This is a genomic window from Rummeliibacillus sp. TYF005, from assembly GCF_003844195.1.
GTDB lineage: Bacteria > Bacillota > Bacilli > Bacillales_A > Planococcaceae > Rummeliibacillus.
This window is the reverse complement of record NZ_ML122541.1, coordinates 1-57,671: the sequence shown is the minus strand read 5'-3', so window position 1 is coordinate 57,671 and position 57,671 is coordinate 1. Positions and strand designations below refer to the sequence as shown.

The 57,671-nt window shown below is 35.7% G+C and carries 52 protein-coding genes and 2 other annotated features (1 of these 54 running past the window's edge); of the genes, 12 read left to right on the top strand and 40 right to left on the bottom strand.

Translation table 11 applies throughout. The annotated features are described in order from the left end of the window. The 16 genes from CW357_RS00260 to CW357_RS00185 all read right to left on the bottom strand — a co-directional run. Positions 1–339, bottom strand: partial view of a LutB/LldF family L-lactate oxidation iron-sulfur protein gene (locus tag CW357_RS00260; RefSeq protein WP_119415730.1) — the beginning only. It extends 1,098 nt beyond the left edge of the window; only the first 339 of its 1,437 coding nucleotides appear in the window; it begins with the start codon at positions 337–339; its stop codon lies beyond the left edge, outside the window. Positions 340–356: 17 nt separating this feature from the next. Further along, positions 357–1,073, bottom strand: a complete 717-nt coding sequence (locus CW357_RS00255) for a (Fe-S)-binding protein (protein ID WP_124217047.1) — start codon at positions 1,071–1,073, stop codon at positions 357–359. Positions 1,074–1,463: 390 nt separating this feature from the next. Then, a complete protein-coding gene (locus CW357_RS00250; RefSeq protein WP_119415728.1) occupies positions 1,464–1,991 on the bottom strand; it encodes a chromate transporter in 528 nt (175 codons plus the stop codon). Continuing rightward, positions 1,988–2,539, bottom strand: coding sequence for a chromate transporter (locus CW357_RS00245; protein ID WP_119415727.1), 552 nt, complete (start codon positions 2,537–2,539; stop codon positions 1,988–1,990). Before CW357_RS00245 ends, CW357_RS00250 begins: the two co-directional genes overlap by 4 nt. Positions 2,540–2,549: 10 nt before the next feature. Beyond that, positions 2,550–4,187, bottom strand: a complete 1,638-nt coding sequence (gene ggt, locus CW357_RS00240; RefSeq protein WP_124217046.1) for a gamma-glutamyltransferase — start codon at positions 4,185–4,187, stop codon at positions 2,550–2,552. Positions 4,188–4,209: 22 nt separating this feature from the next. Beyond that, positions 4,210–5,391, bottom strand: a complete 1,182-nt coding sequence (locus CW357_RS00235; RefSeq protein WP_124217045.1) for an amidase — start codon at positions 5,389–5,391, stop codon at positions 4,210–4,212. Between the two features lie 238 nt (positions 5,392–5,629). Further along, positions 5,630–6,217: a 3-isopropylmalate dehydratase small subunit gene (gene leuD, locus CW357_RS00230; RefSeq protein WP_124217044.1), complete on the bottom strand. Its 588-nt coding sequence runs from the start codon at positions 6,215–6,217 to the stop codon at positions 5,630–5,632. Positions 6,218–6,231: 14 nt separating this feature from the next. Beyond that, positions 6,232–7,641, bottom strand: coding sequence for a 3-isopropylmalate dehydratase large subunit (gene leuC / locus CW357_RS00225; RefSeq protein WP_124217043.1), 1,410 nt, complete (start codon positions 7,639–7,641; stop codon positions 6,232–6,234). A 17-nt stretch (positions 7,642–7,658) separates the two neighbouring features. Further along, on the bottom strand, positions 7,659–8,759 hold the full coding sequence (leuB, locus tag CW357_RS00220; protein ID WP_119415722.1) for a 3-isopropylmalate dehydrogenase: 1,101 nt from the start codon (positions 8,757–8,759) through the stop codon (positions 7,659–7,661). Positions 8,760–8,901: 142 nt separating this feature from the next. Next, positions 8,902–9,924 carry a ketol-acid reductoisomerase gene (gene ilvC / locus CW357_RS00215; protein ID WP_119415721.1) on the bottom strand — a complete coding sequence of 341 codons (1,023 nt, stop codon included), beginning with the start codon at positions 9,922–9,924 and terminating at the stop codon, positions 8,902–8,904. Positions 9,925–9,960: 36 nt separating this feature from the next. After that, positions 9,961–10,476 (bottom strand): acetolactate synthase small subunit, encoded by a 516-nt coding sequence (ilvN, locus tag CW357_RS00210; protein ID WP_124217042.1) that lies wholly within the window; start codon positions 10,474–10,476, stop codon positions 9,961–9,963. Further along, positions 10,473–12,230, bottom strand: a complete 1,758-nt coding sequence (ilvB, locus tag CW357_RS00205) for a biosynthetic-type acetolactate synthase large subunit (protein WP_124217041.1) — start codon at positions 12,228–12,230, stop codon at positions 10,473–10,475. Before ilvB ends, ilvN begins: the two co-directional genes overlap by 4 nt. Before the next feature lie 76 nt (positions 12,231–12,306). Continuing rightward, positions 12,307–12,553 (bottom strand) — a binding site (T-box leader). A gap of 21 nt (positions 12,554–12,574) precedes the next feature. Beyond that, positions 12,575–14,242, bottom strand: a complete 1,668-nt coding sequence (gene ilvD, locus CW357_RS00200; RefSeq protein ID WP_124217040.1) for a dihydroxy-acid dehydratase — start codon at positions 14,240–14,242, stop codon at positions 12,575–12,577. Between the two features lie 12 nt (positions 14,243–14,254). Beyond that, entirely contained in the window at positions 14,255–15,151 is an 897-nt protein-coding gene (gene ilvE / locus CW357_RS00195; RefSeq protein ID WP_124217039.1) for a branched-chain-amino-acid transaminase, read from the bottom strand. A 297-nt stretch (positions 15,152–15,448) separates the two neighbouring features. After that, positions 15,449–16,765: a D-arabinono-1,4-lactone oxidase gene (locus tag CW357_RS00190; protein ID WP_124217038.1), complete on the bottom strand. Its 1,317-nt coding sequence runs from the start codon at positions 16,763–16,765 to the stop codon at positions 15,449–15,451. Then, positions 16,753–17,928, bottom strand: coding sequence for an alanine racemase (locus CW357_RS00185; RefSeq protein ID WP_241155026.1), 1,176 nt, complete (start codon positions 17,926–17,928; stop codon positions 16,753–16,755). Before CW357_RS00185 ends, CW357_RS00190 begins: the two co-directional genes overlap by 13 nt. Before the next feature lie 367 nt (positions 17,929–18,295). On the opposite strand from CW357_RS00185, the gene CW357_RS00180 reads away from it, so the two are divergent. Next, the gene (locus CW357_RS00180; RefSeq protein WP_124217037.1) at positions 18,296–18,844 is read left to right on the top strand and encodes a cysteine hydrolase family protein; all 549 of its coding nucleotides are present in this window, start codon (positions 18,296–18,298) and stop codon (positions 18,842–18,844) included. 381 nt (positions 18,845–19,225) lie between these two features. Here CW357_RS00180 and CW357_RS00175 read toward each other — a convergent pair whose 3' ends face one another. After that, positions 19,226–20,668: an MFS transporter gene (locus tag CW357_RS00175; protein WP_119415715.1), complete on the bottom strand. Its 1,443-nt coding sequence runs from the start codon at positions 20,666–20,668 to the stop codon at positions 19,226–19,228. 247 nt (positions 20,669–20,915) lie between these two features. On the opposite strand from CW357_RS00175, the gene mscL reads away from it, so the two are divergent. Together mscL and CW357_RS00165 are read left to right on the top strand one after the other, a co-directional pair. Next, positions 20,916–21,287 (top strand): large conductance mechanosensitive channel protein MscL, encoded by a 372-nt coding sequence (gene mscL, locus CW357_RS00170; RefSeq protein ID WP_119415714.1) that lies wholly within the window; start codon positions 20,916–20,918, stop codon positions 21,285–21,287. Positions 21,288–22,091: 804 nt separating this feature from the next. Further along, positions 22,092–22,607 carry an AAA family ATPase gene (locus tag CW357_RS00165; RefSeq protein WP_255416308.1) on the top strand — a complete coding sequence of 172 codons (516 nt, stop codon included), beginning with the start codon at positions 22,092–22,094 and terminating at the stop codon, positions 22,605–22,607. Between the two features lie 156 nt (positions 22,608–22,763). Here CW357_RS00165 and CW357_RS00160 read toward each other — a convergent pair whose 3' ends face one another. The 4 genes from CW357_RS00160 to CW357_RS00145 all read right to left on the bottom strand — a co-directional run bounded on the left by CW357_RS00160 (position 22,764) and on the right by CW357_RS00145 (position 24,156). Beyond that, complete coding sequence (locus CW357_RS00160) at positions 22,764–23,363, bottom strand: SCO family protein (RefSeq protein WP_119415713.1); 600 nt, start codon at positions 23,361–23,363, stop codon at positions 22,764–22,766. Positions 23,364–23,468: 105 nt separating this feature from the next. Beyond that, positions 23,469–23,591, bottom strand: coding sequence for a YvrJ family protein (locus CW357_RS00155; protein ID WP_119415712.1), 123 nt, complete (start codon positions 23,589–23,591; stop codon positions 23,469–23,471). A gap of 92 nt (positions 23,592–23,683) precedes the next feature. Next, positions 23,684–23,899, bottom strand: a complete 216-nt coding sequence (locus tag CW357_RS00150) for a DUF2922 domain-containing protein (protein ID WP_124217036.1) — start codon at positions 23,897–23,899, stop codon at positions 23,684–23,686. A gap of 38 nt (positions 23,900–23,937) precedes the next feature. Next, positions 23,938–24,156: a DUF1659 domain-containing protein gene (locus CW357_RS00145; protein ID WP_119415710.1), complete on the bottom strand. Its 219-nt coding sequence runs from the start codon at positions 24,154–24,156 to the stop codon at positions 23,938–23,940. 105 nt (positions 24,157–24,261) lie between these two features. Between CW357_RS00145 and CW357_RS00140 the strand changes: the two genes are divergently transcribed. Beyond that, entirely contained in the window at positions 24,262–24,690 is a 429-nt protein-coding gene (locus tag CW357_RS00140) for a DUF2621 domain-containing protein (RefSeq protein ID WP_119415709.1), read from the top strand. 47 nt (positions 24,691–24,737) lie between these two features. Here CW357_RS00140 and CW357_RS00135 read toward each other — a convergent pair whose 3' ends face one another. The 8 genes from CW357_RS00135 to CW357_RS00100 form a co-directional block, all read right to left on the bottom strand. Beyond that, positions 24,738–25,229 (bottom strand): CcdC family protein, encoded by a 492-nt coding sequence (locus tag CW357_RS00135; protein WP_119415708.1) that lies wholly within the window; start codon positions 25,227–25,229, stop codon positions 24,738–24,740. A gap of 26 nt (positions 25,230–25,255) precedes the next feature. After that, positions 25,256–25,615, bottom strand: a complete 360-nt coding sequence (locus CW357_RS00130; protein WP_369973782.1) for a response regulator — start codon at positions 25,613–25,615, stop codon at positions 25,256–25,258. Between the two features lie 26 nt (positions 25,616–25,641). Then, positions 25,642–26,352: a cytochrome c biogenesis CcdA family protein gene (locus tag CW357_RS00125; RefSeq protein WP_119415706.1), complete on the bottom strand. Its 711-nt coding sequence runs from the start codon at positions 26,350–26,352 to the stop codon at positions 25,642–25,644. Positions 26,353–26,529: 177 nt separating this feature from the next. Further along, positions 26,530–27,195 carry a nuclease-related domain-containing protein gene (locus tag CW357_RS00120; protein WP_119415705.1) on the bottom strand — a complete coding sequence of 222 codons (666 nt, stop codon included), beginning with the start codon at positions 27,193–27,195 and terminating at the stop codon, positions 26,530–26,532. Positions 27,196–27,405: 210 nt separating this feature from the next. After that, positions 27,406–28,788 (bottom strand): argininosuccinate lyase, encoded by a 1,383-nt coding sequence (gene argH, locus CW357_RS00115; RefSeq protein ID WP_119415704.1) that lies wholly within the window; start codon positions 28,786–28,788, stop codon positions 27,406–27,408. Continuing rightward, entirely contained in the window at positions 28,785–29,996 is a 1,212-nt protein-coding gene (locus CW357_RS00110) for an argininosuccinate synthase (RefSeq protein WP_124217035.1), read from the bottom strand. Before CW357_RS00110 ends, argH begins: the two co-directional genes overlap by 4 nt. A gap of 475 nt (positions 29,997–30,471) precedes the next feature. Beyond that, entirely contained in the window at positions 30,472–31,224 is a 753-nt protein-coding gene (locus CW357_RS00105) for an SDR family NAD(P)-dependent oxidoreductase (RefSeq protein WP_124217034.1), read from the bottom strand. Next, on the bottom strand, positions 31,211–32,155 hold the full coding sequence (locus CW357_RS00100) for an MBL fold metallo-hydrolase (protein WP_206426798.1): 945 nt from the start codon (positions 32,153–32,155) through the stop codon (positions 31,211–31,213). The genes CW357_RS00105 and CW357_RS00100 overlap by 14 nt, the downstream gene beginning before the upstream one ends. A 115-nt stretch (positions 32,156–32,270) precedes the next feature. Then, positions 32,271–32,481, top strand: a binding site (T-box leader). A gap of 102 nt (positions 32,482–32,583) precedes the next feature. On the opposite strand from CW357_RS00100, the gene proC reads away from it, so the two are divergent. Then, positions 32,584–33,399 carry a pyrroline-5-carboxylate reductase gene (gene proC / locus CW357_RS00095; RefSeq protein WP_124217032.1) on the top strand — a complete coding sequence of 272 codons (816 nt, stop codon included), beginning with the start codon at positions 32,584–32,586 and terminating at the stop codon, positions 33,397–33,399. Between the two features lie 89 nt (positions 33,400–33,488). Here proC and CW357_RS00090 read toward each other — a convergent pair whose 3' ends face one another. From CW357_RS00090 to CW357_RS00070, 5 genes are all read right to left on the bottom strand, one after another. Next, positions 33,489–33,812, bottom strand: a complete 324-nt coding sequence (locus tag CW357_RS00090) for an LPXTG cell wall anchor domain-containing protein (RefSeq protein ID WP_119415700.1) — start codon at positions 33,810–33,812, stop codon at positions 33,489–33,491. Positions 33,813–34,110: 298 nt separating this feature from the next. Continuing rightward, on the bottom strand, positions 34,111–37,188 hold the full coding sequence (locus CW357_RS00085) for an AAA family ATPase (protein ID WP_119415699.1): 3,078 nt from the start codon (positions 37,186–37,188) through the stop codon (positions 34,111–34,113). Further along, positions 37,185–38,351 (bottom strand): exonuclease SbcCD subunit D, encoded by a 1,167-nt coding sequence (locus CW357_RS00080; RefSeq protein ID WP_124217031.1) that lies wholly within the window; start codon positions 38,349–38,351, stop codon positions 37,185–37,187. Before CW357_RS00080 ends, CW357_RS00085 begins: the two co-directional genes overlap by 4 nt. 161 nt (positions 38,352–38,512) lie before the next feature. Further along, on the bottom strand, positions 38,513–39,862 hold the full coding sequence (locus tag CW357_RS00075; protein ID WP_124217030.1) for a sodium-dependent transporter: 1,350 nt from the start codon (positions 39,860–39,862) through the stop codon (positions 38,513–38,515). Positions 39,863–40,552: 690 nt separating this feature from the next. Then, positions 40,553–41,326 (bottom strand): alpha/beta hydrolase, encoded by a 774-nt coding sequence (locus CW357_RS00070; protein WP_124217029.1) that lies wholly within the window; start codon positions 41,324–41,326, stop codon positions 40,553–40,555. Positions 41,327–41,995: 669 nt separating this feature from the next. Between CW357_RS00070 and CW357_RS00065 the strand changes: the two genes are divergently transcribed. Beyond that, positions 41,996–42,790: an enoyl-CoA hydratase/isomerase family protein gene (locus tag CW357_RS00065; protein ID WP_119414955.1), complete on the top strand. Its 795-nt coding sequence runs from the start codon at positions 41,996–41,998 to the stop codon at positions 42,788–42,790. A 102-nt stretch (positions 42,791–42,892) separates the two neighbouring features. On the opposite strand, the gene CW357_RS00060 is transcribed toward CW357_RS00065, so the two are convergent. After that, positions 42,893–43,699: a P-loop NTPase family protein gene (locus CW357_RS00060; protein ID WP_119414956.1), complete on the bottom strand. Its 807-nt coding sequence runs from the start codon at positions 43,697–43,699 to the stop codon at positions 42,893–42,895. A gap of 281 nt (positions 43,700–43,980) precedes the next feature. Between CW357_RS00060 and CW357_RS00055 the strand changes: the two genes are divergently transcribed. Continuing rightward, positions 43,981–44,517 carry a hypothetical protein gene (locus tag CW357_RS00055; protein ID WP_124217028.1) on the top strand — a complete coding sequence of 179 codons (537 nt, stop codon included), beginning with the start codon at positions 43,981–43,983 and terminating at the stop codon, positions 44,515–44,517. A gap of 133 nt (positions 44,518–44,650) precedes the next feature. Here the strand turns inward: CW357_RS00055 and CW357_RS18820 are convergent, their stop codons facing one another. From CW357_RS18820 to CW357_RS00030, 5 genes are read right to left on the bottom strand one after another with little or no spacing between them, the layout of a single operon-like run. Beyond that, entirely contained in the window at positions 44,651–44,881 is a 231-nt protein-coding gene (locus CW357_RS18820) for a protein NO VEIN domain-containing protein (RefSeq protein ID WP_371683594.1), read from the bottom strand. Between the two features lie 16 nt (positions 44,882–44,897). Then, complete coding sequence (locus tag CW357_RS00045; RefSeq protein WP_124217027.1) at positions 44,898–45,620, bottom strand: hypothetical protein; 723 nt, start codon at positions 45,618–45,620, stop codon at positions 44,898–44,900. A gap of 35 nt (positions 45,621–45,655) precedes the next feature. Continuing rightward, a complete protein-coding gene (locus tag CW357_RS00040; RefSeq protein ID WP_124217026.1) occupies positions 45,656–48,616 on the bottom strand; it encodes a type III restriction-modification system endonuclease in 2,961 nt (986 codons plus the stop codon). A 14-nt stretch (positions 48,617–48,630) separates the two neighbouring features. Further along, on the bottom strand, positions 48,631–50,556 hold the full coding sequence (locus tag CW357_RS00035) for a site-specific DNA-methyltransferase (protein WP_124217025.1): 1,926 nt from the start codon (positions 50,554–50,556) through the stop codon (positions 48,631–48,633). Then, the gene (locus tag CW357_RS00030) at positions 50,549–50,788 is read right to left on the bottom strand and encodes a helix-turn-helix domain-containing protein (RefSeq protein ID WP_012103576.1); all 240 of its coding nucleotides are present in this window, start codon (positions 50,786–50,788) and stop codon (positions 50,549–50,551) included. The genes CW357_RS00035 and CW357_RS00030 overlap by 8 nt, the downstream gene beginning before the upstream one ends. A gap of 632 nt (positions 50,789–51,420) precedes the next feature. Here CW357_RS00030 and CW357_RS00025 point away from each other — a divergent pair. From CW357_RS00025 to CW357_RS00005, 5 genes are all read left to right on the top strand, one after another. Then, a complete protein-coding gene (locus tag CW357_RS00025) occupies positions 51,421–53,724 on the top strand; it encodes a phage/plasmid primase, P4 family (protein WP_124217024.1) in 2,304 nt (767 codons plus the stop codon). A gap of 264 nt (positions 53,725–53,988) precedes the next feature. Next, positions 53,989–54,888, top strand: coding sequence for a phage major capsid protein (locus CW357_RS00020; RefSeq protein WP_124217023.1), 900 nt, complete (start codon positions 53,989–53,991; stop codon positions 54,886–54,888). Between the two features lie 77 nt (positions 54,889–54,965). Next, a complete protein-coding gene (locus CW357_RS00015) occupies positions 54,966–55,169 on the top strand; it encodes a transposon-encoded TnpW family protein (RefSeq protein ID WP_024833073.1) in 204 nt (67 codons plus the stop codon). A gap of 57 nt (positions 55,170–55,226) precedes the next feature. Next, positions 55,227–56,879 carry a recombinase family protein gene (locus tag CW357_RS00010; RefSeq protein ID WP_124217022.1) on the top strand — a complete coding sequence of 551 codons (1,653 nt, stop codon included), beginning with the start codon at positions 55,227–55,229 and terminating at the stop codon, positions 56,877–56,879. A 94-nt stretch (positions 56,880–56,973) separates the two neighbouring features. Then, the gene (locus tag CW357_RS00005; protein ID WP_164489510.1) at positions 56,974–57,564 is read left to right on the top strand and encodes a hypothetical protein; all 591 of its coding nucleotides are present in this window, start codon (positions 56,974–56,976) and stop codon (positions 57,562–57,564) included. Positions 57,565–57,671 lie beyond the last annotated feature (107 nt).

Here is a 57,671-nt window from a genome sequence, read left to right as displayed (position 1 = left end):
CTTCGATTTAACAATTTTCTTAGCATTCTTTTCCTTCACCACTTGTTGAATATAATCTGTCGCATCTTTTGGTGTTTTTGCAAAAAATACATGACCACCAGCTTTTTCAACATTGTCAGCTAATTCGTTTAGATAATAATCTAGATTATTGAGAACATGTTGGCGAATTTCTTCTCCATGGTTTCGCCATTCTTCCCAATCGCCTAATTCTTCTGCTGCATTTAGACGACCTGTTCTTAAACGATTTTGAGCGGATACAACTGCACCTCTCATAAATGTATTTTTTAAGTTTTCTTCAACGTTATCTTTAAATTTTTGATCGTTATATTTGATAGACATGTAGTTTCCTCCCCTCTTTAATGATGATTAAGTACTTCTGCAATATGCATTACTTTTACATTTTCCTCGCGACGTTGCATACGACCTCCGATATTCATCAAACAACCACCGTCTGCACCGATTAAATAATCTGCACCAGTTTGTAAAGTACAATCTACCTTTTCATCAACCATTTGTTCGGATATATTGCCCATTTTCACTGAGAATGTTCCGCCAAACCCACAACAATTAAAACTATTTGGCAAATCTACCATTTCTAGTCCATCAACGTGACTTAATAGTTTTCTTGGCGATTCAGAAACACCTAAAAGTCTAGTCATATGACAGGATGGATGGTAAGTAGCTTTTCCTTCTAACTTTGCACCTACATCCTCTATTTTTAATACATTGACGATAAAATCGGTCAATTCATATGTTTTTGCTGCGACTTTTTTTGCTTTTTCAAAATATATAGGATCATCTTTGAATACTTTTGGATACTCTTTGAACATGAATGCGCATGACCCAGATGGTGCTACAATCACTTCTGCATCTTCAAAAGCTTCAATCATTTTTTTCATTGGTTCTTTTGCGTTCTTTACATAGCCTGAGTTATAGGCAGGTTGCCCGCAACAAACCTGACCTTTAGGGAATACAACTTCACAGCCTAATCTCTCTAATAGTTCTACTGTTGCTTTCCCCACATCCGTTTGAAACATATCTACTATACATGTTGCAAATAATGAAACTTTCATTAATAATCCCCCTTCATTGGACATACAGTCATCAGATGACCTTATCCATGTATAATATAGTACACTTATAATTTAATATTTTCAAACTATTTCGGTAATAGAATCAATTCTATCAATTAGGTAGATTTAAGTGAATTATATACTTAATTTAGTAATTAAATCTCTTTTGAAATATTGTCATTTTAAGCTATTTGGTGAGTGTAAGACACATTACTCTATTTTGTGTTTATTTTTAGAATGATTTAGTTTTGAAGGACTGTGCTTGTTTTTGAAGTAGCTTTGAGAGCTAGCGGATGTTTTTCCATAACTCTTGGAATCTATCCAAATAATTTTATAGATAAAAAAAGAGCTACTCATTGATTAGAGTAGCCCCCATTTCTCTTAGATTGTCTATAAGAAAAATCCGCCAATTACTAATCCTACAACGATTACGAAAACAGGATGGATTTTAAATTTTTCAAGTGCTATATAACTTATAACGCCTAAGATGAGCGTCACTAGAATACCAATAGATTGTCTAGACGTATTAAAAAAATCAAATGTTAACTGTGCCATTAATACAGTTATTGCTGGTAATACAAAAGTAGACAAGCGTTTTACACGAGCGGAATCTCGGTATCGATTTAAAATATTTAATAGTAGAATCATGATAATAAGCGAAGGCGCAATGGTAGCAAATAAAGCAATAACCGCACCAATAATCCCTGCTTGTTCGTAGCCGATGTAGCCTGCCATTTTTGTAGCGATTGGACCAGGTAGAGAGTTTCCGAAAGCTAATGCATTACTAAATTCATGATTGGTCATCCAGCCATACTTATCTACGACATCATGTTGAATTAGTGGAATTGTTGCTGGGCCTCCGCCATATCCTAATATATTACAGATAAAAAATGATAAAAGTAATTGCCAATAGATCAAGATTCATGACCTCCTTTTACAGGAAGTACTAATGATAGTACGAGCAATATTCCAATAACAATGCCAGGATGTACTCCTAATAATAAAATACCAACTGCACTAGGGATTAAAATAATCAATGCAATCAGCCAGCCTAATTTCTTATATGACTTTTTAAGAAAATCAACAGTCATTCCTAACATCATCGCTGCTACGATTGGCACGACACCTTTTGTCATGCTTTCTACAAAGCTAAATTTTGAAAACTGTGTAAGTGATGCCAATAGGATAATCATTGCTAAAACAGTCGGTAACACGGATGCTATTAAAGCATTCAAGCATCCCCAAATTCCTCCCATCCGCTTTCCGATATATCCTGCTAATTTAGTGGCAATTGGACCCGGTAAAGTATTTGCGATTGAAACAACATTCGCAAATTCCTCACCATCCATCATTTTATATTTTTCTACTACTTCTTTTTGTATAAGCGGTATTACAGATGGTCCCCCACCAAACGCTAAAATACCAGAGCGGAAAAAGGCGATGAATATTTCTTGTTGTTTTCCCATATTGGCCTCCTTAATAACCTATTGCAATGCCGTCACCTCTAGGATCAGCCCCTCCATATTTCACTTCATTTTCTGCAATCCATATAGCACCTGCATGGCCCATAACTTCTGTAAATGGTTCAAGAATCTCGATTTCATGACCTTTTGATAGCAAATCATTGATGGCATTTCCAGTTATACGGGATTCTAATTTTAAAGTGTTGGAAGCGGCTCCCCATGTCCTTCCGTACAAAAACCGTGGTGCTTCGATTGCTTGTTGAACATTCATCCCATAATCAATGATACGTGTTACAAGCATTGCTTGTGTCTGAGGTTGACCTTCGCCACCCATCGTACCGTATATTAGTTTTGGCTTTCCATTATGTAATAACATAGCAGGATTTAATGTATGAAATGGTCGTTTTCGCGGTTTAAGTGCATTCAGATGATTATTGTCTAATGAAAAGAAGCTCCCGCGATTTTGAAGCAACACTCCTGTTCCTTTTGGAATAATGCCTGAACCAAATTCATGATAAATACTTTGGATAAAGCTTACAGCATTTCCTTCATCATCAACAATCCCCATCCAAACAGTATCACCTTTTGGATCGAGTTTCACTAATGCTTGTGGCTTTTCGCTTGATTTAATCTGATCAGCATATAGCTTACCACGTTTTTTACTTAATAATTCATCAATTGGTATATTTGTGAAATCTGGATCGGTTATATAATCATCTCTGTCTCTAAATGCACACTTAATCGCTTCCACTAAGTAATGGTAGTATTCCCCACTCCCCTCTTCTACATTAGATAAGTCTATATTTTCAAGAATATTTAATATTGATAAAGATGCTAAACCTTGAGTATTTGGTGGTAAATTGTAAACTTGATACCTTCGATAATCAACTGATAATGGGTCTACAAAATCGGCACAGTGTGCATGAAAATCTGCCTCCGTTAAAATGCCACCTTGTTCTTTTAAATTTTTAACTAAATTCGCTGTAAAATCACTTTTGTAAAAATAGTCCGCACCAAATTGCGCTATATTTTCTAATGTATCTGCGAGATCACTTTGCTTCATAATTTGACCTGGCTCATACGCATTTCCATTGTTTAAAAATATTCTGCAAAATTCATCAAAGCGCCCTAATGCTCGAAACTCTTGATCACCTGGATCTAAATTGACTTTTGTCCAAGAACTTTGACTAGGAGTAACCGGAAAGCCATCTTTTGCATAATGTATGGCCTCACTTAATAATAGGTTAAACTGCAATTGTCCACCTATTTCTTCTTTGGAATAATCATACGCTTTTTGCCATCCAGCGATTGCTCCAGGTACTGTATTTGCTGCAAGAGGGCCTCGAGAAGGAATTTTCTCAAATCCTTTTTTCTTATAAAAATCAATAGAAGTATTTTCACTGGAGCGACCACTACTATTAATCGCCTTCAATTCACCTTTTTTTGCATTGTAGATTAACCAAAAGTTGTCTCCTCCAATACCATTCATATGAGGATAAACAACTCCGATTGTTGAAGCAGCAGCAATCATAGCTTCAACTGCATTTCCCCCTTGTTTTAAAATAGATAATGCAGCCTGAGAAGCTAAATAATGTGGCGTAGTCACCATTGCAGACTGTCCCATTGCCGTTGAACGGTATTGTAAAGTCATCTCCAAACACCCCTTAGTTAATTTATTTATTTGAAGTAAACTTACCTTCTTTCGCACCCAATAGATGTTGAGCGACGAATTGTAACAATGATCGATCAAAATGTTTTCCAGCTATTAGTGATAGTCCAATAGACAATCCATCATTTGTTTGAATTGGTATTGTGACTTGAGGTAATTCCGCTAGACCTGCTATGGAGTTGATCTTTAATGCTTGTGCTCTTGTTTTTTCGACAGATGAAGCATCTTCTCCTTTTAAAGGAGCGGCAGTAGCTGTAGTTGGTACGATTAAAATCGTATCATTACTTAAAATTCCACACATTTTGAGTATAATTTCATTTTGTTTTCTCTTTGCAGCTTCATAGTCCTCTTTCGTCACTTCACTTGCTTTCTTAAAACGATCAGCTATGGCTGGTGCAAACGGTGGATTGTATTTTTCAATCCATTCCCCATGAATATCCCAAGCTTCTTTTCCTTGAATGGTTTTAAACAAATTTGACCATTCAGATAAATCACCTTCTGTAACATTTATGTACTTTTTTTCAAATGGAAGATTTTCTACAACGTCTTTAAGGATTGTTTGATAAGGTTCTTGTACAAAACTCCAACATTGTTCCTCTAACAAAATTTTATCTATTTTAGGAGTTGTCGCCTTAGGTAAAAGAACGTCCCCCACTGTTATAAGTGTTTCTAAATCTCGTGCCATCCATCCCACCGTATCAAAACTTGGGGCAAGTGGTATGACTTGCTCAATCGGTACGTCATTGTGGGAAGGGCGCATTCCGTATACCCCGCAATAAGATGAAGGTAATCGTACGGAACCACCTGTATCTGTCCCTATCGAGAAATCTACGAGACCTGCTGCCACAGCAACTGCAGAACCACTAGAAGAACCACCTGGAATCCGATTCATGTCAATAGGATTTACGGGTGTACCATAATGAATATTTTCTCCATTTAGGCTGAACATCAATTCATCCGTGATTGTTATACCCGAAAGAGTTGCTCCCTCCTCTAATAACATGGTTAAAGCTCTAGCTGTTTTATTGGAAGGGGCATGAGTTTCAAACCATTTAGGGTTACCTGCTGTATTCTTGTAGTCTTTTATGTTATAAACATCTTTCACTGCAAATGTTAAATTATCAAGTTTCCCACTAGAATGTGGTTTCAAAGTAAATTCTTCATTTATAAATGCACCATAATCCATACAGCCCAACTCCTATAATTCATTTTATAGCATTAATTGTAATAAATTCTAACATGAATAACATTAGAAAATGTGTAAATTTACAATATCTTAATTAGTTATTTTATACAATTTTCTGAATTTTATATAGAGCAAAAACAAGCCATGAAAATTTTAGAGATTGAGAAATTTTCATGGCTTTCATTTTTAAGATATTATTTGATTATATACTTTCATAATACTAGTTTATAAAGCTTTTCTAAAACGCAACTCGATTCGCTTCAAATTTTTCAATCGCATCTTCATACTTGAAAGTGAGTGCGATTTCATCCCAGCCATTTAGAAGCATTTCTTTATAGTAAGGATCTATATCAAATTGATATACTTTACCATCAGCTGTTAACGTTTGCGCTTCTAAATTCACTTCAGCGTCTAGTGCGGATTGTTCACCTTTTGCTAATAGCTCTTCAATTTCTGGTACTTTTAATTCGATTGGTAAGATACCATTCTTGAAACAGTTATTATGGAAGATATCTGCGAAGCTTGGTGCTACGACTACATTAAATCCATAGTCTAAAATTGCCCATGGTGCATGTTCACGAGATGAACCACAACCAAAGTTTTCATGTGCCACTAGGATTTTAGATCCTTTATATTGCGGTTGATTTAAAACAAAGTCTTCAATCGGGTTACCATTTTGGTCGAAGCGCCAATGGTAAAAGACATACTGTCCAAAACCTGTGCGTTCGATGCGTTTTAAAAATTCTTTTGAAATAATTTGATCGGTATCGACATTTTTTCGATTTAAAGGAGTGATTACACTCTTTACAACATTAATAGGTTCCATATTTTACGCCTCCATCACACAGGTACATTCATGATTTCACGAACATCTACAAAATGACCAGCAATTGCAGCTGCTGCAGCCATTGGTGGACTGACTAAATGCGTTCTTGAACCTGCACCTTGTCGTCCTTCGAAATTACGATTTGAAGTTGAAGCACATCTTTCACCTGCTGGAACTACATCCTCATTCATAGCTAGACACATACTACATCCTGATTCACGCCATTCGAAACCAGCTTCTATGAAAATCTTATCTAATCCTTCTTCTTCCGCTAGTTTTTTCACTGAATATGAGCCCGGAACAACGATTGCTCGAACATTTGGATGAACGTGTTTACCTTGAATCACTGCAGCTGCAGCGCGTAAATCGTGTAAACGGGAGTTCGTACAAGAACCGATAAACACGTGTTGAATTTCAATGTCTGTTAACGGTGTACCTTCTTGTAAATCCATATAAGTTAGTGCTTTTTGTAATGATTGTCTATCTGATTCATCTTTAAAATCTGAAGCATACGGAACGGATTTTGATATCCCACTACCCATTGAAGGATTCGTTCCCCATGTCACAAATGGTTCAATTTCTGAAGCTTGAATAACAAGCGTTTTGTCATATGTTGCATCCGCATCAGATGCTAAAGATAACCAGTATTGTTTAGCTTCTTCAAATTTTTCACCTTGTGGGGCATAGCGACGTCCTTTAATATAGTCAACAGTTATATCATCAGGGCTGATCAAACCCGCTTTTGCTCCAGCTTCAATCGACATATTACAAATTGTCATACGTTCTTCCATTGACAACTTATGAATAGCGTCACCAGTAAACTCAACGATATGTCCAGTACCTACATCGATACCAAATTTAGCGATGATGGCAAGAATAATGTCTTTAGCTGTTACACCAAAGCCAAGCTCGCCTTCTACATGTATTTGCATCGTTTTAGGTTTGCTTTGCCATAGTGTTTGAGTAGATAAGACATGTTCTACTTCACTCGTACCGATACCAAATGCTATAGCACCAAAAGCACCGTGAGTAGATGTATGTGAATCCCCACATACAATTGTTTTACCTGGTTGTGTTAAACCAAGTTGTGGTCCAATTACATGAACTATCCCTTGATCTGGGTGACCCATATCTGCTAATTGAATGCCGAATTCTTCACAGTTTTTAGCTAATGTGTTGATCTGTGTTTTCGCAATCGGATCATTGATAATAGGTAAATTACGCGTTGGTACGTTATGATCCATCGTTGCAAAGCAAAGATCTGGTCGACGTACTTTGCGATTATTTAGGCGAAGTCCTTCAAAAGCTTGAGGTGAGGTAACTTCGTGAATTAAATGAAGATCGATGTAGAGTAAATCTGGTTTACCATCCTCATGGTATACTACATGTTGGTCCCATACTTTTTCTATAATATTTTTCCCCATTATTCTTCACCTTTTTCCTATATATAAGTAGTCATAATACTATCTGAAACAAAACTAGTATCAAGCTCATTTAGTACTTTTTCTGTCCATTCATTGGTTGTAAGTGAACGGCTTCCTGGTGTTGCAAGATCAGCAGTATAGTAGCCATCACTGTATACTGCGTTTACTGCACGTTCTATTTCTGCAGCCTCTTCATGTAAACCAAATGAATAGCGAAGCATCATCGCAACAGATAAAATCGTTGCTGCTGGATTTGCAATTCCTTTTCCTGCAATTTCAGGTGCAGAACCGTGGACTGGTTCATATAAACCAAAATTATCAGAACGAATACTTGCAGAAGGAAGTACTCCAAGTGATCCAGTAATAACTGATGCTTCATCACTTAAAATATCGCCAAACATATTTTCTGTGACGATGACATCATATGCACCTGGGTTTGTAATAAGCTTCATAGCAGTTGAGTCGACTAAACTATGCTCAACTTCTACTTCTGGATATTTTTCTTTTTTCTCATCGACAATTTGTCTCCATAATCTAGAAGTATCAAGTACATTAGCTTTATCAACAGAAGTAAGCTTACCTTTTCTTACTTTTGCTAATTCAAATGCATTTTCAACTATTCGTTCAATTTCAGGACGGCTATATACTAGGGAATCTAACGCTTCATCGTTTGTGCGTTTTCGGGGTTCACCAAAATATAAACCTCCTGTTAACTCTCGAACAATTAGTAGATCTACTTTATTTACTAAATCATCTTTTAGAGGAGAAGATTTTATGAGAGATGGAATCGCCTGTACAGGACGAAGATTTGAAAATAGATCAAAATGCTTACGAATACGGAGCAAGCCTTTTTCAGGTCTTAGTTCAGCTGGGTTATGATCCCATTTTGGACCCCCAACTGCGCCTAAAAGTAGCGCGTCGCTTTGTTCGCATAACTCAATTGTTTCTTTTGGAAGTGGATCTTCATGTTGATCGATTGCTGCACCTCCAATCGTTGCGTAAGCGATATGAAATGTATGTTGAAATCTTTTTCCTACAGCTTTTAATACTTCTACAGCTGAAGCAACAACTTCAGGTCCAATACCATCACCGGGTAAAACCGTGATTTTCTTTTCCATAATATCTCCCCCTCAAATACTTAACCTTTTAACATAATAGATAAAGAAAATATTCTATTAAATTTACTTAAAGAAGCAAGAGACCTTGCTTCTTTAAGATTTGTTTTCTATTTATAAAGCTTTTTAGTTTAAAAGCAGCTTCTTACGCTTTTGTGCCAACTGTTTCTTTGTTTACTTTTTGGCCAACAAATGGCATCATGCCGCGTAGTTCTTCTCCAACTTTTTCGATTGGATGTTTTGCTTCAGATTCTTTAATAGCGTTATATTTTGGACGACCTGTTTCGTTTTCTTCAATCCATTCTTTCGCAAATTTACCGTTTTGGATATCTGTTAAAACAGCTTTCATATTCGCTTTTACATCTTCTGTAATTACGCGAGGACCTGATACATAATCTCCCCATTCAGCAGTATCTGAGATTGAGTAACGCATGTTAGAGAAGCCTCCTTCGTAGATTAGGTCTACGATTAACTTCATTTCGTGTAGACATTCGAAGTAAGCACTTTCTGGTTCATATCCAGCTTCAACTAATGTTTCGAAACCAGCTTTGATAAGATGTGTTACACCACCACATAAAACCGCTTGTTCACCGAATAGATCTGTTTCTGTTTCTTCTCTGAATGTTGTTTCAAGTACACCAGCACGAGCGCCGCCAATACCTTTTGCATAAGCAAGACCAATTTCTTTTGCTTGACCAGTTGCATCTTGGTATACACCTACTAAAGCGGGAACACCTGCTCCAGATACATATGTGCGACGTACTAGATGTCCTGGACCTTTAGGAGCTACTAAGAATACATCTACATCAGCTGGAGGTACGATTTGTTTGTAATGGATGTTGAAACCATGTGCGAATACTAAAGCATTACCCGCTTCAAGACCTGGTGCGATTTCTGCTTCGTAAACTGCTTTTTGTTTTTCATCTGGAAGTAAGATCATGATTACATCAGCTTCTTTAGCAGCTTCTGCAACTGATTTCACGTCAAGTCCATCATTTTTTGCTTTTTCAGCAGATTTCCCTGGACGGATACCTACGCGTACATCAAAACCTGATTCTTTAAGATTTTGTGCATGTGCGTGACCTTGAGAGCCGTAACCAATGATTGCGATTTTCTTTCCTTCTAGTACTTTCTCGTTGATGTCTTGGTTATAATACAATTTTGCCATTTTAATTTCCCCCTGAATTGTTTTTGTTTATTATATTTATTGTAAAATCGAAAGTTGCGGTAATGGTTTTACTTGAGCATCACGAACAAATGCTGTGGCTCCTGTTCGTGTCAACTCTTTAATACCATACGGGCGAATCAATTCGATAAATGCATCAATCTTTTCTGGATTACCAACAATTTGATATGTGATGACATTTTTGCCCATATCAATGATGGATCCTCGGAAAGGTTCAACAATTGAATTGATTTCGGGACGCAAATTCGGTGGAGCAACAATTTTAATAAGTGCTAGTTCTCTCATAACGATTGCTTTTTCAGTAATGTCAGTGACTTTAATGACATCGATTTGTTTAGATACTTGTTTTACAAGTTGTTCAATTTTTGCTTGATCTTCCACATTGACGATAAACGTCATTTTGGAAATGCCTTGTTGTTCTGTATGACCTACAGTGATACTTTCAATATTAAATTGGCGTTTCATCAATAAGCCGGTAACCCGGTTTAAAACGCCGCTTTGGTTAATAACTGTAACAGTGATTACTCTTCTCATCCTTTTTTCACTCCAATCATTTCAGATAGTCCTTTACCTGGTGCTACCATTGGATTGACTAATGTCAATTCTTTTACGCGACAGTCTACCAATACAGGTTCATCTGATTCGATTGCTTTTTTAAATACAGATTCAACATCTTCCACTTTATCTACTTTGTATCCTTTAATACCATAAGCTTCAGCAAGTTTGACAAAGTCTGGCTGTACAGGCATTAAGGAAGAAGAATAACGTTCTTCGTAGAAAGTTTCTTGCCATTGACGTACCATACCTAAGCAACTGTTATTTAAGATGAATATTTTCACCGGTAATTTGAACTCTTTTAGCAATGCAAGTTCTTGTATTGTCATCTGGAACCCTGCATCACCAACGATGGAAATAACTGTTTGATCAGGATGAGCAAATTGAGCACCAATTGCTGCTGGGAAACCAAAGCCCATTGTTCCTAAACCACCTGATGTTACCCAATGATGGTCTTTTTTAAATTGATAATATTGAGCAGTCCACATTTGATGTTGACCTACATCGGTAGTAATAATAGCTTCACCATCAGTAAGGCGATGAATCGTTTCAACTGCATATTGTGGATAAATCGCTTCATCTCCATCTTCACCATACCAAAGTGGATATTGTTCTTGGCATTCGTGTAAATATTCATGCCAAAGAGTTAAATCTTGAGCTTCAAATGGTTGTTCCAACAATGACCGTAATGCTTCTTTAGCATCAGCTACAATTGGAATTTCAGTAGGTACATTCTTACCAATTTCAGCTGGATCAATATCGATATGAATAACTTTTGCATTTGGCGCAAATTTCTTAAGATTACCTGTTAAACGGTCATCAAAGCGAGAACCAATATTTAATAGTACGTCGCAATTATTGATAGCCATATTAGCTGTAAATGTTCCATGCATACCTGCCATTCCAAGGAAAAGTTCATGATCTCCATCAATGCTACCAAGGCCCAAAAGCGTATTAACTACTGGGAATTTATATTTTTCTACAAATTCAGTTAATTCTTTTGATGCATCAGCTGCTAACACACCCGCTCCAACTAATACGACTGGTTGTTTTGCTTGACTAAGCAATGTTACGGCTTTTTTAATTTGCAAATAGTTTGGATGTAAAGTTGGTTGATAGCCTGGCAAGTTGATTGTTGCTTCTTGTTCTGCATCTACATCAAAAATGGCATTTGCAATATTCTTTGGAATATCAACGACTACAGGTCCTTTACGTCCAGTTGAAGCTATATGAAAGGCTTCTTTGACGATTCTTGGTAGGTCCTGAACATTTTTCACTTGATAATTGTGTTTTGTAATCGGTTGAGTAATTCCGATAATATCCGCTTCTTGGAAAGCATCCGTACCAACAACAGTTGTCGCAACTTGACCTGTAAATACAACGAGTGGTAAAGAATCCATCATCGCATCAGTGATACCCGTAACTAAGTTAGTAGCACCTGGTCCAGAAGTCGCAATGACTACCCCAGGTTTCCCTGATACTCTTGCATAACCTTCAGCTGCATGAATAGCACCTTGTTCATGGCGAGCAAGTATATGCTTAATCGGATTACGGTAAATTGCGTCATATAATGGTAAGACGGCTCCACCTGGATATCCGAATATTATTTCAACATCTTGGTTTTGCAACGATTCGACAAAAATCTCTGCACCCGTTTTACTGGCCTTACATTCTTGATCAACTTCTTGATCAGTTGCAGATTGTTGTTTCTTTAGTGGAACTTGTGCATTCATCATTGAACTCCTCCCTAGGAAATTGATTTTTTAAGAAATAAAAAAGCTTTTTCATCCACGCAAAAAAAGCCTGTTGCGTAGGGATGAAAAAAGCTTCCATGGTACCACCCTATTTTATAGTCATATAAAGACTACCTCATGAATAGATCACTCTATTCTTTACTTAACGAGCACAAAAGAATGCGCCCGTAGCCACCTAATTGCAATGCGTTTAGTAGCTCACTCCGAGGGGATGTCAGTATTAGTTGTATCATCGGCTCTCAGCAACCCGACTCTCTGTAAATACAAGGTTCTAATACCTTTAACCTCATCAACGTTTTAACAATATTCAATTTTAGAAAGAATTATATTTTCATAACGCCGCCAGTAGAAGCGGAAGTAACGAGTTTTGAATAACGTGCTAGATAACCTTTTTTAATCTTTGGTTCAAATGGTTTTAATTTGGATTTTCTTTCAGCTAAAACTTCATCAGAAACATTTAACTCGATTGTTCTATTGATCAAATCGATTGAAATCGTGTCTCCATTTTCGACTAACGCAATTGGACCACCGTCTGCAGCTTCCGGTGAGATATGACCGATGGAAATACCACGAGATGCTCCTGAAAAACGACCATCTGTAATAAGTGCAACATCTTTACCTAAGCCGCGACCCATAATAGCAGAAGTTGGTGCTAACATTTCAGGCATCCCTGGTCCACCTTTTGGACCTTCGTAACGGATGACGACAACATGACCTTTTTGCACCGTTCCATCATCGATTCTTGCTTGTGCTTCTTCTTGCGAATCAAATACGATTGCTTCACCAGTAAACTCTTTAATAGATGGGTCAACTGCACCTACTTTAATAACGGCGCCGTCTGGAGCGATATTACCAAATAGAACTGATAAGCCACCTACAGGACTATATGGATCATCTTTTGTACGAATTACTTTCGTATTTGTTATTTCATGTCCTTTTACCTGTTCTTCAATCGTTTTACCTGATACTGTAATCCGATCTTTATGAATAGCACCTGGAATCTTACATAACTCATTAATAATGGCACTTACGCCTCCAGCAAGATGAACGTCATGCATAGAGTAGTTTGATGCAGGCATTATTTTCGCTAAGTAAGGGACACGTTTTGCGACTTCATTGATATCTTCGATGTTGTAGTCGATTTCAGCCTCATGTGCAATAGCCAATGTATGTAAAACTGTATTTGTAGAACCACCCATCGCCATATCAAGTGCAAACGCATCATCAATTGTTTCTTTCGTAATGATGTCACGAGGTTTGATGTCCTCTTTAATCATTCTCACTAAATGTTTTGCCGCTTCTTTGATCAATTCATATCGTTCTTCCGAAGTAGCAACAATTGTACCATTGCCAGGTAATGCCATACCTAACATTTCCATTAATGAGTTCATAGAGTTCGCTGTGAACATCCCTGAACAAGAACCACAAGTTGGACATGCACTTTCTTCAATCTCTTTTAGCTTTTCTGCAGTCATTAAACCACTTTTATATGAACCTACACCTTCGAAAACGGAAGTTAATGATAACTGTTCACCAGTTGAAGAAACGCCTGCTTCCATTGGTCCTCCTGATACAAAAACAGATGGTACATTTGTACGAACAGCTGCCATTAACATGCCTGGTGTGATCTTATCGCAGTTTGGTATGTAAAACACACCGTCAAACCAATGGGCATTGATAACTGTTTCGGCTGAATCTGCGATTAACTCACGACTTGGCAATGAATACCGCATTCCGATATGACCCATTGCAATACCGTCATCCACACCAATCGTATTAAATTCAAATGGAATACCACCAGCTTCACGGATTGCTTGTTTGACAACTTCACCAAATTTTTGAAGATGAACGTGTCCTGGAATAATATCAATATATGAGTTACAAACTCCGATAAATGGTTTATCTAAATCTCTTGTTTTAACACCTGCAGCATATAGAAGACTGCGGTGAGGAGCACGATCGACTCCTTTTTTAATCATGTCACTTCTCATGTGAAACGCCCCTTATTTTACTGTAGCTTCTTCGTATACTTTGACGCCCTCTTTTTCAACGATATCACGGAAACCTTTTAAAATATCATTTGTTACTTTACCTGGTTTTCCATCGCCGATTATTCGACCATCAACATTTACGACTGCGATGACTTCAGCAGCTGTTCCTGTTAGAAAGACTTCATCAGCAACATATACATCATGTCTTGTAAATACGCCTTCTTCAGCGACATAACCTCTTTGTCTTGCAACTTCTAAGATGGCATTACGTGTAATACCTTCTAGAGCACCAATATAACCTGGCGGTGTCACCAACTTATTTCCTTTTACGATAAAGATGTTATCTCCAGAGCCTTCAGCAACATAACCTTCGTCATTCATCATCATTGCTTCGGAAACACCAGCTTGTGTCGCTTCTAGCTTTACAAGAATATTATTTAAGTAATTCAATGTTTTCGTTTTTGGACTTAAGACATCGGAACGATTCCGTCTACTTGATGCTGAAACAATTGAAATACCCGTTTCATATAAATGCGGTGGGAATAATGCAAGCGGCTCTGCTATAACGATTACACTTGCTACCTTACATGTAGATGGATCTATTCCTAAGTTTCCAACACCACGTGATACAATTAGGCGAATGTATGCACTTTGTAGCTGATTCGCTTTTAAAGTATCTTTCACAATTTCTGTCATTTCTTCAATTGTGTAAGGTATGTTTAATAATATTGACTTTGCAGATTCATATAAACGAACTAAATGTTCATGTAAGCGAAAGACGTTACCATTGTAAGAGCGAATCCCTTCAAATACACCGTCTCCGTATAAAAAACCATGATCATAAACAGAAATTTTAGCATCTTCCTTTTTCACTAAATTTCCGTCAAGAAAAATAAATTGCTCCCCCACACTCTCACTTCTTTCTGTAATGTACAATAATCTGTTTTTCAGCTATTCGCTTAAAACATTTATTAAATTGTTGCTATCATAGTACGTATTCTGAATGAAGTCAACACTATTTTTTGAATTGTCAATTAATTTAGAATTTTTGTAACTGATTGAATGCGTTTTCATTCCCTATAAATAAATATATTTCTTACTTTTGTTCAAAAATAAATTTTTAGAAAAATTTATAAATTGACTTAATTTTGAATATTTCAGATAACATTGTTCCGGTAGTTTTCACACAATTGTGTCAGCTAGCCTTTAGATAAATGATTTAAAATAGTCAGTGACAAATACATTTTCAGGATCATATTTCTCTCTTATTTTTAAAAACAACGGGTATTCAGGATAAAGTTCTAGTAATCTATCTTTCGTTAAATCATTCAATTTCCCCCAATGAGGTCTGCCACCATACTTTTTCATCAAGGATTGAACCCATCTAAAATAATCTTTTTCATCCATGCCTTTATACATATGGAAGGCTAAATAAGCACTTTCTTTCCCTTGTGTTGGGCTTAAAATGCCAGATTCCCCCATCATTGTTCTACATTCTATTGGGAAATGGACTTTGAATGGATGGGATTTTAAAGTGAAATGAATTTCTTGCATACATTCTTGGAAATTTTCTAAAGGAATTGCATACTCCATCTCTAAAAACTTTACATTTCTAGCTGAAGGGAAGATCTCGTAACATAATCCTTCTTTAATACCGGTAGGAACTGTTTTTGAAGCGAGGAGACTAACCCATTTGGTCATTTTCGGTTGTCTTTTGCATAATTCTGATGCGATGAATAATAAACCATTTTCAACTATATTGGTTTTTAAATCTTCTATTTTTTTGGATGTTCTCGGTTGTTTGACGATAGGAATTTGATCCATAATCTTTACTTGTATCTGTTCTTCTCCGGGAAAGTAATACCACTCTACATGCCGATGTTCACGAATCATTGTGCTCCATAGCTGACTTCCTTCTGTAAATGGATAATGCATTGATTGGTATTTTAAACTATAAAGAGGAACTGTTTTGATTGTTACTTTTACAAGCACACCTAAAAGTCCAAGTGAAATGTGTAAAGCTCGAGATAAATCGTCATCACCTCTCGTATGTTCATGGTAATTACCTAGACCATCAACAAATCCCCATTTGACGATTTGGCTTGATAAAGAGCCTAAGATAACACCCGTACCATGTGTTCCAGTTGAAATAGCCCCTGCAATTGTTTGTTGTTGAATATCCCCCATATTCTCAAGTGCTAATCCAAACTGCTCCAAAATCGGGCCAATCTCGTATAAGTATGTTCCGGCCCAAAAAGTGGCTTCGTTCGTTTCTTGGTCGATTTCTATTAATCCTCTCATATGATGAAGTGAAATGGCTACGTCATCAGGCTTGGCAACAGGGCTAAAAGAATGTGCAGCACCGGTTACACGGATAGTCTTATGTTGTTTTTGTGAATTCCATATGAGATTGGATAATTGTTTTACATCGCGAGGAAGTAAAGTCTGTGATGGCTCTCCTTTCACATTTCCAGCCCAATTTTGCCATTTACTCGTACCTACCGAATCCTTTACAAAAAACATTGCCCATCCCCCCTATACGTTTTGAAACTATTGATATGCTGCCCATTTCTAACGGCCTCAAGTTTCGTAAATCTCTCGCATAATTCCCCGGCTTTGGCATGGCGGAAGTATAAGGTATCGCCTAATTTGAGCGTTTCTTTTGTAATCACTTTCAGCGGTGTTTGGACTTCCCCTGCACCTTCAAGTGAAAAATATTCGAACTTGCCTTTTTCATATAATACAGGTTGTTTATCAATGCTTATAGCTCCTGAAGCGATATAACCACCACCATGACAAACGACTACATTTTCTTCTGGATTTCTTGTAATACGCAAAGCAAAACCAGCAGCAGGACGCAAATTCAACGCACTATACTGGTCAAACAATGCCGGATTAAAAAAGGCGGAACCTACTGTAATTTCTGTTACCTCTGGACACTGCGAAGTAAAATCGATACTTCCTGATCCACCACCATTTACAAATTCTAGCTCACCTGTTACCGATAAAATGGTATCTACTGCTTCATTTCTAAATTTGGCAACTTGCTTTCGTGACCTTTTTTGAAGTTGTTGAATAATTGGCCTTTTCCATTTTTGAATAGGTACATCACCTACACCAGCCAACTGGGCTTCATACCCCATGACACCATTAATCTGTAAATGTGATAGTTTTTGAAGTGAGTCTAGCAACTCTTTTAGAACCTTAATAGTTTTTATAGATGATCGCCTCGTACCAAAGTAGATAATCGATGATTCTATTGAAAGATTAATATCAATACAAATGCTAATCTCCAAATTCTCCCGCTTCGCTAACGCATTCAACCATTTTGCTTGCCGAACATCATCGATCATAAAACATACATCATAACCCTTTTTTATATAATCAAATATTGGCAATACGCTATTCTCTTCCCAAACAGGATAGCCGATAAGCAAATGATCAAAGCCATTTTCTAATAAATAACAAGTTTCACTTGCTGTAAAAGTCATGAATCCTGAAACATTTTCAAGCTTTTCATATATATAATTTAAAACCTGTATGGAGCGAATAGATTTTGTTGCAATACGGACTTTTTTGTCTCGAACACGCTGATTGATAAATTTAATATTGGTATCAAGTGCCTGCATATCAAGCCAAGCAAATGGCCTTTCTAAATGTTGAAAAGCTTTGTCAAATACCTGCATAATAGTCACCCCTTTGGACATAAATAACAAAATGCCCCTTCTTAGGCGAAATGTGTTTTTCCGTCGAAGAAGGAGCATTTATATTCTTTATAATCATTGATTAGCTTACATGGATCTCCCAAAAGTCAAAAGCAATATTAAAAACAAAAAGTGTATGAAACGCAACAAAAAGAAGAGCCTGTTTGTTATATTTTTTCTTCAAAGATTGATCCATAAGCTACAACTCCCTTCAAATTTTTCTGAATTATAATACAATATTCTATAATTAATAAAATATTTCTTCTTTTTAATTTTTTTATTAATATTAGGTGAAATTCCTCAGCTATGTATGTCATGATATATGTAAAGACAATTATGAGGTGATAAAATGGAGAAAGCTTTACTTGTGATTGATTATACTGTGGACTTTGTTGCAGAAAATGGCGCATTAACTTGCGGGGAACCTGGGCAACAACTTGAAAGCAATTTATTGAAGCATATTATGCAATTTGCAGATCAGGAAGAACTAATTATTTTCGCTTGCGATTTACATGATGAGGAAGACCCTTATCATCCTGAAACTAAACTTTTCCCACCACATAATATACGCAACACAAAAGGAAGAGAACTGTATCATACTATTCAACAATGGTATGAAGAGAATAAGGAGTTGCCGAATGTCATTTGGATGGATAAAACAAGGTATAGCTCTTTTGCAGGAACGAATTTAGAGCAACTTTTACGAGAACGGAACATCAATGATATTTATCTAACAGGTGTGTGCACGGATATTTGTGTGTTACATACAGCAGTGGACGCTTATAACAAAGGATTCCATACTTTTATCTACGAGGATTCTGTTGCAAGTTTCAATCAAGCTGGTCATGATTGGGCAATAGGTCATTTTAAAAATACATTAGGAGCAACAATTCTATAAGATCAAGGCTGGTACAATAGNCAACAATTCTATAAGATCAAGGCTGGTACAATAGAATTTTAGCTAATGAAAAATCCGAACTATAATGTGAAATTCTATTTAAAATTTCACATTTGTTCGGATTTTTTATACAGTTTTGTGTTCCGTTCCAGACGGCGCTTTCCGCGGGCTTGGCTTCAATCTCCTCGTCACTAAAAGATGTGCTCCTGCATCGCTTCGCTAGCTTCGTCGCAGGAGTCGCCATCCTCCACTTCACACCATTCTATATGATGTTCATCATCAAATATTCATATTTTCTCATGCTTTTTGAATTTGATTCTATTTAGTTCAATTATTCAGCTTTGGTAAAGACTAATTTTTATTTGTCCTAACCTCTTTTTATTAATTAGTCTTAGATGTTTTTTTAGAGATTAAAATAGCTAATACGAAACCGATGATGGCAAAAACAACTGAGCCAGTATAGACGGAACGTATCCCACTTGCTATGATCTCGATGATACGATTGATTTGTTCGGATGAAAAGATTGAATGGTCAAACGAGCCGTTTAAATTTATATGTTCTGCACCCATTTTCGCCAATCTACCACTTGTTGCAGTATTGAATAGTACACCAAAAATAGCTGCACCGATTGATTGGCTAAAGGTATTAATAAATGAATTTAAACCGATTGCTGTTCCTAATTGTTCTCTTGTTGTAGAGGCTTGTACAACTATGATTAGAAGTGGTGCTATAAAACCCATTCCTAGCCCAAGAATTCCAGTTGCTAGGTAAATATATATTGGGAGAGTAGTAGCCGACAAGAACATCAACATCGTTGTTGCAATTACTAAGAAAACAGTACCCAGTTGAATGATACTTTTGTTTGTAATTCTCCCTACTAAATTCCCTGATAATATAGCCCCGACGGTCCACATAACTGAAACGGGCGTTAACATCAACCCTGCTTGTGTTGCGTTTTTCCCTAAAACAGATTGTGCATAGATTGGTAAGTATGCAGAAACACCAATGACTATTGCCATACAAAAAAGTGTTAGGCCGTTTATAACATTTAACCGTTTATTTTTAAATAATGATAGCGGAATGATTGGCTCAACAGCTTTATTTTCAACAAAGATAAATAACCCTATAAATATAATTGCAATTACATAATAGATGATTTGAGAAGTTGTAAGCCACTGTTGTGTATTACTTCCAGCTATAAGTGCATACAGTAACGCCACCATACCAATTGAAAATACAAGCGCCCCTGCATAATCTATTTTACGTGATTGAATTTTTCTTTCTTCTTGATAATATTTTGCGATTAATAAAATAGCTCCTAAACCAAATGGAATGTTTAGCAAAAAGATAAAATGCCATGTCAATTGGTCAACGATAAATCCACCAATTAAAGGTCCTATAATGCCGGAAACTCCCCATACCATACTAATATATCCTTGACCCTTAGCTCGTGCTTTTTCTGTATCAAAAAGCTCTCCTACTATGGTCAATGTAATCGGAAGTATTGATCCTGCACCAATCCCTTGAATGGCTCTAAAAACGATTAATAGTTCCATAGAAGTCGCCATACCACAAAGTAGTGAACCGATTAAGAAAATACTAATACCCGTAATAACCATTTTCTTTCGGCCAAATAAATCTGCTAACTTACCAAAAATGATCGCTGAAATAGCCGAAGTTAATAGATATGCTGAATAGATCCAGCTGATTAACTCAACGCCAGAGAGATCTGAAGTAATACTTGGAATCGCTGTAGAAACGATTGTTCCCTCTATCGCTGCTAATGCTGTTGCCAGCAATACTGCTACAAAAACTTTATTCATTCAATAACCTCAATTCTATGATAATTCCATTATTAACGATAATTAATCATAATATAAAATATCAAAATAAAATTATAACATAATTTTGATGTATTTTGTCTAGTATCTAGTAATCATTAAAATTATTTGGTAATATAATAACCAGTTATTTCTAATAATACCTATGAAATTAGAATACAGTATTATTCTGAAATATTTGGTAGGTTTATTTTTAACCTATGCTATATAATTTATTGGAGGCATACATATGTGGGAAGATTTTAAGAAGTTTGCTTTAAAAGGAAATGTCCTTGATTTAGCAGTTGGGGTTATTATCGGTGGAGCTTTCGGTAAAATAGTTACTTCATTAGTTAATGATATTATTATGCCTATTGTAAGCCTATTAATAGGAAAAGTAGATTTTAATGAGTTACATTATCACCAAATTAAGTATGGGAGTTTCATCCAGAATATTGTGGACTTCTTTATTATTGCATTTTCAATTTTTATTTTTATCCGTGTTATTACAAAACTAAATTACAAGAAGAAACAAGAAGAAGTTGTAGAAGAATCAGTACCTGTTGAAACAACAGAAGATTTATTAAAAGATATCCGTGCTTTACTGCAAGAAAAGAAATAAATCGAAACTTCATCAACCTCGCTCATTAAAAGTCGAGATTTTAAGTAATATACTTAATTTATCAGTATTCTTTATACAATGTGTAATTTTATAATTAAGTTTATTTTAAAGAGGCTGGGACAGAACAAAATTAGTGTTTTCCAAATCCGAACAATTGAATTTATAGAATCAATTTCATCAAGCGTCTTTCTTTGAGAAAATACGATTCTTTGTTGATGACCATTATATAGAATGGTATGTGGAGTGTAGGATGGCGACTCCTGCGGGAATAGCTTGAGCTGAAAGCCCCACAGGAACGTAGTGACGAGGAGATTGAAGCCAAGCCCGCGGAAAGCGCCGTCCGGAACGAAACACAAAACTGAATATACTGAAGAAATATATATTAAAAGTTCGCCCTTTGTACAAAATCCTGATTAGGCTTTAATAGATATGAATAAAAAGAAAATCCGAACAAATGTGAAACTTTAAATAGAATTTCACATTATTGTTCGGATTTTTCATTGGCTAAAACTCTTTTGTCCCAGCCCCCTTTATTTGTTTTTAAATATATACTTTATGTTTAACAATCGGTTTTGTTTGATATGAAGGGGTTTTGTCTATGTGGATGAACTAACACTTACATAAAGAACTAGAATCGCTGATGGAGTATACAGTTGGAAAGATATTATTTATAATGAAAAAGTTAAAATTCAGAGGTATTATCGAAATATAAATATGAAATGAGTTTATGAAGTGATGTACTTAAACTAACGCAGCAGTTAACTTTAACAAGCGTATGATTTTTACGATGAATTTAGATTGAGGGTGAGACTAATAAAAAATCTTATTTTCATTAATGGGACAATGGGCGTTGGAAAGACTACTACAAGTAAAGAATTGAAAAAAATTTTGCCTAGATGTGTTTTTCTTGACGGAGATTGGTGTTGGGATATGTCTCCATTTATTGTGACAGAGGAAACGATTAACATGGTAATTAATAATATTAGTTACCTCTTAAACAATTATATTTCATGCTCTGAATATGAGAATGTAGTTTTCTGTTGGGTAATGCACGAACAAAGCATTCTCGATGATGTGTTATCAAGACTTAATAAAAATGACTGTAACTTACACAAATTTTCTCTCGTATGCTCTGAGAAAGCATTAATTTCAAGAGTTACAAGAGATATACAGCAAGGGATAAGGAACAGTGAAGTTATTGAAAGAAGTGTTCCGAGATTAAAAAATTATACCAAAATGGATACGAAAAAAATTGATGTAAGTGAAATTTCTCCTAAAGAAGCAGCAGAAATAATATTTAGACATATCAGAGAACATTGAACTACTCCCACTTATAGAGGTGAAGTGGAGATTCATGCCAAAATAAAAAATGTACACTACTAAATTGATTTTAGTAATGTACATTTTTATTAATATGTGCAACATTATAAACAAGTTATGATCATGTACAATTACTTGTCTTAGTTGCTTTTTGTGTTATTTTCCATCCTCAATAAGTGTTTCCATATCAACTGCGATCGTATCGTATGGAACATCTTTATATCCGCTGTAATTTTTGACTACTACTCCATCTTGATTTACTAAGAAGAAGCTTGAGCCGTGAATAACTTGGTTTGAATTTGGATCATCTTTTACTAATGTTTTAAAAGATTTTAAGGCGAATGCAGAAATATCATCTTGAGAGTAGCCAGTAAGAAGATCCCATTTTGAATCATCCGCTACAGGGTATTGACCTAAATATTTTTTTAGCTTTGCAGGTGTGTCGGTATCAGGGTCTACACTAAACCCAACGATTCTGTAATCTTTTAACCCTTTTTTCTTAAATGATTCTTGGATTTCTGTCATATTACGGGTCATAGGTGGACAAACCGTTGTACAGTTCGTAAAGATAAACATAGCTAACCATGGTTTTCCTTTCAAACTGTCTTTTGATACTTTGTCACCATTTTGATTTGTATAAGAAAAATCTTGCACTTTCCAATCTGTTTCTGCTTTAAATTTCTCACTGCCTCCACAAGCAGATAACAGTACTGATAAAACTAATACTAAAGATGCTATGATCAATCTATTTTTCACTTTGTATGTCACTCCTCATCTGCATCCATCTTATCGAATTGTACCACATTTTACAAGCACACTGTGTGATAGCTTTAAGACAAATTTGTGAAACAGATGATTATGTTATTTTAAGTTCAGTAAAGCATCGTGAATTGCTTGGAGTTTGGTTTCAACTCGGTGCATTAAATAGAATGACACAAATATAGGAAATCCTATTTCTTGAATTAGAGTAACCCATTCTTCCATCACAATCCCTCCTTCCTATATCCCTCAAAAAGTTATTAATTCTAAAAAAACTGCCTAATCTATCCAACAGATAGAATAGGCAGCTTCTTCATTTACGCTTTTAATTCTGTAACATTACGTTCTACATATCGGGCACCAACAATTTCAGAAAGTGGTGACCCTTCAATTTCAAATACATTATTAGATAGAATTGTGTTCATCACTTGATAAACTTCTGCAGTTGTTAAATTGTCCTTTGGTGTATCAATACTCAAAGAACAATTTGCTCCTCCTGCCGTTTTAAATTGTAATTGTAAAACTTTTGCCATTTTGTTTCCTCCCTCCTATTCCTGATTTAGTTTTTAGTTTAGTTTTGAATGATTTCTTGGGTTGTTACACCAGAACCAATCCATTGAAGATCATAAAGACCAGCAAGTGCAGCCCCTACTGTAGCCAAGTTTTCAATTGAAGCTTGTTCAGAAACATTTTGATATGTTTTTGTTTTTTCCATCACTTGGCCTTTTTCATTTAACCCTAGCGAAAACTTTAAACGAAGAGTTGCTTTTTCAAATGTCTTTGACGCCATTTCTATCACCTCTCTTTCACCTATTACATAGATTTAAAATTTAAAAAGCGGACAAAGGGTGCAATTTTTTTCGTTACATTTTATAATGATAGAGAGGTGAATACTGTGTTAAATGGGCCATTTTTGTGGTTTATATTATTTTGGGTAGTTGTACTAATCGGTACAATGGCAATAGGCGGTTTCTTCATGTTCCGCAAATTTTTAAAATCTATGCCAAAAGATGACGGAAAATCCACATTAGATTGGCAAGATTATTATGTAAATAAGACATTAGATTTATGGCATCAAGATGAAAAAGATCTATTAAACGAATTAGTAAGCCCAGTTCCAGAACTATTCCGTGATGTTGCAAAACAAAAAATCGCGGGTAAAATTGGCCAACTGGCATTAGAAGAAAAGGCAAAGAAGATTGATGTAGATTTAATCATTCGAGGATACATAATCGCTTCACCGAAACGCGATCATAAATTCTTACGTAAAAAGTTAAACCAGATGAAGATTGATGTTACGCCTTATGAAGATTTACTTGATTAGAACACAGAAAAACGGTACTTTTCCATTTGAAAAGCACCGTTTTTTCATTAGCTATGTTGTAATTTCTTTTCTAATTTCTTGTATTGTAATAACATCGCAATACGCCATGGTAAAATCATAGAGAATGCTAAGATCCAGAACATTCCACCAAGTTCCCCTAAATGGAAAGAACCACTTAAGTAAACTTTTGCAACTGTTCGGATGATTAATAATCCTATTAAAATAAAGAAAAATGCTTTAGAAGGCTTTAAGAATACATCATCATCAACAATCTCAAATTTAGATGTTGCTATGAGAACAGTCGAAAAGATTACACCTGCTAAAACCGCTTCCAAAACTTGTGGCCATGGTACTCTGAAATAATCAAAGCAAAACATTAATGCACCTGTTGACATAGCAATTGGGGGTATAATGATTTTCTTCGCATTTGCCGGTCTTTTCGCTGATTTCGAACGAATAATCATCATCATAATCCCCATGAATACAACAGCTACTGTAGAACCAACTAACATAAATTGAGAAGGAATTGAACTAAACATAAACAATCACCTGTCTTTGAAAAAAATTATTCTATCATTTGACGTATCGTCGTCTCTAAACGTTCCCTCTCAAAAGGTTTTGTGATAAAATCTTTTGCACCATTTTTCAATGCTTGTAAAATAACTTTTTGTTGCCCTAGTGCAGAGACAATACAGATCTTTGCATTTGGGTCATCTTTTATAATTTCTTTTGTTGCATCTAACCCGGACATTACTGGCATCGTAATATCCATCGTAACAACATCGGGATGCAATTTAAAATATTGTTCAATTGCTTGCTTACCATTTTCAGCTTCTCCAATTACGTCGAAGCCTGTTTCTTGCAGCATTGCTTTCATCGCATCACGCATAAACAATGTATCGTCTACTACTAAAACTGTTGGCAACATTTTCACCCCATAATTTTCTCTTTTTAAAAGCCTTGGAAACCACCAAAAATTGGTGTTAAGATTTGGTTAAGGTAAGTCATTCCATCAAAGAATAAAATAATCCCAACAGCAATCATTATATAGCCACCAACCTTAACAATTTTTTGGCTATTTTTTCGAATCCAGTTCATCCGAGAGATAAAGAATGAAAGGACAAAGAATGGGATAGAAAATCCAAGTACGTAGGCTAACATATACCAGATTGCAGAATCTGGATTAGTAGTACCTAGTGCAATAATTGCAGCTAAAATCGGCCCTGTACATGGTGTCCACCCTGCTGCAAAAACGAGTCCGATTAACATTGAACCCAGATAGCCTGAAGGTCGATTTTTAAATTCAAACTTACGATCCTTCATCAAAAACTCTGGTGTGAAAATTCCTGTAATAACCAGTCCAAATACTACTATTAAAATACCACCAATTTGGCGAATTAACTCGTCATATTGAACAAAGAAACCTTTCACAAAAGACGTACTAAAACCTAAGGCTATAAATATTACAGAAAAGCCCAGTAAAAAAAATAGTGTGTGCAATATTGCCCTTTTTTGCAACATTCCTTTTTCATTTTTTAACTGATTAAATGATACGCCAGTTATGTATGAAAGAAATGCTGGATAAAGAGGCAATGTACATGGTGAGATAAAGCTTAAAAAACCTGCACCAAAAGCAAAGAATAAATTTATATCCGTATTCATATGCAGATGTCTCCTTATAATTACTACTACCATGTTACCAAACTATGCATAATAATTCTCATTTTTTAACTGTGACAAATTCATGAACATTTATTGCACTAATAATTATAAATTTAAATGATATAAAAAGCGAAAAATTTTGTTATTGAAGGTTCCATTTTAAATGATGTATTCTTTCTAAGATAGTTTTTCATTGATACGCTCTATATGTTCATTTTTCACTTGATCAGAAACATTTGTATACTTTTGTAATTTTGTATAAATGGTATAGACAGGAAGACTATAAGATGAAGTACTATTCTTACACCTGCTTAATAGATTTTTTCTTTTCATTACTTGAACATTTTGTGAAGTGACTTCGATAGATTTTAAAGTACAACGGTCACTGAAAATGATTAGTGAAGAAAATATATCTGTGGGTAGATTTGAAAGAAGTTTTTGTAATGCATTTACATGGGTTCTATTTTGTTTTACTGGATTATAAAATTTGAACTTCTTCCCATTTTTGAACACTTGTGTCCATTTATAATCCTTTTCTCGCCCATAAATCCAACCGCTGTAGTTTTTAGATTCAATCACATAGAGTCCATTTTCATGTATAAATAGAATATCAATCTCCGTTAAGCCCTCCCCTTTTGCTTTTGGGATATACAAATTCACTAAGGTTTTATGTATACCAGGAATCTTTTGCAATTCATTTACAATCCTATATTCTCCGTAAAGTCCCGTATTAAAACGAACTTTCCAAAAAGATGCGTTGGTTATTTGCTTATAATAACTTTTTTCAAAACTGACATAAGAAATGAATAATAGAATTAAAATCGTAGTAATTATAAAAATCACCTCTTTGTATATAGTAAAAACATACCAATACTATATACTAATTTTTATGTAAAATAAAGGTTATTCATATTTATTTTTACACATTATGATTTATATATATAAAACAAAAAGCCAATCTCCCTCTGGAAATTGGCTTTTCTGTTAGCACACTATGTATGCTTTATTATGGAATTAGTCCCCCTCTGTGGACAGCCTTCCAAGTTAACTAATCTAATTTAGCGTCAATTTTTCTTTTGCATTTGCAATTTGGATTTTTACTTGATCGAAGCCTGTTCCACCAAGAGAATGACGACGTTTAACAGCTGCCTCCGGTGCTAATACATCGTACACATCCGCTTCGATTAGATTACTTGCCTCTTGCAAGTCCTCAAGAGAAAGATCTAATAAGTAAATACCTCGTTGAATACATAAGAAAACTAATTTACCTGTTACTGCATGTGCTTCACGGAATGGCATACCTTTAGTAGCTAAGTAATCCGCAAGCTCAGTGGCATTTGAAAAGTCTTGATGAACTGCTTTGTTTAACGTATCTTTTGAAACAGTCATCGTACGGACCATACCTTCGAAGATTTTAAGTGCTCCTACAATCGTATGAAGTGTATCGAACATACCCTCTTTGTCTTCTTGCATATCTTTGTTATAAGCAAGTGGGATACCTTTTAATACAGTTAATAAGCCCATTAAATTCCCGTATACACGCCCAGCTTTCCCGCGTATCAATTCTGCCATATCAGGATTTTTCTTTTGTGGCATAATACTTGAGCCAGTTGAGAAAGCATCGTCTAATTCGACAAATTTGAATTCTTCACTTGACCAAAGGATAATCTCTTCAGCAAATCTTGATAAATGCGCCATTAATAATGAACTGTTGCTTAAGAATTCAACGATAAAATCGCGATCACTTACTGCATCCATACTGTTTTGATACACATTAGAGAAGCCCATTAGTTTTGCGCTTAACTCACGATCGATTGGGAATGTTGTTCCAGCAAGAGCCCCTGCTCCGAGTGGAGAGATATCTATACGTTTAACCGACTCGTTAAAACGTTCTTTATCTCGTTGCAACATCCAAAAGTAAGTCATCAAGTGATGCGCGAAAGAAATTGGTTGCGCTCGTTGTAAATGTGTATATCCAGGAGCTAATGTATCGATATTCGCCTCTGCTTTTTCGACAATTGTTTCTTGGAATTTTGCAATGAGTTCAACGACTTCTTTTACTCTCTTTTTCAAGAATAAATGCATATCTGTTGCAACTTGGTCATTTCGACTACGGCCTGTGTGAAGTTTTCCTCCCACAGGACCGACTAAATCGATGAGCATTTTTTCAAGATTCAAATGAATATCTTCATTTGCTACTGAAAATGTAAGTTCGTTATTATGTGCTTTTACTTTTAGTTGTTCTAGGCCATCTTTGATCGTGTTGACTTCTTCTTTACTAAGAATTCCGGTTTCGCCAAGCATTGTGACATGCGCAATGCTACCCTCTAAATCCTCTGTAACAAGCTGTTGGTCAAACCCGATGGATGCCCCAAATTCATCTACCCATTGTTCGGCAGATTTTTGGAAACGGCCTCCCCAAAGTTTACCACTCATGCTTGCACCTTCTTTACTCCTTTGTTATTAACCATTGCATTAACTTTTGTAGGAAGACCGAATAATTCGATAAAGCCTACTGCAGAAGCATGGTTGAACTCATCATCTTTTGTATAAGTAGCTAATTTTTCATCATATAATGAGTTTGGTGATTTACGTCCTTCTACAATTGCATGACCTTTGAATAATTTCACACGTACTGTACCATTAACGAATTTTTGTGTTTCTTTTAAGAATGCTTCGATTGCTACACGTAATGGTGAGAACCATAAACCATCATAGATGATTTCAGTAAGTTTTTTCTCAATGATTGGTTTGAAGTGAGCTAGTTCTTTTACAAGAGTGATATCTTCAAGTTCTTTATGTGCAACAAGTAATGTATGAGCACCTGGAACTTCGTAAACTTCACGAGATTTAATACCAACAAGTCTGTTTTCAACGTGGTCGATACGGCCAACACCATGTTTACCAGCTAGTTCATTTAATTTTAAGATTAAATCTGCTAATTTATATTGAACACCGTTAAGTGCTACTGGAACACCTTGTTCGAATTCGATTTCAACAACATCTGGTGTATCAGGAGTATCTTCAAGTGCTACTGTTAAATCGTAAGCATCTGCTGGTGGAGCAGCCCAAGGATCTTCTAAAATACCACATTCGTTTGCGCGACCCCATAAGTTTTGGTCAATTGAGAATGGGCTGTCTAAGTTGATAGGAATCGGAATATTTTTAGATTTTGCATATTCGATTTCTTCTTCACGGCTCCATGCCCATTCACGAACTGGTGCAAGAACTTCTAAATCTGGATTTAAAGATTTGATAGATACTTCGAAACGAACTTGGTCATTCCCTTTACCTGTGCAACCATGTGCAACTGCAACTGCTCCAGTTTTTTCTGCGATTTCTACTAATTTTTTAGAGATTAGTGGACGAGATAATGCAGAAACTAAAGGATATTTTTGTTCGTACCAAGTATGACCTTGAAGTGAGATTAATGCGTATTCTTCAGCGAATTCGTCTTTTGCATCTACGATATAAGATTCAACTGCACCAACTTCAAGTGCTTTCTTTTGAACGAATTCTAAGTCTTTACCTTCACCAACGTCTAAGCAACAAGCTACTACGTCGTAACCTTTGTCTTTCAACCATTGGATTGCAACAGATGTATCTAAGCCGCCTGAATAAGCTAACACTAATTTTTTTGCCATTTTGTATTCCTCCATGTTATTACTGTATGTTTATACGGTGTTTCTTAATATTTATGCATTTATCTTAACATGGAATAAAAATGAATACAAGTGTATTTTCTTGCATTTTTAAAAAACTTTTAAATTGGCAATAGATTTCTATATTTTTATAAATAAAGTGAAAATTCTTTCATTTTATTTCGTTCAAAAATCTCTATATATCAGCATTACCAGAACCTATCCCCTACTTTTCGACTCTTTCCATTTAGTCTTCTGTTATGTAACTTTTTATGAATAAAAATCTATAAAACGACTTTGCATACGATACAAAGTCGTTCATGTATTTACTTTACTTATTATAAAGCGATTATATAAATTTACTTTTGTTGATTTGTTCATAAAGACGCTCAATCATTTCATATGGAAATTACATTAGAGTTTAAGAGAATTAATTTTCATAAAAATTGTAATTAACATGCATAAATATGAATATCCTTTACTTCTTATTGAAGAACGGTTTGCCAAGTTTTTCTATAATGGTTGGAGCTAGTGCATATAATTTACTGGAAATCCCCATATAGCTCGGTAAGTTGACTTCTCTCGTTTTTTTCCCGATTGTATGAATGGTTGCACTTGCCACTTTTTCAGGATCTAACAATATATGTTTCATCGCTTGTCTATAAGATGCTGTTCGATCGGCATGGTCTATGAATGGTGTATCTATCGGACCTGGGTGTATAACCGTTACGCCAATATGATATGGAGCAAGTTCCATACGTAAAGCATTTGTGTAACCAATGATTGCATGTTTTGTTGCTGCATAAACAGAAGCCTTTGGTGTAGCTACCTTTCCTGCTTGCGATCCTATGAAAATAAGTTGACCTTGGCCTTGTTCTTTCATTTTTTTAGCGATATATTTTGTAAGCAACATTGGGGCTTGAATATTGACATTTATCATTGCCAACAGGTCCTCGTCATCCATATCTATTGCGTATTCAAAAGTACCGATTCCTGCTGAAAAAATTGCAACATCTAGTTGTGGTAGTTGTTGCAACAGATTTTTTACGCCCTCTACAGAGTCTAAGTTGCTTTCGATGACTAAGATATTCTCTTTCGCCAATTCGCTTAATACTTTTTTATTTCTTCCGGTTGCAATTACTTGATGGCCTTTTTTGGCTAATTTCTGCGCAATTAGGTAGCCCACACCTGATGTCGCACCGGTTACGAGTATCCTTTTACTTTTTGACATACCAAAACACACCATTCTCATCTTGCTCTTCCTTCACTAAATCCACATCCATTAAATAATCCATTTGCCCAATTGTTTGAGATAACGTTAAGCCTAGTTGTTTTTCATAAAGTGCAGGGAATATCTCCATATTGATTTCAAAAATTGTTTTAGGTCTTTCTTCAAGTAAATGTAATACCTTCATAGCTCGTAAATTTTGTTTTTCAAGTCTTGCATGCACTAACTCATTGACATTTGTGATTTCGTCTCCATGACCACTGTAGAGCTTTTCAATAGGCATCGTTAATAATTTTTTTAATGACGCGTTATATTGAAGTAATGATTTAGCTCTCTTCGCTTTAGGGTTAAGTGGCGGTTCAATAAGAGGATTTGAAGAGATTTTCGCCAATAAAAGATCCCCGCCAATCATCACCTTCTTCTCTTCATGCCAAAAAGCAAGATGACTTTGAGCATGCCCTAATGTTTCAACTGCAACAAGACCTTTATGGCCCGGAATCTCGTCACCATCATGAATAATCCCTGTTAATGTTCGTTCACCAAGCATTTCCACCGAACGCGTCATTTTTTTTGCCCAAGTAAAGTATTTTTCTGGGACGCCTTCTTCTTTCATCCGGTCAATATAAAATTGATAATGTGAGTCGATAAACAATGGGTCTCGACGAAGCCATGCATCTACATAAACATGCCCTAACACTTCAGCATTAGGAAAAGCATCAATCCATCCAACATGGTCAGGGTGATGGTGTGTTAATATAACTTGCTCAATATCTTCCATCTGATATCCTGCGTTTTTCACACCTATTTTAATAGCTTCTAATGCTTCAGGTGTTTTTGTTCCTACATCAACTATTGATAGTGCATCGTCTTTTATAATAAATGAATTTACTGTACCTTCTGGAAAAGGTACAGGTGATATAATTTTATGAATCATCATTAGTCCCCTTTTAAATGAATATCAATTCATTATATTGTACAGTTATTTTTAAAAAACGTCACCTTTTTGCATTGACAAATTACGTTAGATTTCATATACTCATTTTTACATATATCAAGCGAAGATGAAGACTAGTACAAATTAGACTGGTTTCTAGAGAGTGTGATCATTGGCTGTAAGTCACATAACTAGTTATTTGGAACCTACTTCGGAGCTACTGTGCAAACACGGTCGTAACTCTGCGATAAAGAGGAAATGAAGTTGTGTTACGTTATGTAGCAAAACAAGGTGGTACCGCGGAATCAAGCATTTTCGTCCTTATTTAGGATGAAGATGCTTTTTATTTTATGTAAAGAAACATTTTTTGAAGAGGAATCGTCAAACTAGCTATTTTATAGCTGGAATAAAAATAGGAGGCGACTAAAATGGAAACAATTGTATTTGCTGGTGCTGGCTCAATGGCTGAAGCATTAATTCATGGCTGGGTTAAAGAAGGTGTTGTTTTGCCCAAAAGTATTTATGTTATGAATAAATCAGATCAACAAAAACTTCAACGATTAGCTGATACTTATGGCGTACAAATTGTTTGTGGAAGTCGCGATATAGTGAAAAAAGCTGATTGCTTAATATTAGCAATGAAACCAAAAGATATTCAGCATGCAATGGAAGATTTAGTCCCATTCTTGCCAACTCATACAGCCATTTTATCCGTAGTAGCCGGTGTATCCATGAACACAATCGAAGAATCTTTAGGAAAAAGACCAATTGCACGAATTATGCCTAATACTTCTGCAACCATTGGAATGTCTGCAACGGGTGTTGCATTTAATACATCTGTTACATCTTCATTAAAAAATGAATTTATGCATATGCTTGAAGCAATTGGATTAGTCATTGAAGTTCAAGAAGATGAATTACATGCAGTAACTGCTTTATCAGGAAGTGGCCCTGCATATCTTTATTATTTAGTTGAAGCATTCGAGCAAGCAGGTATGAAATTCGGTTTAAATCAAGAAGTCGTGCGTAAATTAGCGGTACAAACGATTGCAGGAGCAGCTGAAATGTTAAAACAATCAAGCGAAGAGCCAACGGAACTACGCCGAAAAGTAACAAGTCCTGGTGGTACAACTGAAGCTGGTATTCAAGCTTTAGAAAAGTATCATTTTATAGATGCGATCAACGCGTGTATTCAAAATGCCGAAGCAAAATCCCGAGAACTTGCTTCTATTAAGACAAAATAAACTTCTAACGAATCTTCATCAACTAAAAAAGGCCTGTAAATTCACGAAGAATTTACAGGCCAAATTTTAAAAGTAAACAATTTAATTGTTTACTTTTTTTGTTTTAGTTGTCTAGATGATTTAGAACGACTAGTGAATACTGCTAGTAATAAGAAGAACCCTGCGATTGTGAAATACAATCCTGAATGATTCGCTTCAACACCAGTTTGTGGTAATGTATCTTGTACGAATTTTGCTTTATTTGTATCGGTAGAAATTTTTTGTTGCGCATCTGTTGAATTTGATGCTGTCGTATAAGTAGACGAATTTGTTTGCGTAATTGAAGTTTCAGCATTTGCAGTAATACTATGTGAAAAGTTAAAAGTAATTACAAAAACACTTAGCATTAAAACAAAAATATATTGTTTAATCATTTTGTTTCCCCTCGATTATAAAGATTAAATAATAGACTGGAATTTTTTTATCCCGTCGGTACATTATATACCTTTATCTTCATTTTAACTATAAATCTTTACGATTCTTTAACGAATTTTATTGAAATTAAGGCTTTTTTCTTAATAATGAGGGAGTATCATTAATCTTTTTATAGTAAAAAAACACAAATAGTTGGTTGTTTATGGAATCCAAATTTCTATATAAATATATTCCATCAAAATAGTTTTGTGAACCTTATAAATTTGAATCATACATATAAATCAATCTACTACATGTTTACTTTATAATAAATTTTGTATGACTATATCCTTCTTTGCTTTTTTTCACTTCTAATAACGCTGGCATAGCTTCTTTTAATTCTGAAACGTGTGAGATAATACCAACCATTCTGCCTGTATTTTGCAATTCGATTAGTGTATCAATTGCTTTATTTAACGCTTCTTCGTCAAGCGTGCCAAAACCTTCGTCGATAAACATCGTATCTATTTGTATATTTCCTTGGAAAGATTGGATGACATCTGACATTCCAAGTGCAAGTGACAAGGATGCATTAAACTTTTCTCCGCCTGATAATGTTTTAACATCACGGTTTTGTCCTGTATATGCATCATAGACATCCAAACCTAGACCACTTTGTTTCCCTCTCGCTTCTTGACGGTCGCTTCGGATTAAACGATATTGACCATTAGAGATTGGCTTTAGGCGTTCATTTGCTGCTTGAATAATTTGCTCTAAATACTCTATTTGTAAATAACGCTCAAATGAAATTTTCAACTGATTTTGTCCACGAAGTAGATCATATAGATCAATAATCCTAGAACATTTTCTTTCTAGTTCAATTATTTCAGTACTTATTTTTTCAATGTCTGTTGCTAGTTGTATAGCATTTGTAAGGTATTCTTTCGTCTTGTGAAGTTCATCACTAGCCTCAATCAGTTTTTGGCGAAGGAATTCTAATTGTTGTTCTAACACTACTTCGTCTTTTAAAGTCTTATCTGCGAAATCAGCTGCTCCCTCTTTTAGCTGTTCTTTTAAAGCATATTTTTGCTTCATATATTCTGTATACTTCATTTCAAGTCTTTCTATCTCTGGTTGTTGAAGACGAGCGGCTTGATAGTCACTACCTTTTGCAAAACCTGCAGATAATACGGCATCTTTAAAGCGATTTTGAGCTAATAGTAGAGCTTCTTCCGCTTCTTGTTGACGTTGTTTCGCACTATTAATAGAAGCTTCTAATGAAATGACTTCTCTTTGTTTCAGATTGACTTGTTGTTCAGCATACTCAAAGCGTGTTTTCAACTGATTTCGAGTAGTCGTTTTTGTATCGATTAACGCATGAAGTGCTTGCAATGATGAAATAGATTCTGGAATTTCTTTTTGAATACTTGTCAATTTCGCTTGAGCTTCATAGAATTTTTCTAAATGTGTATTCTTTTCAATAACAAATTGTTGTTGTTTTTGAGTTTGTACATCTAGTTGCGCTTCAACTTGTTGCTTTAAGTTTTCGATTTTTTCTAATTCACTTTTTAATTTTTTTAGTTCCATAATTTCTATTTGTAGTTGGTTGTATTGTTCGATGATTTTTTGACCATCTTTAGTCTCTACACCTAAAAGAACTAGTTTTTCTTCTAATTGACTAAGCTGTTGTCTACTTGCTTGAACTCTACCATGTAGTTCAAAGTATTGGTTTGTAGCTAGTTCTGCTTGTGATTTTAACTTAGATAATTGTTCTTCACTAATTTTTTCAATATGTTTTGTTTGAAGAGATTGGTGGTTCAGGCTACCGCAAACGGGACAAGGTTCTCCATCAACAAGTTGAGCGGCTAAAATACTTGCCTGGTTACTAATCCATTTTCCTTCTTCTTCTTTATAGCGAGCATTATATTCGTTATATAGGCGTTCTTTTTCAGACTCTTGCTCCTGAAGTTGTTTGAGTATGCCCATTTGTTGTTGCCAGTTTTGCCATGCAGTTGTTTTTTCTCTTAAAGATAGAAGTCGATCATTTTTTTCATCGAACTGATGCAACCGTTGTGATAAATTTGTACCTTTTTGCAGATATTGAGATTTTAAGTGATTTAACTTTTCAACTTCTTTGTTAAACGCCTCTAGTGACTTTTTATCTTGTTCGATAATTTTTTGATGTTGGTTTAACACATTTTCTGCATTTTGTAATTCTTTAAATTTATCCTCAAGTTTTTTCAATGAAGCAATTTCTATTGTTAGAGCTTCGATTTTAGGTTGCTCTATTTTTTCATGGTCAAATTGTTGTACGGCCTGTTCGAAAGCTTTTTTGGCTATTAGATAGGACTGTTGTAACTGTTCGAGTGCTTGTACTTTTTCTTTCTTTACTTGGACGTTCTCATAATAGCGCTCTTCTAATGGTATAATATGACTTGCTTTTTTAGCAGCCTCAATTTTTTGCTGTAGCTCATCAAACACTTTAGATTGCTGCTCCAACAAAGTAAGTTGTTGTTCTTTTTCTTGATAAGCTCGTAATCTTTTGTTAAATTCTTTCGTTTCTAATACGATTTTTTGTTGTCTTTCGACTTCAAGTGTACTATTTTGATAAATTCCTTCTTTTTGTTGAACTTCAGTGGAATAGAAGTGTTGTTCTTCTTTTAGCCCTTCTATTAATTGGTACATATTCACATGTTCTGAAGATAGTACTTGTTGTAATTGAGATTCACGCTTTGGAAGTGAGTTTCTAACACGTTCAATATAAAGTTGCTGTATAGAATTTGCACGAGTTAAAGCCTTTTCTGCTTCGTCTTTCTTAGCTTTTAAGCGATCTGCTAGATGACGATACGAATCTGTTTTGAAGATTTTACGTAGAATAGCTTCTTTGTTTTCCGTTTCTGAAGTAAGTAATTTTCGAAATTCTCCTTGTGGTAACATCACAATTTGTTTGAATTGATCTTTTGAAAGCCCAATGATTTCTTCCATTTTTCTATTAATTTCTGTAACTTTTTGTGATTCAACGACAGGTTTTTCTTCGTCTCCTAGAATTTCTACAAATTCCAACTTATCTCCTGTCGCACTTTTGTTGCCACTTTTCTTATGTGCAAGTTGACGTAAAATACGATACGTTTTACCTTTTATAGAAAAGATTAATTCGGCAGATGTATGGATATCTTCACTAGCAAAATCACTGCGTATTTCTTTAATCTCCGCACGGTCTTCCCCACTTGCAGCGCCATATAACGCAAAACAAATACCATCAAAAATCGTCGTTTTACCTGCTCCAGTTAAACCGGAAATCACGAAGATTTTATGTTCGCCTAGTTTTCGAAAATCAATGGTTTCTGTATCTTTATATGGACCAAAGGCGGTTAGTTTTAATTGTAATGGTTTCATGAATGTTTCACCTCAACTTCGCGTTTTGCTAATAATTCTTCTTGCAGTACTTCTTGGAAAAGATCCATTGTTTGATCGTCAGCATTTTTGCCTAATATTTCTTTATAAAATGACTTAAATAAGGTCATATCATCCATTTTTTGTCGAGATTCTACTTCTTGTTCCACATTGCTATAATCCTTTAATATCACGCGTTCTACATGCATAGCATTTGGATATACAGAACGGATTTTTTCCATAGGTGAAATAATTGGCGTATCATCTAATAGTTTTACGAAGACATAATCTTCGCTTTTAGGTGATTTTAAAATCTCATCCATTGATTTTTCTACTGTTCTAAGTTCTCGTCTAGGTACTAATGGTTTTTTAGTTACTTCGATTGATCCATCTGCAGCCAAATCAATGATAAGATAACCCTTTTTATGCGTTTCTTCTGAAATAGAATACTTTAATGGCGAACCTGAATAACGAATTTTTTCTTGATCTACAAAATGGGCTTGATGTAAATGCCCAAGCGCTGTGTAATGGAATGGCTCAAAAAGCTTCGCATCGATACATTCCGAACCTCCGATTGATAATGGTCGCTCTGCATCAGTATTATTCTCTTCTTTTACTCCATCCTTCGTCACAAAAGCATGTCCAACTAATACATGTCTTGCACTTGGATCTAATGATTCGACAACATGTTCGAGAATTTTTGCCATGGCATCTTGTTGCGTTTTGACTGTATCATCCCCATAAATGTAACGGACATGAGATGGATCTGTATATGGTATTAAGTGAAAATGAACTTCACCAAATTCATCGTTCAAAACAACTGGTTTTAACTCTTTTGATAGATTTCCTATAATATGAAGACCTTTGGCATCCATGAATTGTGAACCAAAGTGAATACGCCCAGAACTATCATGGTTACCCGCAATCGCTACTACCGGAATTTCTCGTTTAATCGCAATTTCAGAGAAAATATTATCTAATAACGAAACAGCTTCAGTTGGTGGAACTGAACGATCATATAAATCACCTGCTATAACAACTACGTCCGGCTTTTCTTTGTCGATTTCTTGTATAAATTGAGATAAAATATAAGCTTGGTCTTCTATCATCGATACACCTTGAACTAATTTACCTAAATGCCAATCAGCTGTGTGAAAAATTTTCATATTATCACTCCATCCCTCTAAATCTATTGTAATAATTTTATCATAAAAGCTATAAAAGAACGAACGTTCGACAGATAAACTTTTAAACTCACCGAATACAAACTATGCAAAACCATTTAAAAAGGGCTATAGGTCAAATTGATCCTACAAGCCCTGTAATATTAACCGTTATATTGTGATGCTGTATATATTAATACGACTGCGATAACGATTGGCACGACAATCAGCATCAACAATCTCCATACTTTATAATACAATTCTGAAATATGACTACCTTGTAGAAATTCACTCTTCACCAAATTTTTATCCATCTTATGGATGATAAAAATAGCGATTAATAAATTCCCCAATGGTAACAGAATATTACTTACTAAATAATCTGTTGCATCAAAAATACTCTTTCCAAATATCGTCATATCACTCAACGAACTTGAAGATAATGCCGCTGGAATTGATGCAAGAAAAACAATAACACCAATACTCCATGCGATTTTCCGTCTTGCATTTGGCCATTTTTCTACCAATGCCGCTACAATAATTTCATATAAACTAAAAGATGAAGTTAATGTCGCGAAAAGGAACAGCAATAAAAAGATTGCAAAGAATAATTCACCGAACGGTAACTTTCCAAATACAGCAGGTAAAATCATAAAAAGTAATGGCGGACCTGCTTCCGGTTTAAAGTCAAACGCAAAAACAGCTGGGAATATAGCTAGTCCTGCAAGTAATGATACGAAAATGTTCATAATCACTACGGAACCCGCTGAATAAGGTAAACTTTCATCTTTTTTTAAATAAGAACTATACGTAACCATACAAGAAAAACCAACAGCTAATGCAAAGAACGATTGTCCCAATGCATATAAAATGGATTCACCTGTAATTTTAGAAAAGTCTGGTGACAAGAAAAATTTAACACCTTCCATTGCCCCATCTAATGTTAACGAACGAACCACTAAAATGATAAAGAAGATAAATAATAGTGGCATCATTACTTTATTTGCTTTTTCGATACCATTTTGAACACCTAAACTAATGACTAATACGTTGAAAAGTGTAAAGAATAACAATCCAACAATTGTAATCCATGGATTTCCTGTAACCATTCCAAACAATTCAGCTGGATCATGTCCTGATTGAATAACATTCCCCAGTAATGCCTTACCAGTATAAACAGAAATCCAACCACCAACAACGCTATAAAATGATAGTAATAAAAAACAACCTATAACACCTAATTTACCGATCCATGTCCATAAAGATTTCGGTGCTAAGGCTTTATATGCACTAACAGCTTCCCGATTCGTACCACGACCTATGATAAATTCCGAGATTAACATCGGTAAACCGATTAATATCGTAAAACATACAAATAATAAGAAAAACGCACCGCCACCACTTTGCCCTGTTACATAAGGCAATTTCCAGATGGCCCCAAGTCCAATCGCTGCTCCCGCGGACGACAAAATAAAACCCAATTTTGTTGACCACTGATTATTATCCTTGTTCAAAAAAATTCCTCCGATTCTCTACTCAGCTCATCTCATCAATTCAAAACGATTGAAGAGTTTTTACACGTTATCTATTTTAACATGAATTTATACTTATTTTGCATAAAAATTTAAGTCGTAAATAGAAGAATTTAGGACTGATTTTATGGAACTTTTTTAGCTAATGAAAAATCCAAACTATAATATGAAATTCTATTTAAGATTTCACATTTGTTTGGATTTTCTTTTTATTCATATTCTATAGAATTATCATCTTACTTAAAATTTTGTATAAAAGGTGCGAACTTTTAATGTATATCTTCTAAATATTTAGTTTTGTGTTTCGTTCCAGACGGCGCTTTCCGCGGGCTTGGCTTCAATCTCCTCGTCACTCCGTTCCTGCGGGGCTTTCAGCTCAAGCTATTCCCGCAGGACATTGAATTGGCTTCCTCGAAATTACACCGCACGAAGAAAATGTGAATACATTTTCGAGGATCGCCGTCCTTCACTTCACACACTCCATTCTAAATGATGATCATCATCGATAGTCGTATGTTCTAAAGAAAGACACTTTACGAAATTAATTCTATTAAATTCAATTATTTAGATTTAGCAAGACTAATTTCTTCTGTCCTAGCCTCAATTTTAGCAAAATCTTCAATATTCAAGATTTTATGGAGCAAATGTCTTTTCTTTTGAGTAATTCAAAATTTATGCATGTAGCTTATTTTTTTTTACATTTTCAGACCAATCTAACTCGTCTAAGAAATGTAATGTATCTGCAAATACTTTTTCACGTTCTTTGCCAAGTGTAATAATGTGGCCTGAATTATGATACCAAATAAGTTCTTTGGCGTCTGTTTCAACAGTTTCATATATATATGGAGCACTTTCTCGATAGATAGAATCATCGAGTTCTCCTTGTAAAACAAGTGTTGGTGCATGAATTTCTTCAATTTCTTCAGAAGTATGTTGTATCATTTTTTGAACTTCTACAATTGCTTCACGTGGTAATTCTTTTAATGCTTCTAATTCTTCAGCAATTTGTTTTTCATCTTTTCCTTCAAACTGTTTATAGACTTTAGCATAATTGTATAAACGTTCGAATAATCCTTCTTTTGTTCTTCTTTTAATAGGTGCGCACATTGCGACAACCCCTTTTACAGGGAACTCTGCACCTACTTTTAATGTAAAAACACCACCTAATGAAATTCCAACTACCGCTATTTCTTCATAACCTAAATCTTTTAAATGATGGTAACCTCTAGTAACATCTTCCCACCAATATTTTGCACCATATTTTAATATTTCTTCTGGACTAACACCATGTCCACGATACATTGGTGCATGACATGTATAACCTTGCTTATTTAAATATTGACCTAATTTCTTAACGTCTTTTGTACTTCCTGTAAATCCATGTAGCAGTAAAATAGCTCGATGATCTCCCTCTAATGTAAAAGGTTGCGGCGGTAATAACTTCATATTTTGAACTCCTTTTTATTTTGAGTACCCAATTTAGCATTTCCCTCTAGATAGATAATATAATTTGTCAAATAAAAAATTCAGAAATTTGAAATTTTATTTGCAGGTGCTCAATTTTTGTTCACATTTTATATTACATACAGACTAACACCTTTTACTTATAATGTACACTATATTATCTAATAAACTATTATGCATTTTTGTAATGATTATAATGACTAAAACGTTGTTATACTGGGCTTTTAGAAATTTTGGACTAAAACCCATTTTTTATTTTTAAAAGTAAATGATTTCAATTTCGTATCGTTAGTTTGTGATTATTCATATTAATAATGAGTCATTTTTCATAAGATTATTCACATTAAAAAATACGAATAATTTTTGAATTGTACGAGTAAATAATTCGTTATATCATTGCACTTATTTTAAGCATGCTGCTTCTACAAGGCTTATATACAAATAGATAGGAGCATTTCAATAATATAGTAGAAATATTAAAAGGATTTCTAATGTTCATATTTTTGATTATCCCTTGTCAATAGTTTCATGATTCTAACATACTTCTACGTAAACTATATCTGAATATTTTATTTTTAAAGTCAATAATTTTCACTATAACAGCACTTTCTGTTATATAATAGGTATAAGTAATTATATAGGAGGATACGCATGAAAGTTTTAACAACAAGATTAGTAAAAGAAGAAGCGAAAATTGTTTATCAAGAAACTGCTGGCTTAGCGATTATAACTATTCGACGTCCTCAAGCTAAAAATGCATTAACGGCAAAAATGTGGGATGAATTACGAAGAATCGCTTTAAAGGCATTAGAAAATCCCAAAAATAAAGTGTTAATCATCAGAGGATATGGACAACAATTTACTGCCGGTTCTGATATTAAAGAATTTAACTCGATTTCTTTAGAGAAAGCTGAAGAAGCATTTGTTCATATGGAAAAAACGATTTCTACGATTGAACGATTACCACTTCCAACAATCGCAGTGATCAATGGACCTGCAATGGGAGCTGGCCTTGAATTAGCACTTGCTTGTGATATTCGCATCGGTTCTGATAAAGCAAAACTAGGGATACCTGTTGGAAAATTAGGCATTACTTTAAACAATAAGTTTGCTGCACGTTTAGTCAATCTTATTGGTCCAAGTATGACAAAGGATTTAGTATTTACAGGAAAGACATTGAAAACAGAAGAAGCATATCGCGTTGGTATGTTGAATTATGTTACTTTAGAAAAGGACTTGGATCGTTATGCAATTAGACTTGGTAAATTAGTGGCTTCGATGTCCCCTGCTTCTGTTTTAGCAGTGAAAAAGTCCGTTCAAGAATGTATTGATTCTGCACCTGTACTTTGGAAAAAATCTACACCGTTTGTAGATGGAAATGATTTTCCTGAAGGCGTTCGTGCTTTTGTTGAAAAAAGAACACCACAATTTAAACGATTGTCTTAAATTCAATTCGCATATTTATAAAATCATCATTCTTCTATGCTAAAAAAAGAACCGGCAAAGAGTATAGTTCACACCTTTTACTCTTTATGTCGGTTCTTTATTTTATCCATAATGGACTGAAATAATGGTTAAGTTAATGGTTTGTAGTTCTAATTCAAACGCCTGATCAAAGGCTTGAAACACTTTTTGTTGCAATTCTTTCAATTGAAGCGCTCGATTTAAATGTATAGGGCCTTGTAGAGCTATGCTAATGGATGTAGTGGGTACAGGTAATAATTCAAACTGTACTTTTAAAACTTTATGAACGATTTCTTCCATTTCACAAGACTCTTGTATAGCTCGTACAAAAGTTTCTTTATCTACATGACCGGTGGCTTGATGAAAGTCTGGTTGAACAATAGTCGTTTCACCAATTTTGACTCGTTTTTGCGAAAAGATTTCAAAACCCCTTTGAATAATTCGTTTTACTAGGTTTTGTTCAACCTCTATAACGGGTATAGGCATAATATGCTTACCTTCCGTTTTACGAATAAACTTTGCTAATTTCATCTCGCCAGTAGATTTTAAATCTTCAATATGATAATAATGCTGGATTTCCCCAAAAGCCAATCTCTGTGCAATTTTATGAGTCATTCTATCAGATGTACCTAATAGTAAAAGTTTATCAAGTTGCTCGTTTTTAATAGCATCTTGTACCTCTTTCAGATGATCATCATCTGAAAAAATAGCCCTCTTCACTGCTCTAAGTGAACTTTTTTCAAATTTAGCTGATATACCTGCTATCTTCTTACCATTTACGATAAAAAGTCCATCATCAATAATGCCAGCTATGTCATGATCATGCGCAAACGACAACGCAGCTGTACTCTTTCCTGTTCCACTTGGACCACTTAACGAGTATATTTCCAAGGTGTAATCACCAACCCTTATGTATGTAAAAAATTTCTGATTAAAATCACTGTCTTTCTATCAGTCTATACGGTTCTTATTTTTGTTGCAAATTATAGTGTTTTAAAGTTCTCATTCTCAACATAGCTCAACTCATACCTCAACAACCTATCATCAAAAATGAATGGGTAATAATTACAGAAAAAGTAGAGATTATTAAATTTAAGTATATAATTTATATATAGGTTTGTTAGATACATAATAGATAAATCTACAGGAAAAGAACTTAGGAGGTTTCACAAATGAATAGTAAAAATTTGCGTAAAGGTTTAGCTCTTATCTTAATACCTGTAGCATCAGGGGCGATACTCTTGTCAGGTTGTACTCAAGAAGAAACAAAAACAAATAAAACAGCAGAGGTATCAAAAACAGAAAGCAAAATCAACATTTTCAATAAAGAGTCTTTTGACTCCGTTGAAGATATGAGAGAAGCATTTAAACTAGTAAACTTTAAATATGCTTCTGATCCTATTACATTCATCTTGAAAGAGTCGATCGCTTTGAATTGGGGTACGGAACCTACTGACGCAGAAATTAAAGCTTTTGCAAAGATATTAGAAAAAACGGAAGGTACTCAAGATTTATCTGATAAAGACATCTATGCATCCGTGAAAAAGCTACTTCAATTAAAATCTGGTACTGTACCATTCTTTAAAGAATATTACGGAGAGAAGTTTGACAACGTTAAAGTCAATAAGACCAATATCTATGGTTTAACGCTAAGTGGAAGTGAGGATGTTTTAAACGAAAAGACAGCACATAAAGAAGCGTTCACTTAGGGATTGAAAGAAAAACTTAAATGAACAGCTTCAAGCGGAGCAAAAAGAGACCAGTCACAATCAGGCATGAATGCTTGAAGCGGCTGGTCTTTTTGTATTTATTGGTAATACAAAATATGGACATTTTATGGAATTAAGTATAGCACCTTGCGGATATAATCTGGTCAATTGAAAGTATATGACCATCTTCGCTTATCCATTCATTCCTTTCAGAGGAATATGAAAAAACATAAAGTACAGGATTTTCTAGGCACTTTGTAACAACACATAATCTGTAAGAGTCCTTATTGTTGTTCATTTTTGAAAATTCATTTGGAGTTAATTCAACAGAAACCTCTTGACCTGCTAGTCCCTTAACTTCAATTTTTAATTTAATTTTCTTAATAAACTGCTTCCAAATCCCATCCTAAGTTTTCGCTTTCTACAGAAGTCACGGTAAAACCCCTTTCTGAGTACTCTCTGGTAACTTCTCTAATAGCGATATTCTCTATTTTCTTTCTTAGTTCTGCATCGGTTTGGCGGAAGATAGGAAGGCGACGCCTAATACTTTTCTTTTTTTCATATCTTTCTATATGTCTTAGAATTTCTTTCTTAAAATCCTCCATTTCAGGGCTATCAGCATACCAAACATTTGATTGACCCATTCCGCCTTTTACTCTTCTTGGTATTATCGGGAATGAGAACCTTTCATCTATACTCAGTAAAGTAGCATTGTCAGCATTAGCAACAGCATAATATCCGATATATTCATTTCTAAATTTTCTTTCTGAAAGATTAGTGTTCTGATAATCTTTAAAAAACCTAGCATTCTTATACCATCCAACTATGTACGTTCCGCCATTCTTGTGGGTTGCAGTGAAAATGACTAAAACATCATCTATGAATTCATCATCTTCACTCGCTCCTAATCTTTGTAGGTTGTTATACCCGCTTGGCTGAGCATAACCATATACCTTATCGCTAATTTTTTTGAAATTGAATATTTCGTGTCCATAACCATATTCTTCAACATAGGAGCCACCGCCATGTATTTCTTTATCATTTCCCAATAAACCTTCATATCTTTCCATCCAAGCTGTGTTTAAGAATATCATAGCTTTCATTGATTTACCTCCTTTCAGCTAGAAATTCACACAAATCACTCTGCCAATACTTCTTTAATAATCTGAGCCATCTGTTTGTTGTTTAACTGATCACGGAAATAAACAGTGTATCCATCTTTCGAGAGCATATCAAAGAAAACACGAGCACAATCAATTTTTGCTTTTTCTGTACCACGTAAGTCGGATTTATTTTCTACGTCTTTTGTTTCGACTACAATGTTAAGCTCTTTCTCACCGGAAGCCTTTCTTACAACATACATGAAGTCTGGACTGTACATTCCACCGGTAATAGTCGGTATGGCAATGCTGCTACGTGGAATTTTTCCATATACAATAACTTCTTCGATGTCCGACATAATATTCTTTTGTTCCAACGGTGAGTCATAAGCGAAAGCATCATATAAATACTTCTCACTTGGAGTTCCCGGAACTATCTTTGTGCCGATACGTCCCTGTGCAATATCTTCACGTGGAGAACCGTCTGAATAGGTAAGTGCTGTTGCACCAACAGGCGTATTGCTTTTTGCATAATGGAATCGACCTTGCAAATTATTGCTTCTCCAGTCATGAAATTGTTGGATAAACATGCTGACAGAATTTTCATTAATATGTTCTGGATTTATAGTTCCATTCCTCTTAACATACTCACACAATGCCTCATGCAATATTTTAATTGGAATGTTTGTAGCATTTGTGATCCTCTTAAGAAATTCATTGTAGGGAATAGGTTTGGATACTATATATTGGGCGCCTGTATCTGAAACAATCATCATCTGTGAGCCATCGCTCTTAACGATATCTCTGGAGCTAGTCATGACAACGTCTGTAAAAACACCGGGTTTTTCCAGCAAGGATAAAACAACTTTAGCCATATCAGCATCCAGATCATCATCATAGAAAAGTAGGTATCGTTGATTGATTGCTTCCCATAATTTGCGTATTTCACTGTAAACAGCTTTGCGGATTTTTACAGGTTTTGGTTTTGCTACATTTCGGTCTTTTACCTTACCTGAAGACAATCCTGTAGCAAAGTCCGGGTATTCTGCAAAGAAAGCGTCCCTTGTATCGGGTTTTATATTTAATCGCCTGTCTATGTAATGTTTATCATATAGTGCATCAAAAAGCTCATCAGAAGTCATGCCAAGCTTCTTGGCCACTTGTTCCAATCTTTCTTCGCTAATAGAAGAAGCTTGTGGAATTTCTCCGTTTATTTGGTCTATTAATCGATTAGCAAAGTCTGCCTCTGTGAAGTCAACAATATAATTAAGCTGGAATTCTTCATTGGAGATTCGATTACCATTCTCATCTACAGGTAGACGTAAACCTCGTCCAACCTCTTGCAGTTTACTATTTTCACTTCCGCTAGAACGAAGTTTAGCTATCGTAAATACATTAGGGTTATCCCAGCCCTCTTTAAGTGTCCATTTTGAAAATAGAAAACGTAAAGTGTTATAGCTACCGTCTTTATTCTTGAAAGAGAGAAGGTGTTTTTTTCCATGAAGGATAGTTTCTACTTCTTTTGCTATATCTTCATCCGAATCGCTATTGTCCTGTGAAAAATAGCCTGCATGGCAAGCAGAAATATCTGCAAGACTTGCTTCCAGATATGCCCGATATTCAGTATCATGCTCACTGAGGGTAGATAGCACCGATTCTATCCGTTCCTTAAGCAATCTCTCAAAAGCTTGTAATAGATAAGGGGTTTTACCTTCCTCGTTTGGTCGATATGATGATATATCATCGATAAAAAATAATGCCAATGTCTTGATCTTGAAATTGCGACCACAGAAGTTTATTTTTTCTGTTTCAAAATGACGCTCAAGGGCAAGACGCATCATCTGCTCTTGATAAGAGGTCATATAGATATCCACATCCAATTCCTCACCAGTTGACTTTTGAATACCATTAGAAAACTCAACTGTTGATTTGCCAATAGCATGAACCGTAATTCCCTCGAAAGCTTCATTAATGATAGATAGTGAATCTCCAGTTTTAAGAGTAAATGTTTTAGTCGATTCATCACGCTTTTTATACTGAAAGGTAACAGAATCCTTGCTTGTGATGGAAGTGATTTTCACCTTTTCTTCACGCTTGGATACCGGTTCAAAATGCTCCTTCGTTACTCCCTTTATCAAATTTTGATTAAAAGATTCACAGGCATTTAAATCATAGAGCAGGTTTTGGTAGTCTTTTACGGTTATTTTGTTTTTTCCACGTCCACTTGTAGTTTCAGGGAAGGTAGCACCAAAGCGTATAATACACTGTGGTTTTATTTCATCAACGATAACCTTAAATGCCTTCTGGTCACGAGAAAATCTATGTGGCTCATCAATAATAACAACAGGGTTTGTTGCACGAATAGCATCAAGTGGTCTATAAAAACCTTCTACTCCATAATCATAGTCGTCACGGCTAAGCATACCATTTGATCGGACAACAAGTAGTTGCATATTAACTAATAATACATAAATCTTCTTCGTGTTCTGGCAAGAACCTTTTACAAAGTCGCTCACAACACTCGGGAAATAGGAGCGACCCTTTTTCTTGTTTTTTGGTGCTTCTAGTACTCCAACCTCAATCTCTGTACCATAGCCACAAACATCGGAAAAATGTCGCTTTACATATTCATCACGCAAAAACTGTGCAGTTCCTGCTTTAATCGCAAGTGAAGGTACAGCGATAATAAACTTATTAAGTCCGTAACGTTTATGAAGCTCATATATAGTATGAGTATAAACGTAAGTCTTTCCTGTACCGGTTTCCATTTTAATATCAATATTCAAGCAGTCATCAATAGGCATACTGCTTCGATATTCTGAAGGTATATTTTTTTGAATTTCTCTAATATTTGCAGCTAGTTTAGGATCAGAAAGAGAAATGCTTGGATTTTCATAAAATTGTACAGGAGAAGTTATCTGTACCCCATTCAAAGCAGCACTTATTGCATCTACAGCTTTTTGTTGGTGTGGTAATCCTCGTTGTAGGATAAGTTCCATAACATACCCTCCAATCAATAACGGATATCGAAGTTGATACGCAAGTTTTTCTCTGTATCCTTCAACCGTTTCAAATTAATTTTTAAAGCTTCCATTTCCGTCCATGTAAAACTATAACCGAATAACACCACGTTCTCAGGATTAAAGTTACCGTCAGTTTCATATTTTACTACAATGGCTTCAATCGCCTTATTAGACAATTCCGGGTCAATTAGGTAAAGATGTTTTCCTATATAATAGCCATTGTATCCAGCAAAATTTAACTCCTCAGCATCTGCTGTAAGTCCATATCCATCTCTAACAAGCCACGTTGAAAGGACGGTAGGTTTTCCAAAATCACTAAGAATGTCTTTGTCAGCAAATAATTTATTTTCAGTTGGGTCAAACTTTTCAAGCTTGTCTAGAGTGTTTTGCTCAGGCTCAGCAAGAATAAAGTGCCTAAAACCGAGATCTACCTTAGTGTCTGGAAATTCTTCTTTTATCTTTTTTGCTGCCCTGATAATGCGTTCTATACCAATTTGATCAAGTGTATGAGGACGCCCATTTTCATCTAACATCTCTATAACATTTTTCCACTTTTCCTTTTCACTACTAGAAGCATTTGCAAAAAGATAATCAAGGTTTTCAGGCAATTGTATCATTATAAATTTACACTTACATCCTAATGAAAATTTGAGTGCAGAATGTGCCGTAGTTGCAGAACCGCTAAAGAAATCCAAAATAATATCACCGTCTTTAACATTAGCTAAGCTTATTATTGCATCAATTAATTGCGTTGGTTTGGGATTACTAAAAGCATTTTTAAATCCAAATAGCTCTGTTAATTCATCGCTAGCTTTTTGATTGCTCCCATAAATTTCGTGAATCCACCAATTAGTAGCACATTGCCCCTCTGCCTGCCTTTCAGTTTTGAAATATTTCTTTCGAGGCATTCCATCGCCACCACGTGGAAAATATATTCTATTGTCGTTTAAAAGAGATGTATATGTATCAAAGTCTCCCATCCATTCTTCATTAAGTTCAATCCCAGTTGGAGTAATAATAGTGTATCTAGTGCCAGATTGATCAGAACCTGCTTTCCAAGGTTTTGAAGCCCAGTCACCACGTGGGTCATTATCAGGATTTGAAAATTCTCCTGTAAGTGCAACTTTACCAACGCCTGCATCTTTAAGGTATTGACAATTTCTAGAGTATACAAGAATGTGTTCAGCAACAATTCCTATTAATTTAGTTTTATCATTCGGTTGATTATGTCGTCTTCTCCAATGAATGTGACCTTCAAAATTCTCCTCCCCAAACACGTCATCACAAATAAGCCTTAGATTTGCTTGTTCATTATCATCTATTGAGATAAAAATCACACCGTCATCCTTAAGTAAATCCCTAGCCAGTAAAAGACGTGGGTACATAAACATTAACCACGCAGAATGAGAAGCCGAACCACGCTTTGTTAAGTCTAAAATACGTTGTGCCTGTTCTTCGCTAATACTTAGTTTTTCCGAAAGCTCTTCCACAGTAAATTTGAACTGGTCATTATACACAAATCCATCTGTTCCAGTGTTATAAGGAGGATCAATATAAATACATTTAACTTGACCTGAATAGGATTTCAAGAGATGCTTTAACCCATCAAGATTGTCGCCACTTATGTAGATATTTTCACTGTTCATATTTTCTGGTTTTGAGTTATGTTCCTCGTCCGGCACAACAACTGTTGTAGTATCAATTGAAGCCAGCAATCGGGCATAATTTTTTCCTAAAAACTTGAGTTCATAACCCTCTCCTGTTACAGCAATCTTATCACTTAAAAATTCCTTAAACCGCTCAATATCAAAGGATCCATCTGCCTTAAAACATGAGGGGAAATTTTCTTTTAATACAGCCATTTCTCGACTGTTCGGTGTTGCACTATCATTGGCATTCATAATATCCTTAATCATTGTTATCATTCACCTTGCCTTTCTCAATTTTATCAGGTACAAACTCTAAAATATCACAAATGTCACATTCTAAAGCTGTGCATATTTTTTGAAGTATTTCTGTATTTACATTTTCGTTTCTGCCAAGCTTTGTGATAGTTGCCGAGCTAACACCGGAAAGGCGTTGCAAATCTTTCTTTTTCATATTCTTATCAATTAGCAGCTTCCATAGCTTGTTATAATGTATTGCCATTTTTTGCACCTCCTACAAATATTAATAATTATATCACAAAAACACGCTATAAACAGTATAAATTTTTAATCTCACATTATTTTTCGTCTATTTCAATCACAATTTTCTATTTACGCATTTATCTTAAGATGTTCGAATTAAAGCTTTTAGACAAAAAAGTCGAAAAGTCTAATTGAAAAATCCAAAACTACAGCATTCAGCCTTCTTAAACTAAATATCGCTTTAGCTCAAATTTGAGCAAAAGCATAAGCATTACAGCCGTCTTTTTTGGAAAATAGACAGGCTGTTTTTGTATTTTTAGGGGTTCGAATCAATAGAATTCTTCGCTTATAGATGAGGAAGAAAATATTTTTAGAAAATCCTCAACTAATATGTTCTACCGTGGCTATAAGGTGAGAGGAAAAATAATCCCCCAATGAAAGCATAGTTTTTCTCTCACTGCTCCTTGACAACTGAATACCCCGAAATGCAAGAGATACTTCATGCAGAATATGCCATGACGATAATTCCGAGCGTATTCCTTGAAAGATAACGAGGTTGTGTCCAACAAGGCAAACCCTCTGGAACCGTAGCATTTCGGCTCATTTATAACAGGCAAGGAGGTGAAATAACTGAAAACACAATACGAGAACTTGCCGCAGAAGCTTAAAGATAAGCCACAGTTTTGCTGTTGGAAATATGAAGAGCGAAGTGGCAGAAAAACCAAAGTTCCCTATAATCCGGTAACAGGAAAAAGGGCAAAAGCAGATCAGCGGAGTACATTTAAAGATTTTAGTTCGGCGGTAGCTACTTTAAGTGATTATGACGGTATCGGATTTTTGGTGGGTAATGTCATTTGTGTTATCGACTTAGATGATTGCTTTGATAGCAGCGGTAGGCTTAAGCCTATTTCCCAAAGTGTAGTAGAGGCTTTTAGGGGTTGCTATATGGAACACAGTCCATCTGGAAAAGGGCTTCATATTTTCTTTAAGGCCACAGGCTTTAACTTTGACAAAACAAAATATTATATCAACAACAGAAAGCTGGGAGTTGAGGTCTATGTGGCTGGAGCAACAAACCGCTTTGTTACCGTAACAGGCAATGTATTTGTAGATGGTGATATACCGGAGAAATCGAATGAACTACAGATGATACTAGACAAGTATATGCTACGTCCTACCCCTGTGAAGCAACTACTGGATACAGAAAGCCAATCCTATCTGTCCGACAAGTCTGTTATTGAGAAGGCTTTAAAATCGGCAAATGGAGAAAGGTTCAAAGCATTATGGCAGGGAGATACATCTGGTTATGCTTCTGCCAGTGAAGCTGATTTGGCACTTTGCGGTATGCTGGCATTTTGGTGTGGCAGGGATATTGGACAGATGGACAGACTTTTTCGGCAGAGCGGCCTAATGCGAGATAAATGGAATAGATCACAGTCCGGCAGTACTTATGGAATGATAACCATAGAAAAAGCAATTGCAAATGCTACTGAAATATATAAACCAGGTGGTAAGCGTTCATCAGCTACAGAAGATTTTGGAGAATGTTCCCTTGCTGACTTTAAGCCTGAGAGTAACGATCGCTACCCTTGGACGGATATTGGGGCAAGCAGGCTGTTTGCTGATTATTATAAGTCTTTAGCCCGCTATGTTCCCGAAAGGAAAATGTGGTTTTACTACGAGAATGGTATTTGGATTCCTGATGTCGGTAATCTCAAAGTGATGGAAATGTGTAAATCATTGGCCAACCAACTGCTAACCTATGCTTTGACTATTCAGGATGAACATCAAAGAAAGGCATACATTGACTATTGCCGAAAGTGGCAGTCAAGAAGATACAGGGAAACGGTACTTAAGGATGCGCAGAGCGTATATCCCATATCAATGGCTGAATTTGACCAAGACCCACTTATGCTCAACTGTGCCAATGGAACATTGTTTTTAATGTCTATGGATTTTCGTCCCCACAACAGCGAGGACAGACTCACAAAAATATCTGGTGTTAAGTATGACCCAGAAGCAAAAAGTGAGCGATGGGATAGATTTATTCATGAGATTATGAGCGGAGATGAGGAAAAGGCAAAATTCCTCCAAAAAGCCTTTGGTTACAGTATTAGCGGAGACACTCGGTATGAATGCCTGTTTGTTCTCTATGGTGCTACAACTCGAAACGGTAAAGGTACGCTATGTGAGAGCATTCTTAAGGTATTAGGCAGTTATGGCTGTACCGCAAGGCCAGAGACTATCAGTCTGAAAAAGAACAATAACAGTTCAAGTCCAAGTGAAGATATTGCCCGGCTTGCAGGAGTACGCTATGTAAATATCTCCGAACCTAGCAGAGGACTTGTCTTAAATGCTGCACAGGTAAAAAGCATGACGGGTGGTGACACTATCAACGCAAGGTTTCTACATGAGAATTCTTTTGACTTTTCACCAAAGTTTAAGCTGTATATCAACACCAATTATCTGCCCGTTATTACGGATATGACGCTGTTTTCCAGTGGCAGAGTGGTAATTATCCCTTTTGAACGACACTTTGATGAAAGCGAGCAGGATAAAAACCTAAAACGTGAATTCGCCAAAGCGAAGAATCAGAGTGCTATCCTTAACTGGCTAATTGAAGGCTATCAGTTGTTAAAGAAGGAAGGCTTGACTTTACCTGATTCCGTTAAGACAGCAACGGAGGCTTATAAACGTGACAGCGATAAAATAGCATTATTTTTCGAGGATGCCTTGGAGGAAAGTCCTAACAGTGAGGTGCGGACATCCGAAGTGTATGCCCGGTATCAGCGTTGGTGTAGTGCCAATGGATGTTATTCGGAGAATGCAAGAAACTTCAAACAAGCATTAACAGCTATCGCCCGTGTAGAACGGAAACGACCACGTTCTGGTGGTGGAATGACCACAATGCTTATCGGATATAAGCTGACAGAAGAAGAATTTTTTCTTATTTAAACACAGTGTAGCAGCTTGTAGCAAGAAAAACAGGTTATATAAAAAACCGCTCTCGAATAGAGAGTTTAGTTTTTACCTGCTACATCTTGCTACAAAGCTTAAAACCACTGGATACAACTCCATGTGTTAATACCTACCCCCTAGGGGAGTTCAAATCTCCACACCTTTTCATCTGGACAACGGGCGTGGGGCAACGCGTAAAAAAACGCGGTTTCAAACGGGGTATATACCCCACATTTAATAAAATTTAGGAGGTAAACGATTATGGCAACATCAACAACTTATAATAGAGCGTTTTGGAATGTTATGAAAGGAAAAGAAGAAAATAATCAAAATCTAAGCGAGGGCTTTGATAATGCAGGAGCCTATGTCGCACCAGACGAGTTCCGAGAAGGCTTTAACGCTGCTTTGGCAAAGGAAAATATATTCCGCAGATTTGCTACTGTTATCAATCTATCTTCTGCAGAAGGTAAAATTCAAGCGGTATCCTCAACGGGTACAGCAGATTGGGTTGAAGACGGAGATCCAATCCCCGAAAGCGCCGATACATTTACACAGTTTCTGGTGAAATCATACAAGCTGGCATCTCTTGTCAAGCTAAACCGCTCATTCGTCACCGATATGAACTTTAATCTAGAAAAATATCTGATGGGTGATTTTGCGAAGCGTTTTGGCAAGGCTGAGGAAAATGCATTGCTTAATGGAAATGGCACAACTCAGCCAACAGGTATACTTACGGCAGACGCAGATGTAACTACAGCAGACAATAGTACCATCTCTTTTGATGAGATCATCTCTCTGTATTTTTCATTAAAAGATGAATACCGAAATAACGCTGTGTTTATCATGCACGATAATACAGCCATGCTTCTTAGAACCCTTAAGGATACAAGCGGCAGTTATCTGTGGAATCCTTCAGATAACACCATCTTCGGAAAGCCTGTAGTTACCTCTCCATATATGCCTACAGTATCAGCAGGAGCAAAAAGCATAGTATTCGGAGATTTATCTTATTACTGGCTGATTGAGCGTCAACCAATAACAATAAAGAAATTAAGTGAGTTATATGCATTGCAGGGGCAAATTGGATTTTCTGCTTACGAGAGATTGGATGGCAAGCTAATTCAACCGGATGCTCTGAAAATATTACAAATAAAAGCTTAAATGATGGATTAGGCACTGAGTCATCAATTCGGCTCAGTGCCAGTTCCTTCAAAACATCGGATAGGAGGTCACACGATATGGAAAATCAAAGTAACAGCCGCACAACCAAATCCGATATCGGAGGTACGGTCTATGTGGTGGAATCACGAGTAAGTGATTCAGCAAAGGAAAGTGCATATTCCAAGCTGAAACGACTGATTACAGTCAATGCAAAAAGCCTTTCAAAGTTATCAGATAGTTCATATAAACCCACGGAAATCAACTCGACTTCTTCAAGGTAGTACGGTAATATACATAGTGCTAAACCGCTTGAAGACTGTCGGAAATGGAGGATAAAAATGAATAGACAGTCAACATTTAGCACTATACGTAAATCAACATTAGCATTTGAAGAAGCGAAAATTACTGCTCTTTACTGCAGGCTTTCCCGTGATGATGAGCTTGCAGGGGACAGTAATAGTATAGTAAACCAGAAGGCAATTCTAAAAAAATATGCTGAGGACAACGGTTTTCGCAACATCGAATTTTATGTGGATGATGGGGTCAGCGGTACAACTTTTGATAGACCAGACTTTAACCGCATGATTGCTGATGTAGAGTCCGGTAGAATTGGAACGATTATCATCAAGGATATGTCCCGATTCGGCAGGGATTACCTTAAAGTAGGATATTACACCGAGATTATGTTTCCTGAAGCAGATGTACGATTCATTGCTATTAACAACGGTATTGATAGTGCAAACCAAACAGACAGTGACTTTACACCGTTTCTTAACATTATTAATGAATGGTATGCTAAGGATACTAGCAAGAAAATCCGTGCTGTGTTCAAATCCAAGGGACAGTCAGGTAAGCCACTCTGCACCAATCCGCCTTACGGTTATATTAAAGACCCTGAAGATAAGTTGCACTGGATTATAGATGAGAAAGCCGCCGAGGTGGTCAGAGATATTTTCCGACTGTGTATGGCTGGCTTTGGTCCCACGCAGATAGCAAAGCAACTTGAAAAGCGATGCATTGATACACCTACGGTTCATCTTCGCAAAATGGGTATTAACACTCCAGCAAGACCACCTGAAAACCCATATGCTTGGTCGGCTCGTACCGTAGCAGATATTCTGGCTAAAATGGAATATCTAGGCCACACAGTGAATTTCAAGACTTCTAAAAAGTCCTACAAGAGCAAAGTCAAGATATTGAACAATCCAGAAGATTGGCTGGTTTTCAAAAATACCCATGAAGCAATTATTGATGAGGGCACTTGGGAAACAGTGCAGAAAATCAGAGATGGTAAGCGAAGACCATCACGATTAGGTGAAATGGGAATGCTCTCTGGCATGATGTTCTGTGCCGACTGTGGTGCAAAGCTGTATCAGGTTAGAGGCAAGGGATGGACACACGATAAGGAATACTTCGTTTGTGCTACTTACCGCAAGAAAAAGGGTATGTGCAGTTCACATCAGATACGCAATGTTGTAGTGGAACAGCTTTTGCTAGAAGACTTAAGACGTGTAACCTCCTTTGCCAAGGACCATGAACAGGAATTCATCCGTATAGTTATGAATAATTCAGAAAAGGAACTTGCCAAAGAACTCCGCCAAAGTCAAAAGGAGTACGAACAAGCACAGACTCGCATTGCTGACATAGACAAAATCATTCAAAAGCTATATGAGGACAATGTGATGGGCAAAATTCCCGAAGAGCGTTTTTACAAGATGTCGGCTGAATATGAAGCCGAGCAGAAGGCTCTGGAAGAAAGGATAACCAAATTAAAACATACCATTGATACAGCAAATGAACAGTCCCTCAATACCGACCGCTTTTTGGCACTGGTTAAAAAGTACACAGAAATTACAGAATTGGATGCAGAGATTATTCGAGAGTTCATTGACAAAATTATAGTATTTAAGGCTGAAAAGATAGATGGCCGCAGAACCCAGCGGATTCAAATTTTCTATAACTGCATTGGCGCTATCGACTTACCAAAGTAAACAAAAAACGGCATAGCCGAATATCAACGACTATGCTTTTTCAGGAATTATAAATCCCTATCTGACCGCTCCTAAAGCGAGTCAATTGTTACTAATGAAAGGCAAAACACTTGAGGAAAACATAAAAGCAGTTAAAAAGAGTCCATATGCAGATGATATCAATGTTGAGGAATACAATGCTATTACGATGAATGTAGCTTATTTAGAGTCAATTGAGCGTTTTCCTGAAGATTTAGATGCACTTTTAGATATGAAAGGGATAGGAGATATGGTTTTTCTAACTGAACCTCAAGATGAAGATGAAAATTATGTTCCGAATAACTTAGCATTTTTAATGACACATCAAACAACTCTTGATGATTCTTATTTAGATTTATTAAAAATTGCAACATTAATAAATAATGATATAGAACAACAAGGATTCCAAACTTTCTATAAGAACTTGATTGAACATCTTATAGATAATGGCGTAACAGTCGATAAAGAAACGAAAAAAATGATAGATAAAACGATAACTTTACTAGCCGATGGATATAAAGCAAAAGAAGGAGAAAGTGAACTAACTGAAGAGCTAAAATATGTCTCTGAATACGATTTTAATCAGTTACTAACTTTGTATTACACAACTGAAGATGCCTATACTCAAATAAGCGACCTACCAGTCTACAAAGAAAAAATCCAATAGTAGTGGTATCAAAATAAGGATATCTTATTAGACATAAAAGTATTTTAGTAACTCCCCCTATGAAAACTAAAAAAAACGGCTCTTTGTAAATAGTTGGGGTGGGGACA

What these genes read in the sequence shown, in the direction of transcription:
- CW357_RS00020 (WP_124217023.1), top strand. Translation starts at nt 53,989, where the DNA reads ATGGCAACATCAACAACTTATAATAGAGCGTTTTGGAATGTTATGAAA.
- CW357_RS00035 (WP_124217025.1), bottom strand. Translation starts at nt 50,556, where the DNA reads ATGATTAAGGATATTATGAATGCCAATGATAGTGCAACACCGAACAGT.
- CW357_RS00055 (WP_124217028.1), top strand. Translation starts at nt 43,981, where the DNA reads ATGAATAGTAAAAATTTGCGTAAAGGTTTAGCTCTTATCTTAATACCT.
- CW357_RS00235 (WP_124217045.1), bottom strand. Translation starts at nt 5,391, where the DNA reads ATGGATTATGGTGCATTTATAAATGAAGAATTTACTTTGAAACCACAT.
- leuD (WP_124217044.1), bottom strand. Translation starts at nt 6,217, where the DNA reads ATGGAACCTATTAATGTTGTAAAGAGTGTAATCACTCCTTTAAATCGA.
- CW357_RS00255 (WP_124217047.1), bottom strand. Translation starts at nt 1,073, where the DNA reads ATGAAAGTTTCATTATTTGCAACATGTATAGTAGATATGTTTCAAACG.
- CW357_RS00190 (WP_124217038.1), bottom strand. Translation starts at nt 16,765, where the DNA reads ATGTTTTTTGTAAAGGATTCGGTAGGTACGAGTAAATGGCAAAATTGG.
- CW357_RS00110 (WP_124217035.1), bottom strand. Translation starts at nt 29,996, where the DNA reads ATGGCAAAAAAATTAGTGTTAGCTTATTCAGGCGGCTTAGATACATCT.
- CW357_RS00005 (WP_164489510.1), top strand. Translation starts at nt 56,974, where the DNA reads ATGAAAGGCAAAACACTTGAGGAAAACATAAAAGCAGTTAAAAAGAGT.
- ilvD (WP_124217040.1), bottom strand. Translation starts at nt 14,242, where the DNA reads ATGAGAAGTGACATGATTAAAAAAGGAGTCGATCGTGCTCCTCACCGC.
- proC (WP_124217032.1), top strand. Translation starts at nt 32,584, where the DNA reads ATGGAAACAATTGTATTTGCTGGTGCTGGCTCAATGGCTGAAGCATTA.
- CW357_RS00125 (WP_119415706.1), bottom strand. Translation starts at nt 26,352, where the DNA reads ATGAATACGGATATAAATTTATTCTTTGCTTTTGGTGCAGGTTTTTTA.
- argH (WP_119415704.1), bottom strand. Translation starts at nt 28,788, where the DNA reads ATGAGTGGTAAACTTTGGGGAGGCCGTTTCCAAAAATCTGCCGAACAA.
- CW357_RS00065 (WP_119414955.1), top strand. Translation starts at nt 41,996, where the DNA reads ATGAAAGTTTTAACAACAAGATTAGTAAAAGAAGAAGCGAAAATTGTT.
- CW357_RS00155 (WP_119415712.1), bottom strand. Translation starts at nt 23,591, where the DNA reads ATGGAAGAATGGGTTACTCTAATTCAAGAAATAGGATTTCCTATATTT.
- CW357_RS00105 (WP_124217034.1), bottom strand. Translation starts at nt 31,224, where the DNA reads ATGTCAAAAAGTAAAAGGATACTCGTAACCGGTGCGACATCAGGTGTG.
- CW357_RS00030 (WP_012103576.1), bottom strand. Translation starts at nt 50,788, where the DNA reads ATGGCAATACATTATAACAAGCTATGGAAGCTGCTAATTGATAAGAAT.
- CW357_RS00040 (WP_124217026.1), bottom strand. Translation starts at nt 48,616, where the DNA reads ATGGAACTTATCCTACAACGAGGATTACCACACCAACAAAAAGCTGTA.
- leuC (WP_124217043.1), bottom strand. Translation starts at nt 7,641, where the DNA reads ATGGGGAAAAATATTATAGAAAAAGTATGGGACCAACATGTAGTATAC.
- CW357_RS00145 (WP_119415710.1), bottom strand. Translation starts at nt 24,156, where the DNA reads ATGGCGTCAAAGACATTTGAAAAAGCAACTCTTCGTTTAAAGTTTTCG.
- ilvC (WP_119415721.1), bottom strand. Translation starts at nt 9,924, where the DNA reads ATGGCAAAATTGTATTATAACCAAGACATCAACGAGAAAGTACTAGAA.
- CW357_RS00085 (WP_119415699.1), bottom strand. Translation starts at nt 37,188, where the DNA reads ATGAAACCATTACAATTAAAACTAACCGCCTTTGGTCCATATAAAGAT.
- ilvN (WP_124217042.1), bottom strand. Translation starts at nt 10,476, where the DNA reads ATGAGAAGAGTAATCACTGTTACAGTTATTAACCAAAGCGGCGTTTTA.
- CW357_RS00100 (WP_206426798.1), bottom strand. Translation starts at nt 32,155, where the DNA reads ATGATTCATAAAATTATATCACCTGTACCTTTTCCAGAAGGTACAGTA.
- CW357_RS00135 (WP_119415708.1), bottom strand. Translation starts at nt 25,229, where the DNA reads ATGTTTAGTTCAATTCCTTCTCAATTTATGTTAGTTGGTTCTACAGTA.
- CW357_RS00070 (WP_124217029.1), bottom strand. Translation starts at nt 41,326, where the DNA reads ATGAAGTTATTACCGCCGCAACCTTTTACATTAGAGGGAGATCATCGA.
- leuB (WP_119415722.1), bottom strand. Translation starts at nt 8,759, where the DNA reads ATGGAAAAGAAAATCACGGTTTTACCCGGTGATGGTATTGGACCTGAA.
- CW357_RS00090 (WP_119415700.1), bottom strand. Translation starts at nt 33,812, where the DNA reads ATGATTAAACAATATATTTTTGTTTTAATGCTAAGTGTTTTTGTAATT.
- CW357_RS00185 (WP_241155026.1), bottom strand. Translation starts at nt 17,928, where the DNA reads ATGCAGGTATTTGACAAAGCTTTTCAACATTTAGAAAGGCCATTTGCT.
- CW357_RS00245 (WP_119415727.1), bottom strand. Translation starts at nt 2,539, where the DNA reads ATGGGAAAACAACAAGAAATATTCATCGCCTTTTTCCGCTCTGGTATT.
- CW357_RS00180 (WP_124217037.1), top strand. Translation starts at nt 18,296, where the DNA reads ATGGAGAAAGCTTTACTTGTGATTGATTATACTGTGGACTTTGTTGCA.
- CW357_RS00150 (WP_124217036.1), bottom strand. Translation starts at nt 23,899, where the DNA reads ATGGCAAAAGTTTTACAATTACAATTTAAAACGGCAGGAGGAGCAAAT.
- CW357_RS00175 (WP_119415715.1), bottom strand. Translation starts at nt 20,668, where the DNA reads ATGAATAAAGTTTTTGTAGCAGTATTGCTGGCAACAGCATTAGCAGCG.
- CW357_RS00015 (WP_024833073.1), top strand. Translation starts at nt 54,966, where the DNA reads ATGGAAAATCAAAGTAACAGCCGCACAACCAAATCCGATATCGGAGGT.
- ilvB (WP_124217041.1), bottom strand. Translation starts at nt 12,230, where the DNA reads ATGAATGCACAAGTTCCACTAAAGAAACAACAATCTGCAACTGATCAA.
- CW357_RS00080 (WP_124217031.1), bottom strand. Translation starts at nt 38,351, where the DNA reads ATGAAAATTTTTCACACAGCTGATTGGCATTTAGGTAAATTAGTTCAA.
- CW357_RS00010 (WP_124217022.1), top strand. Translation starts at nt 55,227, where the DNA reads ATGAATAGACAGTCAACATTTAGCACTATACGTAAATCAACATTAGCA.
- CW357_RS00045 (WP_124217027.1), bottom strand. Translation starts at nt 45,620, where the DNA reads ATGAAAGCTATGATATTCTTAAACACAGCTTGGATGGAAAGATATGAA.
- ggt (WP_124217046.1), bottom strand. Translation starts at nt 4,187, where the DNA reads ATGACTTTACAATACCGTTCAACGGCAATGGGACAGTCTGCAATGGTG.
- mscL (WP_119415714.1), top strand. Translation starts at nt 20,916, where the DNA reads ATGTGGGAAGATTTTAAGAAGTTTGCTTTAAAAGGAAATGTCCTTGAT.